The following is a 57,671-nucleotide window of genomic DNA, read 5'->3' on the forward strand; positions in this document are numbered from 1 at the left end:
AGTATAGATGAAGATTTCATTGAGGGAATTTGTGGGAAGTTTCTGTTTATACCTGTGGTATGGACGGAAGAACAGATAAGCGATAAGTAGGTGGTGTTCATTTCATGTTTGAGATTAAAGCATCTGATCTAAAAAAAATAAATGGGATTACATGTTTGGAGTTTTGTTATGGTTTAATTTTACTTTATCTAGACATCCCAACTTATTATTTATACTATAAATCGTTTTATTCGGTTCATTTTATATTGTCAGACCTAATAAAAAAAGGACAAAGTTTCATTTCATACGACGACGTTGGCAGGATGCATGAAATTGGAGATAAATTAAACATTCTAAAGTTGGAGTATTGTGAACGAACTGTTGATGAGATCGAGCATATGTATAATAGCTTGTCTATTGAAATCCCCATAGTCGTAAAAATATACTCGAATTCGTTGTCTATATATGATTCAGTAGAGGTTCCTCTGGGAAATCACTTTGTGCTGCTAACTCAACTTACTCATGTAAAAGTGAAATTTATTGATACGTTCTTAGAGCAGGAAGTTGTAATTACAAGAGAACAGTTTGAGACATGTTACAGTGGAAAAGTATTTTTTATGAAGATGTTGTATCGTCCAACCGAAGAGCAAATGAATTTAAATAATCTACTTAAGAAGTTTATAAGTGACTTGGATGATCAACAAGTCTCTTTTGACTACTCCTCCTTTCTGCAAGAATGTGACGAACTAAAAAATGAAAATCAAGCTCTAAATTTAAGGGATGCAATTGGAATTTCAAGGATTTTGCTTAGAAGAGCTTTAGATTTTTTTGCAAATCAACAAACGATCCACGACCCTATTATTTACCGCTCACTTATTCCAAAATTAGAAGTCAAGCTTACTCTGCTAAATCAGGTTTTTTTAAAAATTGATTATTATCGGGTAAAACAAAATTGGCGTTTTAAGAACTTAACGGATCAACTTAATCAAATTATGTCACTTGACATAGAAATATATAAAGATTTGAAGGGGCTAATATGATTAATAATTGCCAGAACGGATCATATACTGAGGCATTTGTCTTGGAGGCTCTCAAGAGGAAAAACGAAATCGCAGTGACTTACGATAATAAACACTATTCATATATTGAGATTCTGACAATGGTTTGCGAAAGAATGATGCGATTAAGAGATGCTGGGGTTGTTCCTAATGAAATCGTAGCCGTGATTACGGAGGATTCTCTGGATTCTTTAATTAGTATTTTGGCTGTTAACTCTGCTGGTGGCGCATATTTACCGATTGATCGTAGCACACCGAGAGAACGAATTAAATACATTTGTATGGATGCTAAAATAAACTGTTTGGTAGCCAGTGAGCAGCTTCGAATCGAAGGATGGAATTATAACCTTCGGAATGTCATTTTGACTTCACCGATAGTAGATTCAGAGATCTTTAAGGACGAAGATAGCAAGAAGCAATTGATAGCGGAGATTAGGGAGAATGCAGGCGATTTAGCCTATGTATTATATACTTCGGGTTCTACCGGTGTGCCAAAGGGTGTTTTGGTAAGTCATAAGTCATTAAATACTTTTAGGGACTCAATTCGTGATATCGTAGAGTACTCTGGAACCAATACAATCTTCTTGGCTAACACCTCCTTCACGTTCGACATATCCATTTTGGAAACTATTGTTACTCTGTCCTATGGGTCACGGGTTATCATATCTACACAGAAGCAAAGGTTAAACCCAAAACTGTTGAGGGAATTAATCATTACAGAAAGGGTAAACACCGTACAATTTACCCCAACCTATATCAATTTTCTTATCGATTATTTTAATGAGGAACTTGAATTTTTTTGTAATCTTAACAAGATACTTCTCGGTGGCGAAGTATTGAAGAAAAACGCTTATTTAAAGATTGCCAAGACTACAAACGCAGATATTTATAATTGTTATGGTCCAACGGAAGCAACGATATGGGCAACTACCAAAAAACTAAACAAGAATGATGAATCCATAACGATAGGTATACCATTACAAAATTACGAAATCACGATTGATGCGTTAGACGACGGAATCGGGGAGATATGCATTGTAAGCGATGCGGTTGCTGAGGGATACTTAAATAAACCGGAATTAACAGGCGAAAGATTCGTTGCCACTTCAACTGGAACAAAGATGTATAGAACCGGCGACTTGGGGAGATTTACAAAAACCGGCGATCTTGAGTATATGGGCAGAAGAGATAATCAGGTGAAAATAAGGGGATTCCGCGTAGAAATTGGAGAAATTGAATACATAATTGAATCTTATGAAAAAGTTGAACGTTCAGTAGTCCTTATAGTGAATGCAAACGGTAAGGAAAGCCTTGTTTGCTTTTATAAATCCATGGTTAAAATAGACAGGACAGAAATGATTTTGTTTTTAAGAAACTATCTTTCCGAATATATGATCCCAAAATTTTTCATATGGAAGACTTCATTCCCTGTCACGTTGAATGGTAAATTTGATCATTTTTCTTTGAAAAAAGAGGCTGAGCAGTTTTTATCAGATTGATGACTGATTTAAAAAAAGATGAATTGCGAGAAGGAGAAAATAAAATGAATTCTTATCGTTGGATGGAAGTCGGTAGGGAAACAATTAAAGTTTATTTATATGTCCCTCACTCATTTTCTGGAATGATTATTGACATTTTAACACCGTTCTATGAGATTGTTCTGGACCGGCAACCAGCGAAGGGATTTTGGAAACTAATACTGGCCAGCGAAACGCTGGAAGAACATGAAAGAGACTTGACCATAATTAATGTTGATATGTCTAATTTTCATGAACCCAATCGAAAATTCCATGTAAATTCGGCAGGTCGTACCATTTACTTTGAAGAACCGCAAGAGATGCTATGGAAAGTCCAAATAGCGATTCGACTTGTAAGAGATATTACTCGCAATGAGTATCTGCAGTTAGATATGTACTATTTTCATTCTGCGATGGTTGAATATCTCGATAAAGGAATCTGTATTATGGGAGGGAAAAAATCCGGAAAAACCTCCACGGTACTAACTCTGCTATCCAGTGGCGTGGCAGGTTTCATATCAAACGACGATTTGTCCATCCGAATAGAGGATGGGAGAGTTATAGGTTACGGGTGGCCACGTTCTATTGCAGTTAGAAACGATACTTTAGAGGCAATTGAAACGATGAGGAATATTAGAATTGGTAGGGAAGAATTAAATCACCCTAACAACAAAATTCCCGTTCGAGAAGACAGCACTTTTTTTTATCCTAAGCAATTAGCATCCATATTTAAAGGCAGGATGAAGAAAAAACATAAAGTTGATTATGTTATATTTACTCAGTTTATGAACGAAGGAAAACCCAGAATTACTGAACTTAAGGATGCTGCTGCATTGGAATTGCTATCCGCCAATTATGAACATAACATTAACAAATACTTCAAAGAATTTCAGATCTTTTTTGATCAACCGGATCAAAAAGAACTCGAAATTGTGTTAAAGCACATTGTGAAACAGGCAAAGTGTTATGAGTTACACCAAAACTTCAATATGTTAGATGAAAGTAGACGTTTAATTGATGAGGTAATTCTTAATGGATAGTTTTTTACAAAAAAATATATGGGTTATAGGTCCTCCAGGTTCCGGTAAAACTCATGTGAGTAAACAACTTGAAAAAATGCTTTTTCCAATAAGTCATTATGATTTAGATAATTATTATTGGAACAAAAATTGGAAACCAAAAATTGCTGAGGAATTTAGAAATGATGTAAAAAAAATGGTGGAGACGGACGGTAATTGGATCATCGATGGCTACTATGATCAAGTTAAGGATATCGTTCTTAAGCATGCTGATTTTGTCGTTATTCTAGATGTATCTTTGGCAACGATTCTGTGTCGGTTAGTACTCAGGAGCCTTAATAGAATCATTACCAGAAAAAGAGTATGTGGCGATAATACGGAGTCATTCAAGTTTCTATTTTCAAAAAAGGGACTTCTGTTATATACCATCCAACAAAAATCCGTATTAAAAAACGTATATTCAGAGTTGAAGACCGAAGGTTCGGAGCCTAAGTTTTTATTTTTTAAAAGGGGCGATGATCTACTTAAAAAGTTGGGAAAGGAAGTGGAGAAATGACAAAGGATCAATTGGTACATGAAATAATACAGGCAATTCATTGCAGTTCGGATCATCCGAGCAAACAACAAATTTTAGAGTACGTATTGGATGAACGCATTGATAACTTCAGGAATCAGTTTTTGATCATTCTGAAGCCTGAATGCTGCGATATAAAGAATGGGGTAAACACCGTGCAAATACTAAATAAAACGTTTGAAATATTCGAAGAAATGGAAATCGATATTCATTCTTGTTTTGTATTTAATGGAGCCTACTCTCAAGCGTATTCGACTGTTGAAGATCAATACAGTATGCTTAATAATGGAGCCAGATACGGTATCTCATCAATGTTTCAACATTATAAGGAGAGAATCACGCAGGAGTATCCAGAGACTTGCATTATGGGGGCATTCGAATTCCTAAATCAATTCAAAGAGTTGTTTACGATCGAAACCTTAGAGCAGCTGGCACATGAAGTCGGATCAGCAAAAGTCGGAAATGGGACCTACCTGCTTCATATCAATGTTGACGGAAAGAAATATGGCGTAATAAATGCATTTCATCCCCATCAAATTAAGCATTTTAATAGAGCGGATAGCAGAATCATTGTATTTGATTGTTTATCAAATACTGATTATGAAAGACTCGCGGAAGATGTGGTTGGATTCTTTAAGCCCGAAAATGCCAAAAACGGTTCGCTGAGATCTTATTTATACAATAATAAGGATAGTTTGAATTTAAAGGAGGTAGGTACTTTTTATAATGGATTCCATATTTCTCCCAGTCCTTTGGAAGGGATGTTCGGAGTTCTGAGGTATTGTAATAATGAAAACCAAATTGATCTTATGGTAAATAATACCAATTTAGGAATAAAGTTAAAGAATATAGGATTGAGCGATGAACAGATCCTTGGTTTCAAGAAAAATATATGCTGTAAAGAAAATGGCAAGTCTCAGTCGATATTTGATCTTTTCGAAGGTAAGAATACAGAAGAGATTATTGAACACTTACGATGAGAAGCAGAAAGGAGCGAAGTTTATGAAAGACGGGTATTATCTTTCCACCTATCTACACATCGATGAAACCGCATCAATATTAGAGATTGCTATAAGGCATGATCAGAACCTTTCTCTCTGGTTTAAAGAAGGAGAACATGTTCAATTGGTTCATTGTTGGGAACTGGAAAGAATATCAGGGATAAAAAAATATAATACTTCATTCTACAACATTGCTCAAGCTAAAGAGCTTATTAATGATTTGTTAAGTACATACAATCTTACTCTAAATGATATGCAAGAAGTATGGGGCACTCCCCAACTGGAATCCGTAAATGACTATCACTCCTTATTTATCTACCAACAAGTGTCATACCATAGTATCGCCCATCTTTTTTCCACCATTATGCAAAACACCGATATTTTTTATAATGAGAATATCATTGGATTAGCTGTTGATGGAGCACCGGACAATGTAATTGACCGAAACATCCATAAGAAAAAACATTATGCCGGTTGTGTGGTGAAGAATGGGGAAATCGAAGTGTTTCCCGTATTTTCTCCAGCTCCATTGTGGATGTACGCTTCTAGTCTGTATAAGCTTAGGGAAGGTACATTGATGGCAATAGCATCTGCAAGCACCAGCCGGCTATACCGTGGTGAAGATGATTTAATTTTAGTAGATGATGCATCAAATATTAACAAAGCTTATGAGTATATTACGAACATTCAGAAGGAAGTAGATTCCTTAACTGATGATGATGCTGGAGTTCGCTTCAGTGGATTCGATAAATGCTTTTCCGTTCAAGAGAATAAAATAAGCATGGTGATGAAAGAGGTCCAAAGCTTATCCATTCGTATTATGGAGCATAATCTGGATGAAATTATTTCGAGACATCATATTAACCCGGCAGATACCTATCTTGCGTTGTCTGGGGGATTTGCGTTAAATTGCCCTACCAATACTCATCTAATGAAGAATTATAAGTTCAAAGGCTTTCTGGGATTGCCTTGTGTGAGCGATACAGGCCAATCTCTCGGTATTGGATTATATGCGTTTTATAAGAAAATGAGCAGGGTCATCTTTAAACTCGGACACGCTTATTATGGAAATGATGACAACAGTTTGAAAAATATTCTTGGTAATAGTAAGTATAGCGAGTTTATACGTAAAATTTCTGATTTGAATTTTCAAGAAGTGGTAGAAGATATTATTTCAAATCCGATTGTTTGGTTTGATGGAAGGTCTGAGATTGGTCCGCGCGCGTTAGGGCACAGAAGTATACTGGCAGATCCTCGCAATTCCAAAGCGAAGGACTTGTTAAATAAATATAAAGAAAGGCAGTGGTGGAGACCAGTTGCTCCAATCGTATTGAATGAATATGTGAATGAATGGTTTGAAGAAGCATACTCCTCGCCCTTTATGCTCCACGCCTTTAAGGTCAGAGCTGAAAAAGTAGAATCAGTGCCTGCCATATGCCATATTGACCACACAGCTAGGATCCAAACGCTAACATTAACAGACGAGCCGAGATTACATCAATTAATACAAACCTTTTATGAGGTTACGGGTATCCCCATCCTTTGTAATACATCTTTGAACGATAAGGAGGAGCCCATAATTGACAAGATCGATGAAGCCATCAATTTTGCTTTGAGAAAAAAAATCAAAGTGATATATGTAAATGGCATTAGGCTTGAATTACAAAATCATGAAAGATACCGGGTAGAAAAGCCACTGGCAAGGAGAGATTTTGCCCTCTTTGATCGAAGTGAATTGGATCAAAAACGGCGCGAATATAATCCCTATGGTATTTCTAAAGAAATGTTACGTTTATACTATTGGAGACCTGAATTATCGGAAAAATATGATCTGAAAAAAGAAGAGGATGTAAGTTCGTTTAAGATCTATGTACGCATCTCGAATAAAATATTATCCGAAACATTGTTAGAATGATACTGGTTGGTATAAACGGAAAAAATTACTCCTATCAATAATTGGGTGAAGAGAATGCATGGTAACAGTCAAAATGAAACGGAAAGAATAGCTATCAAATCGGTGTTATACTATTATTTTAATAAAGAACTCCTTCATTATTTTCCTTTGAAAAACGGTAGCGCAAATAAAATATGGCAAGTAACTGCAAACGATGGAGTTTATGTGCTCAAGATGATGGGAACATCATGTAGTGCTGATTTTATCGAATACCAAAATTGGTTATCAAACTCGCTTGTGCGTCACCAATTCCCGTTTCAGCCAAATACAACAAAAAGGGGCGGAGATGTCATCGTTTCTTGGGATCAGCAATTTTGGCAACTACGTCCTTTTTTGAGTGGGAGATCCCATCAACTGGGTCATAAAGAAGATCTATATCGGGTCATTAACACGTTGGTTGACTTACACAGTATGAAGATAGATGAGAACTGCCATTTTTATTCTGATTCTTTTGTGAATTACTGGAGTGAAGGTGCTTTGGAACAGTACGCATTGGTTGAGGAAGAGCTTGGGAGATATTTCACACTGCAAGATGTAAAGCAATATTCGAATCTGTTCAGAGCTATTATCAATAAATTCGAAGAGTCAAGTTGCCTGGATTTATTTCGTCAATTGCCGAAGGTGGTTACACATGGTGATATACACAGTCATAATTTTTTGATGGGTGAAGAAGGTGTCATTGGAGTTATAGATTGGGATCAATCGGGTATACAGCCTAAAATTCTTGATACGGCAAGAAGTGTGTATATTTTAAGTCGAATAGGGCATAACGAGTTTGCGATTAATAAGGATTTCGCTCGTTTTTTTCTTCATGAATATAATAAAAGACTTCCTTTCCTTAAGGAAGAAATGGACTTATTTCTCCTGCTGATTGAAATGTCATTTGTACCTAGATTAGATAATATTAAGTTATTGCAGGTCGAAAAGTTTAAGTGGTTTATTGATTGGGCATATCGGGGGGCTCTATCCGTAAATTCCCAACTAGAAGGTACTGTGAATGAGCTGAGATTACAACTAAGAAGCTCGTAGTTGCAAAGGAGTGATGAATCATGAATGTATTTATATCCTATTTCCAGACCCGATTTAATTCAATAATGATTTACCGTTCAGCGGCGATTTTCGGATCGATTACCCAAATATTTTGGGGTTTCTTTCGAATATTCATATTGTATCAATTTACTCTAGGGAACATCGGCGAATCGCCCATGGCTTCATCTTCAATGATTACATACATTTGGCTAAATCAAATATTCTTTGCCATCGTCCCTTGGAATGTTAATCATCAGGAATTCGACCTGGTTAAATCAGGAAATGTTGTTTATGAACTTGCGAGACCCATTAATTTGTTCAATCTATTATTTTCAAAGACGCTTGCCTGGCGATTGGCCTCCAGTGTCATTCGCATGATTCCAATCCTTATTTTTGTAATCATCGTGTTACCTCTGATTGGTTTTGGAAGCTACGGTATTGCATTCCCTTCAATCGAAAGTATCTTTTTATTTATTGTAAGTATCTCGTTGTCCTATTTGTTAAGTAGTGTAATAACGGTATTTATCTATGCAATTACCTTTTTCACGATTGAGGCTAGCAACTTTGTTGGTTTTATTAACACAATGGCCTATGCATTATCCGGATTAATCATACCTTTGGCTTATTTTCCGGAAAAAATTCAAACTTTTCTCAATTTCCAGCCATACAAAAGCGTTCTTGATACACCAGCGATGATTTTTACAGCAGAGTACTCCGTTAAAGAAAGCATGATGTACATATTGGTTCAAGTCGCCTGGGTAGTATTCTTTACTTTAATTAACCAAGTAATGATAAAGAAGGGAATCAAACAATTAGTAGTTCAAGGTGGTTGACTAAAGGGGGGGGCAGTATGAGAGATACATTTCGATTGTACTTTGAAATTATTAAGTTGAAAATTTCTACGCAGGGCCAGTATCCCTTAAATGCGGTAATTGGATTTCTCAACCAAATATTCGTATTTGTCTTTGAATTTTGGGCTATGTGGGCGTTGTTTAATCGTTTTGGTTCCATTGATAATTGGGATTTTATTGAGGTGCTTATACCCTTTGGAATTATTAATTTGTCCTATGCGATCGCAGAAACATTCTTCAGAGGCTTTGAAACCAATATGTCCCAGTTGGTTCGAGATGGAGAATATGACCGGTACTTATTGCGGCCACGGGATACGATCGTACAAATAAGCGCTTTTCATTTTCAATTTGTTCGTTTCGGAAGGGTACTCCAAGCTGTCATTGTATTAATTATCGGGTTAGTTCTCAATCATGATAAAATCCAGGGAATAGAGTGGTTGTTGATCCTATTTGCTGCTACTGGTGGTTGGGCATTGTTTATTGCGCTCTATATTCTTACTGGAATTATTATTTTCAAAATCGTGGAAAGACCGGAATTTATGAATTTATTAATACAGGGAAGCGTAACAACCATGCAATATCCCAAAACCATTTTTCCTAAATGGATTCAAAGCGTGTTTACTTTTATTATCCCGGTTACCTTTGCTACCTACTACCCCGTAGCTGCAATCCTAGGCAAGGATAGTTCGTTACCTTTCATATTGAGTTGTCTGTCTCCAATTATTTGTTACCTGTTTTTAATCCTTACGATCATCTTGTTTAAGAAAGTTGAGAAAACCTATATTTCAACAGGAAGTTAAATGTCTTTAAAACTTACAACAAGGATGTGTAATGGAAAGATGGCTTATATAGAAGTTAAAAATGTCAGTAAATCCTACAGAGTTGCTAAACACAACAAAAAGAGCTCCTTACAATATCTCAAATTTTTATTAAAAAAAGAATATTCGGATGTAGAAGCGGTAAAGAATATAAGTTTTACACTGAATAAGCAAGATATCGTAGGTTATATTGGTCCAAATGGTGCCGGGAAGAGTACCACCATAAAAATTCTTTCAGGAATACTGCGGCCAGATGAGGGTTCGTGTACTGTTGGGGGAGCGGTTCCATGGGAATCGAGAGCTGAATATGTTCAGGGAATTGGTGTTCTCTTTGGTCAACGCTCCCAGTTGGTATGGGATTTGCCCCCGATAGAGTCATTTAAGCTGCTTTCCCGGTTGTACAAGTTAAAGAAAGAAGAATATGAAGCCTCGCTACATGAATTAGTTGATTTATTGGAGTTAGAAGAACTGTTGTATACTCCCGTTCGCCAACTTAGTTTAGGACAAAGAGTTCGTTGTGAATTGGCCGGTACTTTCCTGCATAACCCAAAATTAGTCTTCCTAGATGAACCTACCATTGGTATTGATATTGAAATGAAGAAGAAAATACATCAGTTTATTAAGGATATCAACCAAAGAAGAAAAACGACAATTTTTATAACAACACATGACCTTGACGACATTCAATCCTTATGTAACCGCTTAATCATAATTAACAAGGGTGAGATTTTTTTTGATGATTCTCTGGATAATTTATTCGAGAAGTTTTTTGTTGGTAAAAAAATTCATATTGATTTTGCGAATGATGAAGAGATTGATATTCCTAAAGGGACAAGGATTTTAAGCAAAGAAGGAAAAAAAATTACAATTCTAGTAGAATCTCGTGATATTCAGGTCAGCCGCTTGATAAGTGAAATATTACAGAAACACGATGTGCACGATATTTATCTTGAGAAAAATAATATTGAGGATGTTATTTTGAAAATCTATCTTGAGATGAGAGGGGAGAAACTCCAGAAGAGGTGAGATGAAATTCGTTTTAAAGGAGATGCTTTTTATGAAAAAAGTGGATCTACATATTCATACCACAAAATCAGATGGTGTATATTCCGTAGGGCAAGTTATGGAGGGAGTAAAGCGCAATAAGATTGGGATAGTATCATTTACCGATCATGATTTCCTTCATTCAGTAGATGACATTCAGCCTTATTTACCTGAAGAGACTATATATATTAACGGAGTAGAATTCAGCTCCCGTTTTAACGGAAAGGAAGTACATATTTTATGTTATGGATATAAGGAAGACGGCGAGGAAATTCATACATTAGTAAAACAAGTACACATAAGAAAAATGACGAATGCAATAAAATTTTGTCGCTATCTCGACAAGCATGATGTTTCAATCAAGTTGACTGAAATTAATCAAAAATACGGAAACTCAAGAATCGGATCTATTTGTAAAGAGATGATTTCAGTCGGATACATTTCCAATGAAAATGATTTTTTAAGTAAGTATTATGAAGAATTTAAACATTATCATTTTCAACAAGACGTCACTGTTGAAGAAATTATTCATGTAATTAAAAAATCTGGTGGTATTGCAGTGCTTGCACACCCGATTCGTTACAGTAATGATATCAAAGAAGTAACGAGCATTTTGCAATACTTAAAGAACCTTGGTTTAGGCGGGATTGAAGCTTATCATCCGTTGCATACTCCCGATCACCAGAAAGAATACAATAAATTGGCCCTACGATATGAATTGTTCGTGACAGGAGGAAGTGATTTTCATTACGGAGCAATTGATGAACGGCTAGGTACCTCTTGGAATAGCGGAATGATTCCATATCAAGTTATCATTCCGCTAATTACTCACATTAAATCGTATCATTCCAAGTAATGCATCTAGCTCTACCCCTTTGTGGAACCCCGATCTCTTTGATATCCACTGTGGCGTATGCCCCATAGACCGATTTGCTGTTGTGGAATGTCCGATCGTATCGGGATGATATTGCCGTGCTTGTAGCGCCAGGGTAGAGTACAATTCAAGCACATTGGGGGCTGATTCGATTCAGGTGCCACGAGCAAGGTTCTTGTTCTCACGTTCTTTATTACGCAGTTTTTATTCTTAGTCTTGTTGCTTATTCGGTAACTCCTCTGTTGGCCTGCATACAGGCTACACGCTAGGATTCCACTTGCTCGACAAACAGGCCTATCGTTCGACAATACTCGGACAACTCAATCTCACTTAACGACTACGTCTATATAACTAAGGAAAACTTATTTGGGTACTCCATTTATCTGATTATTTTTCGCCACTAGGCACAACTAGTCCGTTAGCTCGTGCTTCCTTTTTCCACTAACAAAGGTTCCCTTCGGATAGTCCGCTGTCCCTCGTAATCTGACTTATGGATTCATTTTTCGGGAGCCACATTCTCCCTTTTTATCTACAATTCATTCTATTGAGAGGTACGACATCTATTGTGACACGGGGGACTCTCGTCGTCCTCATTGATCCGTAATTCCAAACTCACCGAGTTCTCTATACTTCCTTTTCATACTTTCAAAAGATATCTATTTGCGATTCCAAAATTAATTATGATTTTAACATAGGTTCACTTTTCCGCTAAGTGAAGGCGTACCGCCTCTATCTTAGTCTCATACGAATGCTTTTTAAACCCTTGTCCCTTGATTGCCATAAAAAATACACCTCCTAGAATTAATCGGACAAACCAGGGGATTATCCAATGTCTATTCTAAGCAGTGTACTTCAAAGAAATTAGGGGCTTTCTGAAGAGGTCCTTGAAAAAAAATCAGATCTATTTTAACCTGCATTAGTGAAACTACTGTAACGAGGTGGGTGGCGATATGGCGAACTTCTCGTAATGTGCCGTTTGACGCTTTGTGACTTCTCCTATGCGGATCTGAGCGCCCGGCTGTTCAAAGCACTTGATTACATCTAGATCATCAAGAAGGCCCTGGATGGTATACTTATTAAATAAAACTTGATCCTGTCTATGCTTTTTCAGATAAGAAAGATAAATTAATGCAATAAACTCTACAAATAACTTACCATCAAGACTTACATCAGAAGAAACGGATAAGCGACGAAGGTTTAAGCGTTCATTAAGGTTGCCAAAGGCCTGCTCAAAAGGTTTTTGTTGCGATAAATCTCTAGAGCTTCAATCGGATCTTTGATTTCATTACTAATGAAGGCGAATTAACCATAATTCAACTTAGCTTCATCCATGGCATGCTGCTTAGCCTTGGCTTTTGTACCACAAACGGGCGTCGTTTTGATGTCTAAGTACTTGGCATAAAGTTTCTCATGATCTGGACTTCTTTTTCCGCTTTCAATCTCTTCTTGAAGTATGCTTTTTCATTTGGTCATAACCCGCATCCAGCATGAAAAAACGAGGCTTAAATCGTTGACCAGTTAGCTTCGTGTAGGTCCTTAATTGCCATCGTTCACATGAAGCAGGTGTAACCTTTAGGGCAATCGAAAGTTCACTCTTCATATCGAGGGCCAGATGCAGCTTATAGCCGTACCACTTCACTTTGTTGCCAACCGTATCTAGTTTGACTCCTCAGTTGGCATTGCCTGTAAGCTCGCTTTTTACGTTTTGGTTCCTTTTTCTCATAGGCATGACTGGCTGTGCTGTCCATGGCGACATGAGTTCCGTGAATGATTTCAGATTTCTGACATTGAGTCACGAGGTCCTCAAACAAGCGTTGTCCGATACCTTTTCGAGTCAAATCGGCAAATACACAACTTAAGGTGGCTATGGAGGGTGCCGAGCGATCCAGCCGAAGCACACATTGGTAAGGTCGAATTCGAGTCTGCGTTGTAACCCAGTAAATGTATCGATGTTCTCTAAGGGAGCCTTGAGTAACGCGCGAATAATGCCTTGACGAGACGACAGTACCCCTCGAATCCACGGGGTGAAGAATTTCTCAAATCTTTCGCTTAGGATCGTAAGTCAGGAGCATGACCGATTGTAATATAAAGTGCGTCAGTTGCTAAGAGAATAAAAAATAGCCCATGACTGATTCGTGTATAATGAAGTTACCACACCACCCCTACACATGGAGAATCAGAACATGAACTACACTCATTTTATCATAATCGAACGTAGTCAGCTAGAAATCATATATCGTTTGAAATGGACCAACCGAGCGGTATGTTTCAAGACAATCTATCGAGCTCTATGCTAGACACATTGTTGTAGGAGAAAAGTGCGGAAACATAAGGGTAAACGGCGTAAGCCCATGGAGACACGTGGACGCTTTCTCGGTGAGAAACCCATTAGCCAGCGTCCTAAAGAGGTGCGGAAACCAGAGTCTTTTGGACATTGGGAATTGGATACAGTCGTCTCCAGCCTAGAAAAGAGCCGAGTCAGCTATGGAAAACTAGAAACCTTCATGCTCTAGATGTCTACTCTTCCTAGCAACGAGGATCTAACGAAAATGGAAATGGACTTCTTAGAGAGTTTTTCCAAAAAGGTCATGACTTTGCGCAGGTTACCGATAAGGAACTTGCTCATGCCACCCTTCTCATTAACCAACGCCCTCGAAAATGTCTAGGTTGGAAATCCGCTCATGAATCTTTCATGGACCATGTGTCGCACTTAGCTTGAAAAACTGTCCTCAAAATTCTTTTACACAGCAAGGGCTTAGTTTAATGCAAAATGCTTATATAAAAATTCTATTCTAATATTTAAATTTCTTTTATGCGTTAACTTATTAGAAATAGCCTTATCAATTGTTGCAATCTATTCTATTATTCAATGCTGAATTTTTTAATATTGTCGTCGTTTATTGACTAGAGTTGAATATATATAACTTGTCCTTGTCCTGAAATCCCAAGTTAACAAAGTTTTTAAGAGAATATCTTTGATGGCAACCTATAGATTTATTCACACTAAGTTAGGAGGCGGAAACAAATGATTTTGGAAAAAAAATTACCAGTGGTACAACCAATAGTTGATGGTTATTCGCATTATGGAAGTGTGTTTTCGATTATTGCTACCAATGGAACGTCATACATCCCATGGTTCCTAAGTAGATTTTCTCAGTTATATTGTCAGCCAGCGAAAAACTTTTTCATTAACATGGATGAACCTAATTGGTTCCCAGACAAGACAAACTTTTGCCCATTTCTAGATGTAAATTTAGTAGATAAAGGTCTGATCAATAAGATGGGATCAACGATAATAGATTCCATTATTGAACTTATAAATAATAATTACTATCTATTTATGGTTGTCGAGCAAAAACATATTCCTGGTTCATATGGATTTAATAAATATTCATTTCCTCACGATATCATGATCTATGGCTATAATCTGAATCGAGAAATATTATATATAGCAGATAACTTTAGTGGAAAATACCAATTCAGTGAATGCTCGTTTACCCAGTTTGATCTAGCTTATCATACCCTCGATAAAGCTAGAGATCGTTTAGATTCGAAGATTTGTTTATTAAAGAATAGATCTGATAGATTTGAAGAGTTCGATTTAATGCGTGTTGTTGATTCAATTTATGGATATTGGAAGAGCTCATCTCCAGAGCAGCGTTCTTCCAATTGGTCGTCTGCTTTTGATGGTTGTGTAAAAGGAATAGAATCCTATGAAGTAGTAAAGGAGTATCTCAACTTATTATCTAAAGGAGAAGTTAAGTACGACATTCGACCATTCCATTCTTTATGGGAACATAAAAAAATAATGATAATGCGTCTTGAATATATGCAGAGAAATGGTTTACTAAAAACAGATCATACTATACTCAATTCTTACAAAAATATAGAACAAATGTCATTGATCCTCCGAAATTTAATTTTGAAGTATAATTTAACCCAAGATCATTCAATTCTTACAAGGATGAGCTCAGAAGTGGATAAGATTGTCTTTGATGAGCATAAAATAATACCTGCAATCTTAAACAATATACAAAATCCTGAATATAAAAAAGATAATAAAGTTTTCGGACTCCAAATGGATCACAAACTAAGATGGTCACTTTCTTGACTGGGTAGCGTCAAGAAGTTTGTGTAAGAGAGTAGAAAGTAGCTTCTCGGGTATTTGTTAGTAGGTGTGGATTTTGAGACGGGGGAACCCCGCCTCAAAGAACAAGGGGATCAGGCTGTTTATTCCCGCCCTGCCTACACCGAGTATCGGGCTACAAACATCTCGTTCAGCTTCTTCTTAACCTCCGGATCGCCGAAGCCGCGGATCACCCGTTCGCTAAATCGTTCATTGTAATCCATTACGTCGTGGTAGACGATTTTCTCTGCCGCATCCATATTGGTGAGACTGTTCATTGGCTTCAGGTGCTTTCGGATTTCCTTGTTCATTCGTAGATCGCTTCTTTCACAAGTATGGGATACTTGTAAAACGTTAGCAAGGTGAATAGTTGTTCTTCCCAAGACTGCATCTCTTTCGGGTACGGCTTTCCCCATTTCGCCTTCACGGTGTTAAAAGCAGCAAGCGACAGATCGTGGTCCTGCGTGGTGTAAATCGTCTTCAGATCCTCAATGACTTCTGTTTTGTACTGAATCCGGATCTTCGGAAAGGTAGCGTGAACCTTGTGGACAATATAGTGCTACACATCGGCTTTCGGATAGGTCTCCTGGAACACGGCATCGAGTCCTGGCAGTCCATCAAACACGCCCAGCAAGACTTTCTGGGCTGCTCCAGGGTCGTAGAGGTCTTTCACAGCACCTCAAGCCAGCCGTTTGCGCGCTCCTAGCCACCTTCGCAAAAGCAAAGGATCTGGCGGTGACCGTCTTCGTCGATACCCATGGCGAAATAAACAACTTCACCACACACGGTGCTACGCTTGAGCTTCACGTACAAACCGTCCAGATAGATCAAGGAATAGCGTTTGTTTAACGGGTGCTTCTGCCACTGGTGAATGTCGTTAAAAATCTTATTGATACCAAATCTGCAGCTAATTCGTTGGGCAGCAAATATGGTGGGAAAGTAGTTGAGGCGAGCGGGGATGGTTGGAAAGTTACTAACATTGCTAATCCCCTTTCAAAGAATCAACCTATTATGATAAGGGTAATGAATGCAGGTTCTGGAGGAAGAGACAGTGCTTACTTCAGAGTGTCTGTAGGAAATAAAGGTACTCTTACACTGGAGGGCAAACTGTCAAGCGACATGGCATCTACACATATCAATTTAACTGATAATTATTTAGAACAAATTCAAAATATGAATATCAATTATGTGAAAACAGGTGGGAAGTAGGAGGTGAAGACAAATTGGATAAATTGCAGGATTACTTGAACAGACTATGGTCAGGCATTATTGAGAAGCAGGTTATTGATTTATTCAATCATTTTATCTTGTTTGAGATTAAAGTGATAGATAAGGGTGCGACTACTTTTCACCAATTAAAATTTAATAATGTTAAAGCACTTTATTATTTAAACGATCAACCTCCTTATGAACCAGAAGAGGATGATTATTTAGAATTAACCTCTATAACATTTGAAAAAGAACGAACAAAAGAAATAAAGGTAAGTTCAACTTCGAAGGAATATTCTCATTTAACATCAAAACCTAATTTTTTATTAGAGATTTGGGGGAGAGAGCTTTTGATTGAGACATCAAGTGTTGAAATCAATGGTAATTTGTTCGAAGTAGGATTTTCAACATAATAATCTTTATTCTATGCCATGAGGGATATATGGTTGTATATCCCTCATGGTTTTTTATTCCGCCAATCCTGTGCCGAATGGACTAAATTGGTTCTCTTACCTATACCTATCTGTCATATTCCCACGAAAATTTTTTTTGAATTACTTGTGCATATAAAAAAACTAATATTATCCTCATTATCAAAAGCCCTATGAACGTGTTGGTGGACACATGATTCCCCAGATGCCAGCATGGTGGAGACACAGTCTCAGCTAGATGGACTAGAATGATTCGAGAGGTACAGTTTTTTTCGAAAGTAATCATTGTGCAGTTGGGTGTTGTGACATCGTATCGTGTCCACAACTTCAAGATGATATGAACAAACTCCGAGGTCAACATATTGTGTTTCAAAGGCAGTTATTGCTAAAGCGAACGGGAAGGTACGGAGAAAAGACACTGATTAAGTTAAGTGAGGGACTTAACCATAAGTTAAGACAGAAAGCGTGTTTCCATTTTATCGGGAACGCGCTTTCTGTGTTGCTACCTAGTGAAGATAAAACAACAACGAAGGCTATTAATTTTAATCCTCTCTTATTAAATTCAAATTAATCTTAGGGTCTGATTTAGGATCTAAATTGAGATCATTGGTTCATTAAATATATCTGTGAAAAAGGCTTCTGACCCAATAATCAGACATCTTAAGTAGTCAGGGATTTTGCATAGTTATAAAGGTTGAATAAACAATGAATTTGCTCAAATTAGGTGTTAGATCGTCCTGGTAAAATTCAAAGAGCGACAGCCATAAACGAGAAAAAAAAGCCAAGACTGCCCCTCATTGATTGATATATTGTTCTCCGTTAGATTTTTTTTGTTGATCCAGTATGAACTTGGTATCAAAGTTGCTACCTCAAAAAAATGTTGAAATAATTCATTTGATGAAGGTTCTGGGAATATGACAGGTTTCGACATTTTTATCAATCATCATAAGGTAATATATATATTAGAAATTCACTTACTAGTTCAGGTCATAAATATACATAAGGAAGAGATCGCTATGATTGAGATTAAAATGTTTCCAGCTTCATATGGAGATAGCTTTTTGATATCATGTATTGGGGATACAAATACACATATTATGGTAGATATGGGTTTTTCCACTACGTATGATAATTATATTAGCAAAGAGATTCAAAAAATAGAAGCAGATGGAATCTCATTATTAATATTTACGCATATTGACGAAGACCATATATTAGGCGGTATTAGATTTTTTAATAAAAATGGATATGCAGGTACATCAGGTTCTATTGATATAAAAGAAATATGGTATAACAGCTTTCGACATGTTCAATTTCACAAGACACAAAATGAAACTGGAAATTCATCAAATGGAGTTATTGAAGATCTTTTAAAAAAAGGACATCCTAGAGAATTAGGAGTAAGAGAAGTATCTGATGTTGGTTATCAACAAGGATCAACTCTTGGATCATTAATATTAAAAAATGGGTATGTAAACAACTGGAATAGCTCATTTGAATATGGAGCAGTGGTTGTCAATGAAGAAATATCAAACAGTTATAACATTAATGATGAGGTATCATTAACGTTATTATCACCTAATCTTGAAAACCTTGAGCTACTTGGTCATGAGTGGGAGAAGAAGTTATCTTCAATAGGCTATGAGAGTACTGTTCAAAGCGATCAATTAATGGATGATGCTTTTGAATTTTTTATGTCTAATCTTCAAATGGAGTTGAAGAAAAGGAAAGTTAACGAAGTGTCTTCAATTAAAGAAAGTGTAGAAGAGATTGCAAAGAAAAATTTTGAACCTGATAAAGCTGTGGTTAATGGAAGCTCAATAGCATTTATATTAGAGTTTAGAGGGAAAAGTCTACTCTTTTTAGGAGATTGTCATCCAGAAGTTGTTGAGTCCAATTTAAAGAAAATATTAAAAAAAACAAACCAAGAAAAAATGTGGTTTGATGTAGTTAAGGTTTCTCACCATGGAAGTAAGCATAATACAAGTGTTAGTTTGCTAAAACTAATAAACTCAAAAAAATACCTCTTCTCAACGAATGGTAAGGGAAAGAACTTTAGTCATCCTGATATTGAGACTATTTATAGAATAATAACAACGGATAATACACTGGATAAAGAACTTATTTTTAATTATAAGCCCTTTATGATTCTTAATAAATTTAATGACGCTAGTTTGATGGAAGAGTTTAGTTATAGTATTGATTACACTAATGATTTAGTTCAAGCAAAAAAAGAGGTTCCAACAATAATACATGTTCGTTAAACGAATACGAGGAGGAAGGTTCTCATAGTCACAGCCAAACATTTGTACCACATTACTGCAAAAATTATATGTGGGAGTCAAGGGACAGCGTTCTTAATAAGCGAAAATCGAGCAATTACAGCAAGACATTGTGTTAAAGAGTATATAAGCAACGATGAGCCGATAGAACTTGAATTCTATGCTGGAAGTGAAAAATCTATTATTAAAGGAGCAAAAGTAGTTGCCGAATCTATAGAACATGACATTGCACTGCTAGAAATTGATGGGAAGATAGATCATATTCAAGAGTGGCTATCACTTGACAGTAATAATTATGAAAGCAAAGAAGATGAATGGGAAACCATGGGTTATCCTAGAGAATGGAATGTCGAGGAAGAAGGGAGTACATATTGCTATTTGATTGGAAATTTGTATTTTGATAGTAGTTTTGATGACTCTAAAACATATGATAAGCAATTAACAAGTAATTATATCAAAGATGAATGGCCTTATGGTCTTGCTGGAATTTCTGGTGCACCCTTGATAGTTAACAATAAAGTCACGGGAATCATTATAAAGGAAGAATACAGTGCTGTGAAGAGCCAACTTAAATCAGTTAGTTTTTATAAGTGTGCGGAGTTTTTACTACAAAATGGTGTTGAGATTGATTCCTCTATAGCAAATACAAATGAATTTTTAAAAAAAAGATTACAGTTACAAAAGAAAGTTTGCACCGATCTTTTTAATAAGCTAGATCATTCCTTATTACATAATGAAATTAATATGAATATTGACTTTTACTACTTAAAATATAATGATTCTGGTACTAAAAAAGTGGACGAATTAGCTAATCATTTGGCAGCAGTACTAAATCAATATGCATGTGATTTAACAGATTTAGCTAGTGCATCTAGTGATCTTAATAAACATTTGGATATTTACAAAAGGATAAATAAATTAGTTGCGGAGATTCATGACGGTGGAAAGCTAGGATCGATGCTTCTCTGGATGTTAATAGAGGGAATTTTAGAGATGCCCAAAATGTACACAAGAATTAGGAATGGTAGATCATCTTCAAAACTTAATTATGTTTCTAATGATGTACATGCTGGTATGAAGAATAGCCAATTAGTTTTATTTATTGGTGGTGGTATTTTGAATAAAAGCTTCGAAACAGGAATTTCGACATTAATACAGGAATTAGAATCAATTGTTAATTTAGAAGGTGATATCCTATTCTATGATCAGTATTCATACGATAATTTAGGAAATGGTCCATTAAAGAATTTAATCGATAATTTTTATCAGTATCGGGAATGGAGCCAAGTTGGTGTAGAACTTACGGTATTTACTGGATATGATTCTGATCTTCTAATGATGCTTGAAAAGGATGGGATGAATGGTCCTCTTATCGAAAAGCAATTGAGTCACTATTTTATTGAAGAGTTTAGTAGGAATCATGAATTTATTTGTAAACAGTTACTTAATACTAGTGATGTAAAAAAAATAAAAATAAATTGGTTTTTACTCCCATTTAATGAAATTTCCGATTTTGAGAAGCTACTTATTTCAAAACTTGTCTAGAAATGAGGTGTAGTCATGAGTTTTGAATCTATGATAAGCCAACTTGAATCTAATGAACAGTTAGGAATCTTACTGAGGAAAATAAAGAAGATGGAAATTCAGTTGGACTTTTTCGACAAAACAAATGAAGAATTAACAGATGACGAAATGAGAATACTATTAGAATCAGGTAATTTATTAGCTTCGTCGAGCAAAATTCAAAATCAGCAGAATGCGTTAAACATTGCAACAACCTTACCATTAATAAATTCCTCAAGTGGTGTGTCAATGGCTTCACTGTTAATTTTAAGAAAACTTGGGAACTATCCAGGCATGAAATTACTTGAAAATCGCTATGAAATGAATAACTATAAAAATCAATTAAGTGGTATGGCATTTTTTGAAGCACATGTACTTGAATATGCGAATACTAGAATGCTATCGGGGAAAGAATATCTATTAACTAATTTTCAAAAGAAAGTTGTTGATATGCTAGAGGAAGATGCAAACGGAATCAGTATATCAGCGCCTACTTCAGCAGGGAAATCGTATGTTTTTTTAAAAGTGCTTTTAAATATAATTAGTAAGGACGAGGGAGCTACGGTAATTTATATAGTTCCTACACGGGCATTAATTAAACAAGTTATGAATGATTTCCTTGGTAATATAGCGGAGTTAGGCTTAACGAATATATATGTAGGCTGCTCATCTGAGACTGAAGTAATAGTGGAAGATCCAGACAGATCAAATATCTTGGTTCTAACCCAAGAGAGATTATACCAGTTATGTAATAAACCAGATGTAGAAAAACTAAAAACTAAAATGATTGTAATAGATGAAGCACACAATATCCAATATGGAGGAAGAGGGGTATTACTTGAAAATGCGATAAAGTTTGCACGTATACTATGGAAAGATGCGAGGATATTATTTTCAAGTCCTCTTGTTAAAAACCCACAAAAACTTTTAGAGACCTTTAACTTCGATAGAGGACTAAAGGAAAAAGACGATTTTCCATTAGTTAGGCAAAATATTATAAAGGTGAAAATGGTTTACGAAGAATTACATGTTAGTGCTCTTTACGAAGATGATGAAATTATCATTGGTAGTAAGAAGTATCCTGGTTCACAAAATACAGTGCCCACAGTACTAGCTAACGCAGCATTATATCTTTGGAATAATCAAACATCTATTATTTATGCGAATGAACCAATGATTTCCACCGATGTTATAAGAGAACTATTTGATAGTGGGCAGTTTCCTTATTTAAATGATGAACGTTTAGATGAATTTGCAGATTTTATAGAAGAATATATAACGAAAAACTATGAACTTGCTAATTTTATCAGGCGTGGTTTGGCATTTCATTTTGGTGCTCTACCTGCAATTATTAGGTCAGGGATTGAGGAGTTGTTTAAAGCTGGTGCCCTCAAAATAGTTAGTTGTACCTCAACACTATTGGAAGGTGTTAATATGCCTGCTAAAAACATTTTTGTGTATAAGCCAGAAAAGGGCAAACATAAGGCTATTGATAATCTTAGTTTCTGGAATTTGGCTGGGAGGGCTGGTCGCATAGGGAACGACTTTGCGGGAAATATTATTTGTATTGAATTAGACAGTTGGGTAATCAATCCTGTCTTAGGAGAAAGATATCAAGAAATTGTTCCTTCCTCTGAAATAAGATTGATAAATGATAGTGTGAAATTCAAAGAATTTATTGAAAGCCAAAATCTCCCTCCAGGTAAAGATGATTATAATGAACAGCTTTTTTCGTTAATTATCAAAGAAAGACTATTGGGAAGGAACCTTGAACACTCTCCATATAGTAAAGAGCATAATGTTAATACATTAAAAGAAATAGATGTTATTACTCGAACAACAATAGATGGATTCCAGCCCCCTAAGGAATTACTTTATAAAAATCCAGGGATTATGCCTGATAAAATTAATGCTTTGTGGGAGTTTTTTGAGAAAAACAAAGATAAATATTATTATTTTTTACCTGCCTTCCCCTTGAGTGAGAACGGATTTGATAATTTTTATTTAATTGTAAGAATTGTTAATCATCTTTTTTTAGGGGGGATTTGGAGTGAAAAGTTTGAAAGAAAGATTACTACTGCAGGGCTTAAATGGATGAAAGGAACTCCTTTAGCTCAGTTAGTTTTTTTTGATAGAACAGTATTGAGTAGTGGACAGAGAGAAATAACAAAACACGTCAAAGATCAAATCGAATTTATTAATAATGTATTAAGATATCAAACGGTTAAATACACACAAACATATGTTGAGGTATTGAAGATTTTTCTACGTAGCATAGGTAAGATTGAAGAGTCAGAAAAAGTTATAAATATATCAGCTTACTTAGAGTACGGTGCGTGTGCTGTAGCTGCATTGGAGTTTATGGCTATTGGACTTCCAAGAGAAGCAGCAATAAAATTGTCTGAAATTATTGGGAATCATGAAAATATAAGTACTGATTATTGCATTGAATGGCTAAAGAGATTAGACGTCAATTCGCTCGATATAGCAAACTATTTAAAAAAACAGATATATGGACTACAGATGACCTTGTAAACAATCAAATTTGTATTGAAAAAAATCAATATTGCTTATCTGGATTTTTCAATAGAGTGAGATTTATCAAAAAATCATTAATGACTCATGTGTAGACATGAGTTTTTCTATTTGTGTCTTGCTTGGATTAATAATATTGATCGATAAGAAATAAACTCAAATGCTTAAAATTATTGGACCAATTTCAATGTGATAGAGTGATTAATAGTTCATAAACAAAGAAGATTCTAAGATGTGTATAAGAGGAGTGAAAAAATTGAATTTTAAAATTGAAAATGTATTTGTTGAGACAGAATTGGAACAAGATTATAAAATAATTAAAGAGCTAATTTCAAACGCAATTTTATTTTTTGAGAACGAATTCATTGTTGATACCGACAAAATACATATTATTATCTCAAGTGATTATGTGACTGATGTGAAAAAGATACATTTTCAACCTGAAACTTTAAATGGTGGAGATGAAAATGGAATGTTTATTCCTTGTTTTTTTCAGAATGAAGAAAATAAGAAAAGTAATATGCCAATGATAATTATCAATTGGAATAGATTAGATAAAGTAAATGGTTCACCAAAGTATAGAGAAATAATTGTGGAATCAATAATTGTTCACGAATTAGTACATTATTATGATTTTTGCTTTACATACCCTACTTCTTTAATTCAGAGGTATGGAAATGTGTTTGAAAATTATGATAAAGGCAATTTTTCCGACATAATCGGTGGAATCTTCCAAAATCGCTCTGAAGTTCGTGCGAAATTTTATCAAGAAAAATATATACTTACTAGTGGGATTATTGATTTTAATCTTGATTATATGTCGAAATATATTTCGAGTTATTTGTGCAAAATCAATTTGTCTAATCGATCTCAAACTTACTATACATTGGCTCATATAAGAGGGCTGCTACTCTGTTGGAGCAATTTAGCGAATTTAGAAAAATATCATCATAAGAAAGATGAATTACAAAGATATATTATGGGGGTTAATCAAGATATCCTTCATAAAGAGATGACGAATCAATATCAAAACATGTCTGAAGTATTTGAACTAGATATGTTTTATGAGTACTGTGATGGTATAGGTGGAAATGAAACGAGTTGTAGTGACGATCGAAAGACCACATAGGTCTTTAAGAAGAACCGTTAATTAAGTACCAAAGGAAAGGTAATATTCTATGTCTAAAAATTCAAAATATTAAACATTCAGTGGATACCAAACGAAGGCATTATGCTAGTTTTTCTTTTAAACGCTCATAAATTCGTGATTTGTCAGAGGAGGAAATAACTATCCTATGGATCTATTCAAATATCTATAAAGAAATCAGAAACAAATCTTTATCAACATAATCCATCAAAGGTAGTATTTCAGGTTTATATAAATAGAGGGGTGATGAAGGTGTTTAATTATGCAAACTTAAATGATGTAGAATTTGAAGAGCTTTGTAAAGATGTTATGGAAAAAAAACTATCAAAACGTTTGCGATTATTTTCAAAGGGTAGAGATGGCGGTATCGATTTAACCGATAATACTAATACACATAACATTATCGTACAGGTAAAACATTATATTGGAAGCAAGTTTCCTAGTTTGCGTACTTCATTAAAAAAGGAAATTGAGAAGGTTCATAAATGGAAGCCTACTCAATATTATATCTGTTGTGGAATGGAACTTACTGACCGTAATATTAGTGAACTATATGATATGTTTTCTGATTTCATGAAAACGGATGAAAATATAATTACTTTAAAGGAAATTGATGAATTTTTGCAAAAGCCAGAGAACTTAGATGTGGTTAGAAAGCATTACAAATTATGGCTTTATGCATCCAATATTTTAGACGAGATTTATAATAATAATATATTTATTGATTGTGAAACTCTTCTTACTGATATAGAAGAAGATTCTAAGTATTTTGTTCAGACTAAAATCTACGAACAATGTATCGAACATTTGGGGAATAATCCATTACTTATGATAACAGGAGGACCTGGAGTCGGAAAAACAACTACTTCAAAAATGTTGGTTTTATATTACGCTTCACAAGGCTATAGAGTAAGATACACAACCAATGGCGATATTACCGACATAAAAAAATCACTATCAAGTGATAAAGACTGTAAAGAATTAGTTTTGTTAGATGATTGCTTAGGTCAACACTATTTTAATATGAAGCAGACACAAGAAAGTGAATTACTTTCTTTGATGAAATATGTGAAATTATCGAGTAATAAAAAACTTATTTTGAATTCAAGAATTACTATTTTCAACGAAGCGAAGGAACGGTCTATAGATTTCGATAATTTCTTTCAACTAAAGAAAATAAAAAATTTCATTATAAACATGGATGAAATAACTCCGTTAGAGAAAGCAAAGATATTTTATAATCATTTAATTTATAAAGGTATCCCAACAGAATACTTTACAACTATAAAAGAAAATAAAAATTATCTAAAAATTGTTCAACATAGTAATTACACCCCTCGGATTATTGATCATGTGACTTATGAAGTTAATTATTTAAAAGTAACTCCTCCTAAGTATCATGACTATATTATTGATAATCTTTCAAATCCGAATGACATTTGGAAAAATGAATTTGATCGACGACTTCAAGATATTGATAGGGCTTTTTTATCAACATTATATTCTTTAACTGATACTAATGTTGAATATGAAGTGTTAAAAAAATGTTTTGACAATCGGTTATCAAAAATGAGGAATTATGATTCCACAATAGATAATTTCGAATTAATTTTATCACGATTGAATCAGTCTATCATAAATATTATTGATAAAAAGGGGAAAATGTATGTTGGTGTATTGAATCCTTCCGTTAACGATTATTTGAAACTTGTTTTTATTAAAAACAAATTGGAGCTAAAAGAAGTGCGTAAATCTATATGTAAATTCAGTCAGTTAGAACGGTGTTATTCTGATGATGAATTAGCTAGCGTCTATCTACAACTTACTATTAGTGGAGAAATAAATAAGATTGAGTTTGATACTGAACATGAAAAAAATTATTTTATTGTGGCACATATTTGTAGACATTGTATAAAGGATATTAGTTATAAACAAATTGTTTTTAATTATCTACATAATTCTTTTTATATTTATTCTCAAGAAAAGAATTGGTTATCTCATATTGATATAATAAAGTGTTTGTTTACTGGCGAATTGTATTCATATTACTCTATCGAGAAGTTTATTGGAGATAAAATTAATATCCACAATTTATTGTTAAGTTTAGATTTAGAAGAATTAGTTGATGCAGTAAATGTATTGAATGAAAGTTATGAGAAAAATAGTACGGAATTTTTATGGTTTAAGTCATTATGTAAAGAAATGATGGATGTAGCGATATTATCTTTCGCAGAAAATATAGATGCTTCAAGTTACTGCGATAGTTATGATATTGGGCAATTATTGAAAGAAAACACTAAAGTCATGTACTATGGTTATGATGAAGAAGTGGAAATTGATACAAATGCTGTAGTATCCTCTTTAGAGGAAAAAATAAGTCATGATATCGAAAAAGAGATACAAGAAAAACTATCTTTATTAGACGAAAATATAAATAGAATTATAAATATCCCTAATTCATATAGCTTTAACACAATTGATATAGAAAATGTTATAGATGCCTATTTTAAAGATATGAATTATGAAGATGATCGTGACTACGGGTCAGGCGAATTTTATATTTCTGAAATTGAAGCAATATTTGAAAGATAAAGATAAATACAATATTTTAATGGTGCATTAAGAAAAAACTAGCTTTAGGAGTAATGTCTGATGATAATTTGAGCGTCAAATATCAAGAAGATACGAAAGAAATGATGGTACTTTTTAAGAAATTAGAAGAAAAGTTTGTGATAAAGTATTATTCAAAAAAGCCAAGTATAGTCTTGAAGCGGCAATAGCTCGTGGCAGAGTTAGTGGTAGGAACCGAACTCGGATACGGTAGGCCTTACAATAAGGTTATATCAGAGTTTGGAATACCCAACTTCACGTCTTTATAAAGATAACAGGAGTGAGCAAAAAGATGTTTTGCCAATATTTGAATCGGGGATGATAAAGTATAATTAAATGAACTACTATAAAATTTGGAAGAAGGGGAACAAGGATGAATATTCATCAAATAGAGCGGAAAATCAAAGAATCTGTAAGTGTCAATCCTCATATGGTCGCACTTGCTAAATCGTATCTCATCAACAATCAATCTGAAAATATTAATACAAGTGAGGTCTTCGAACAGTTTGTTAAACTTCATAGTTGCTCTAAACCAAATACTGTTGTTATTCATGAAAGTGTAGAAATAGACAACCAAATTCAAATAGTCTCAAAATACCTTTCTTTTGGAATAGCATTTTGTGAAGCCGTTCATTCGTTAGTATGTAATTCTATTTTCATTCCGTTAGGTAGTCAACAATTCTCAATTCCTAATGGTGTAAATTGGACAACTGTGATTCCTGGTTCTGGTGGACAATCTTCTGGATGGAGATTCGATTTTGTCACTATACCGACACCACTTAATCTAATGAGGCCATACTCTAGGAGGACTCAGTCAACTAATCAAACGTTTTTTGAACCCGACGTATATACGTATGATCTGGGATTAGTGAATGCTCATCCTGATATTATTCAAGCGTTAAAAGATGGGTTAGCATGTTTTAAGAATGATTTATTTCATCCTGCTATTACAATGTTAGGAAAAGCAGTAGAAGGTGCATGGATTGAGCTTGGAATTTCACTAACACACTACGTAAAGATACAAAAACCTGACTGGGAAGCATTTATTGAAAAATTGAAGGGATTGGATAGTCTTGTTTGGAAGGTGAATGAAACTGTAAAGCTTTATGATAGACAAGATTGGTTTAAACCTTTAAAAATAGACTCTGGAATAGATTTAAACACAATACGCGAAATACAAAACTGGACTGATATCATTAGGGATTCAAGGAATGCAATTCATTTTGGAGCACAGCCTGCAACACCGAATACATATGAGAAGGCTTCAATTATGTTTATAGCCGCAGTGAAAAATTTAAGGTCGTTGTATAAACTTAAGGAAAGCGCAGATAAATTATCCCTCTGAGTGAAACTGGTGAACCTTATTTAAATTAAGATTGTGATTCTCAAATACCTCCAGACCGCTTAAGCATCGTTTGGATGATCACTGGATAAGCTCGATATAATAGGGGGGAGTTTCATGATAGCAAAGCCAGATGTTCGTATTAGATGAGAAACCCCAAATTTTCATACCACCGACAAACCTCAGCTAAAGCTAGTAAGTCAATGTGAATTGATCAATATCGCCGTCATTTTTATCATAGTAAAATTAATATGTGTACCACTTGAGCTATCGATTATTTCCTCATCTTGTAGAGCTCACGATGATCGCACCAGCATTTTCTTTTTCAGCTTGAATCGCTTCACGGGTTCGATAATGCTTGATTAGTAATAAGAGGGGAGTCTTAGAATGAGGAAAAATAAGGGGTATCAACCTCCTACGTTCGGTAAAGGTCGAAGATTACCATTTACAGTATCTTGTGTAGCGTGGATGGACTTACTTGGTTATGGTTCAATGTTGAGAGAAGCAAGGTTTGACCCAACTAATGATCTATCAACTTGCGCGATAAATAGATTGAAGCAATTTCAGAAAATTATTTCAACGTCTGTTAGTAGAAATCTGCCTGCTATATGTATAAATGATGGGGCTATTTTTAGTCGAGATCTTTCTTATAGAAGCAATAGTGTTACGATCGATTTTTTGCAGAGGATGATTTCCTTGCATTCCCATGTAAATCAAATAGAAAATAATTCTGGCTTTCCGGGTGCAAGAACAGTTATTGCACTTGGAATAAGAATGACTGGAATTGAAGATGACTGGTTCAATAACGGACATTTAGAAAATATTTTATCAAGAATGAACAGAGGAGATATTAATTCGGAACAAGCCGTTCATGAAGCTTTCTACGCCCAATCTACTTATGGATTTACATCCCAGTTACAAGCCAATTTTGCTTTTACAAAAGCTTATTTAGTCGACTCAGCTGGGAGTAAAGCTGGTTTTGCCGGTCCTAATTTATTTATCGACATAAATATGTTCGAAGATAAGATTCCTGATTGGATAGAGTTTTCCAAGATAGTGGAATGGAGAGAAGATGGGATTGGTGGGAAGTTTGGTGAACTTAGGACATTTAATCGTGACTTAGCTGGTTCTGTTAGACATTATGGAATATTAGATGCTAAGAAAATTGCGAGCAAAATCTTTTCAGATTACGATGGTGAAGATCCAATTAGAAGGTTATTACGCGAGCTTGATATATAGTCTATATTTTTATTCTTTCGTCACGATCCGACGATCAACACTTTATTTAAATGCTTATATACTGGTTATAGTTAATGTTGTACATGAGAATGTCTCTTATATAAACTGATCGGATCAACAAGATTTCAAATATTGTCTACTGAGATGGCGTTATTATTATCGCAAATCTTGAGACTTGGTTCTGCTCATGTACATTTTTAAACCGCTGAATGCAGGTGATTATTTAAAAGAAACGGTTGTTAATAAGAAGCCGTACATATAGCGGGATATGCTGATTGATAGCTTGTATAAAATAATTTTTCGTAAAGTTGCACAGTTTCATTTTCAACCTGCTTACCTCCTTTTCGAGATAAAAAATGAAAAACGATCAAGGGCTATCTGGGATAGCTACTTGATCGTTTTTTTGTGGTGTGCTCAGAAATTTGGAAAATAAATATGAAGATAAAAAATATCTTCCTCAGTATGAAAGTACAGTGTTCCGTTATATTGTTCAGCAATGTGGCGCATGCTTTTAATACCAAAACCATGCCAATTCTTATCTTTTTGCTAGTTTGCGGGTAGCGTCAAGAAGTTTGTGTAAGAGAGTATAATGTAACTTCTCGGGTGTTTGTTAGTAGTGCAGATATTCTTTGGGGCGGGGGAAACCCGCCCCAAAGAACAGGGTAATTCAAGTTACTTCTCTTGGTCTTCTTGTTCTGGATATCGTTTTTCAAACATCTCGATTAGTTTCTTCTTTACCTCTAGATCACCGAAGCCGCGAATAACCCGTTCGCTAAAACGTTCATTGTAATCCATTACGTCGAGGTAGATAATTTTCTCTGCCGCATCCATATTGGTGAGGCTGTTCATGGGTTTCAGGCGCTTCCGGATTTCCTTATTCATTCGCTCAATCGGATTAGACGTGTAGATTGCTTCTTTAATGAGCGCAGGATACTTGTAAAAGGTCAACAGCGTCGGTAATTGTTCTTCCCAAGACCGTATTTCTTTGGGGTAAACCTTGCCCCATTTGGCCTTTACAGTGTCAAACGCAGCCCGAGCCAAGTCGTGGTCTGCAGCCGTATAGACGGTCTTCAGATCTTCAATCACTTCCGTTTTGTGCTGAACTCGAATTTTCGGGAAGGTCGAACGCACCTTGTGGACGATACAATGCTGCACATCTGCCTTCGGATAGGTTTCACGAAATGCTGCATCGAGACCCGGCAGTCCGTCAAATACACCCAGTAAGACTTCCTGGGCACCGCGGTCATAAAGGTCTTTCAACACCTCTCGCCAGCCGTTCGTACTCTCCTGGCCGCCTACGTAAAAACCAAGGATCTGGCGATGACCGTCTTCGTCGATCCCCATGGCGAAATAAACCACTTCACCACTCACGGTGCTACGCTTGAGTTTCACGTACAGACCATCTAGGTAGATCACAGAGTAGCGTTTGTTTAATGGGCGCTTCTGCCACTGGTGGATGTCATCAAGTACCGTAGCTGTAATATTACTGACGGTGGTGGGGGAATAGTGGCTGCCAAACATACTTTCAATAAATCTGGCCACATCCCGGGTGCCCATGCCTGACTTATACATCTGGATCACCGCTTCTTCCAGCCAACCGTCTCTTCGCTGGTACGGCTCAAACATTTGAGTTTGGAACAAGCCCTGACGGTCGCGGGGAACCTCTAAATCCTCCACGTTGCCATACTTTGTGTGCAGGTTCCGAGTGTAATATCCGTTGCGGCTATTGCGTGCGCCAGCTTCATCACTTGACATAAACGCTTGGATTTCTGCACGCATCATAGATTCTAGATTGTCTTTGATAAACTGAGTGACAAGATTTTCAAATAGATTATTCATTAGATTTTCGGGTACAATAGTCATTGAGTAGGGTCCCTTCTTGGTGGTGTCGTAATCCCGAGAATACCCTACTTTTTTGTTGCCTGACTAGGCTCCAAATCTTGGTACACAACTTATTTTACGCCATCAGTTTGCGGTAAATGACCTCTAATCGTACATTCGAATGAACGGCTAAAAGAAGTAATGATCTCTGTAACAACAATAAAGGTTAATGAAAAAGTGATAATCAACATTTTATTCGTTTTGTCGTGTTCAAAAACTTGCGTTCTACGAAAAAGAAGGGCAAGTAAAAGGCTAAAAATAAAATGGATCAAGAAGAAAGGTGTAATGATTAATAATTTCATTCCATAACTTTTTGTTTTTTGAAAGGGGAGTGTGAGTATAAAGATACAGAATACAATCTCAATCAGCCCGGCTGAGCGAATGATAAACAGTTTTGAATAGATGCCTAATATATTATTGATGATTTAACTCATAAGTTTTTCTTCTTTACATACTCCATTAATTTTTCAACAAAAGCTTTTTTCCTCGGCTGGCTGAACCGCAATTCTACACTATCCAGAAAAATAATATAACCTTGGATTCTTTGTACATAAGCCAGATTGACCAGATAACAATTGTTACATCGGAAAAAATCATATACCTGCAGTTTGTTCTCAATCGATGATATTGTGGCATACTACCGGAAAAATTTGCAGCACGTTGTAATGAAAAAGAAATCCTGATGCATCTAAGATCTTTGAAGAAAACGTGGAAAGACGTTTCTCTGCACGATCCAATTGGGACAGACAAGGAAGGTAATGAAATCACATTAATCGATATCCTCGGCTCCGAAGCTGATGATGTTATAAAAGAAGTAGATCTTAAAATCGAGAAGAGCAAGATTTATCTTAACCTCGATATTCTGGATGATCGGGCAAAAGAGATTGTCGTTGGAAGATTCGGACTTGTTACAGGTGGAGAAGAGAAGACGCTGAGGGAGATTGCCAAGGAGCTGGGGATCTTGCGGAGTAATGTTTCGCGGATAGAGAAGAGGGCGCTCATGAAGCTGTATCATGAGTTTTATAAGGCGAAGCGGTGAGATTTTCGGGTATGTCATTTGATAGTCTCTTTTTTGTATAAGTATCTCACACATGGCAGTATTTTCAGCAGTTAAATTATTTTTAATGATTATTTCACTGGTCTAGAAGGGAAATCAGGTTTCGTCTGCATTGGGGGATAGACTGAACCGATTATGGGTATGTCCCTGCATGTGGCGGTTCAAACTACCGCAAAAATCGGCATCCATTTCATTTGTAGCGGATATTCCTATAGCAGCAGGTCATCAAAGACGCTTCTCCAATCATACTCACCAAATTACAAAATCTAATCATACTAATGAAAAATAACACAGCCTTCTATATGCAAATAATCCCAGATGAGTATAATGAACTATATATTTATCCTGAGGGGGGACTATGAGCCGACCATACAATCGCGAAATTGAATTGCGAGATCGCTTCAATCAATTTATTGCTGACAAAATAACCGGAAGTTCCGAAGATTACCATTGTAAACTGTCAGTTGAAGACTTCGAAGATATAAAAACCACACTCAGAGACATTTACAATATTATTAGCTACAGAACAACGATCTGCTTCGCTGAATGGAAACGGGTCTAATTAAGGACATCAAGAGGTTGCTTGAAGGTAAGTCCAAAGTAAAGTCGATCAATCCAACTGTAGAGTTTGAATTTTTGGTGACTTTACCTTACTCGCTGCGTAGCACCTAATCAAGTACCTTTCGGTTGACCTGAAGGACAAGATAACTATTTACAAGGAAGATGAGCCCTTGCTTTTTAGATAAGGTATATATTGTATTTATTAAATAATGACACCGGGGTGAAAAAATATGAATGAGGCATTTGACTTCTTATATGATTGCATTGAAGATCTCCACCAATTAAATGATACGACCCAAGAGCACATTATTTTATCAGAACCGCTCAGTAAACGGTTGTGTAGATTTTGTGCCAAATCTATTGACGAAGTGAGTTTTAGAGATAATACACATGTTGTCTCAGAGACACTTGGCAACAAAAGATTGTTTTCAAAATATGAGTGTAGTAGATGTAACAAGGAGATTTTCGGAAGCAAGTTTGAAGATGCGTTAGGGAAATATGTTCTTCCGTTAAAGTTGATTTCTGAGGTCTACGGTAAAAAGACCTCATTAACAGATAAAGATCTTAGAACTGGTCATAGAATTGAATATCGTAAAAACGACCCTATCTTACCTGAGTTTGATGGGGATGCTCGAAAGCTCATAATTGATCGTATTGATGAAAAGAGAGTTACTGTTGATAATAACGAAATGACTATCCAATATAAGAGACAAAGATATAATCCAGTTGATCTATACTATGCGTTATTAAAGATGGCAATTACTCTAGTACCATTCCAGGAAATAGAGCGATTTATGTCTACTCTGATTGTTTTTCAAGCAGGGGGGCATGAGATTGAAATAGATAGAGGAGTTATGGAATTTCAACCAGGATTCAATCCCTTCAATGGAACCAACGTGCAACTATTTAGACGTAAACAGCAACAGATATCAGAAATAAACTATCCGTACATGGTTTTCAAAGTGTCATTTGGAAATTTTTCTATTCAGATACCTGTTCTTGCAGACGGAGAATTTAATCGGGAAAATCAATCCTTTAAATGGCATAGGAGTTTTGGGGATTCGTTAATAAGAGAGATTGATTTTGAGAATATGGAACCGTACTATACGGCAGTTTTTTCTGTTCTCCAAAAAGAATTGGATGAAGATGAGAAACGAATGTTGGAAGAAGCACTTAAAAAGTACGGTTATTTAAGGTGAAATTACTAACTGACGGGTTGTAGTTTTCATTGCAACTTGAAAAGGACACCCGAAATTGCACTGTCTACCCGAGGAAGTACCCGACAACGTATAGGAGGTTTTTTCTTTAGTGCAGAAAAATGCATCGGTCGAGCAGGTACTTGCAGAGCGTAGGCACGAAATAGAAGTTAGACGGGATAAGTCACTATCTATTTATGAAAGGTGGGTAATGAGCTTGGAGCTTAGAGATATAATATTGATGATTTGAACTATGATGGGCTTTATCTAATCCTAATTATTTGAACAGAGGGCTTAGAGAGATACTTATTAATCTTGCCTTTTTATAAATAACATTATTGCGACGTATTAAATAATCGAAGTGGCGATTGCGTTGTCATATCATCTAGTAGATATAATTCAACACAGAATTGCGGAAGATAGAGCAACCCATAATGACCAAAAACTAGTAATTCAAAGATTCAATAAACAGTGTATTTTTTGTGGTTCAAGAGACAATGATTTTCCTGAAGAGCATTTGTTGCCTGAAGGGTTAGGCAATAACACTTATTTTACTAAAAACATGGAGTGTAAAGTATGCAATGAGATTATAAGTGTGCATGAGGGTGATCTAGTAAGGTTGTTGGAATTGGATAGAATCTTAGCTTTAGGTGATAAAAAAAAGGGTAATCCAAAGTTTAAAAAATCTTCTGAGAGTCCTTCTTATATTGTATCAGATAAAGGACTTAATCGAGTATATGTAGGTATTGATCAATCAGAGAATCATATAAAGCTAAATATTTCTAACGATTTAAGTTTAGGTGCCCTAACAATTACAAATCGAGTTATAAGACTAGTTGGGATTTGTAAGGCACTGACTCATATGGGATGGCCATTTTTAATTGACCAATTTTCAAAACTTACGTACATTCCAAGTTGGTTAATTAATAAATTAGCCCTTTCTAGTTTAAACCTAGAAATTATACAGGCTATTAGCGAGCAAGGTACAGGTATTCCAGTTGTACAACTGGAAATATGGGAGCATGAAGATACTGATAGTGAGTTTCCTTATTTAATTAGCTATTATTATGGCTTTACAGTAGTTCAATTCTACTTGCCTAAAAAACCTGACATCAATACAGTACCAGAATGGCAAGGTTCTAACGGACTGAGATGGATTAAGGGAGAGTCTGAATATGAAACTAGGATAACTTGTTCGAAGATATTTAATGTTCGAGAGGATAGTTGCTTTACTCAAACGCTCACTTGTTTATTTGAACCAGCGGGTGTAAATGAAAATACTGATGGGTCAATTTATTTCAAACAAGCTAAAACCATTCAAATAATTAGAGAGTTTAATTGAAGAAATTTATAAAGCAAGGAAGAACATTCTATTAAAATTAAAAGCTATTTATGAAAAATTTGAAATGAAGATAAGATACTGAATATGACTCTGCAGAATGAACGATATTATCAAAAAAAATTGATAATAAAACACACAAAAGCATTTGAATCTTGATAGTATTAAATGCTCTGATTTAATGCAGGACCGTTATGTTTCGAGAATAGAAAAAAGGGCGCTCATGAAGCTGTATCATGAGTTTTATAAGGCGAAGCGGTAAGATCTAGAGGATAATTTAGATTATTATTAGAGATTTACAATAGAGCAATTAAAAAGCAACATGCCAACAGGGAAGTTGCTTTTTTTGTTCGGTCGAGTAGTTGGTGCTAAAAGAATATAAAAAAGCATACTTAGGAAATCAACTTTATAGCTGTTGAGGGGTGTTATTATGGCATATAAGGAAATATATGATTTCCATATGCAATTGTTACATGTATATGGAAATAATGAATAAGTACCAAGGTCCATATTTATGGAGAACAGTTTGTATAGGCATACAAAGTAAACCTTGGTGAGGGAACTGAGATCCGGCTCACTCTAACTTTTTAGCCGGGCATACTCGCTTCTGGTTGGAGGAAGGAATCTGCAAGATTCACATGTAAGTAAAATAACGAGTATGACTTATACTGAATACCGGCTTCTGAGAAAATATGGGAAACATGAGTTCGATGGAACAAGCTGTTTTTCAAAAGATAATCTGGGTGAAGCCCCATCGACACGTTTGATGATTGTGAGGGAGTGGAAAGTCATGGAGGAACTACCCTTACAGTGCATCTTAACTTAGCAGCAGAATGATTAAAATATATTTTATAGAAAATATTTTTCGAGGCTGAGATAAGTGTACAATAATAACTTTTGCGTAAATAATTAGATCATAATAATTTGTCTACTGCTAAAGTATTGATTAATTACAGATCCGGTATCGTCGTACTGTAAGGTGAAATTAATTGTAGGAATAATTGATAAATGTTTGCATTAAGAAGACTTGTTATGGGATTATTTCATCAGAACCATGGAATTTTTTGAATTATAGATCTATCAATTGTATTTTTAGAGGTTACATAAAGATAATTATAATATTGAGGTGTAATAACATGAGCTTGAATTTTTTTGATTACCGTAAAACAATAGCTATAAATTTGGTAACATTTCTTCGGCTGAAAGGTTATTCGAAATTATCATTGTCAAAATTATTAAACATCTCCCGATCTACCATTGATGAGATCATTAAATGTGAAAATCTGAGCTCTATGCAATACAATAAGCAAATTGAAAAGATCAATGAAATATTTGATCTGCCAGATGACTATCTCATAACCTCTGTCACTTCTAAACCTCCTAAAACTTATACTTACTCAGATCCAAAAGTTAAAGAATTGTTAGATGGATTGGATAACGTTCTTGAGATATATTCCCTATACTTAAAGTAAGAACTTCGCCTCTGAGAAAGATATAGATTGATGCTTGCTAGGTTATTATTGCTAAAAAATGTTCGTATATATAATGAGAATGAATGTTCTTTTCGGGTTTCCATAATTTATCTATGATCCTCTGCATAATCATTCTAATAGTTATGTTTTGCCGAACTTAGTATTCAATTATCAGGAAGATAATAGATTATAAAAAAATTAGAGGGGAATTTACTAAGTAAAAAAAGTATTGTGGTACGCAAAAAACTCAACTTACTACGACCCAATTAGAATTGATAAAAGATACCATAAATAAGTCTACCGAAGATCATAGTCTACTATGGTTAAGAGTATTTTATCCAAATTACGATAGTGCGCTTCACGGTATCGTAATGGCTGCAGATCATCAGCTACAACGGATTGAGATGAAAACTATCAGAGATCAATTAGAATGATAGAAATAGAGAGTATCTTAAACGTTTTGGTTAATAAAAAATCGAATCGCCTAAACGCGATTCGATTTTTTACTTAAGCAAGAATTGCTTACCTTATAGGTAGTGATAACTTTACAAGGATCAGATTCTACCGAAGATTGAATCTAACATAATTAACTTTTATTTAGAAATGTTTAAAAAATAAGTTATATTAGCGTTGATAAAATTATCTTGAAGTTGAGTGGTTCCTACTACTCTACAATCAACCACAACGAAGTTATGATACTTATCATAATCTTTCATTACATAGAAATCAGACACTTCAAATGCATAAGCATTAACTGCATGTTACGTTGAGGCAAATGATTGTTACTAAATGCCTCAACGAAACGTGTAATTCCTCCGTAGGAGTTTATCCAATAGAGCCAGGGTATAATGCAAATGCATAGTGGTGAATCCTACATGCCTATCACATTCAGCAATAGTTATCTGACGAGACTGACCTTTTACACCAATGGCTAATATGGAACTTTGACAACTTTAGATTACATTCACAGCCACACCCAAAAAGATTTCTACAGTCCATTTGTATTAACCCAACTGCTCTTTACTTTTACTCTGAGGTGCTTCACTCATCTTGACCTTAATACTCTTATTCAACTTAACGCTCTTCTGCAGCGCCTCTAATAAATCAACCACAACTTCAGATTCTTGAATTGGATTAGAAACAATATGCTGTCCGACAATTTTAGACTGAATCGCTGCTTGTAGTCTATCTTGCTCCGGATTGGTGAGTGATCCTAAATCTGATTTTCCTGACATTCCTTTAATTATTTGCAAAGCTAACTTTAGTTGATTTTGATCTACTGGACTATTATCTGAGATGAGGTTGGGAACATTGGTTGTCGTTCTAATCTCATTAACATAATGCATTGTGGCTAATTGAATACAATTTCCGTTAAGGGGTTTCATTATACACAATTTGGTATTTGACCGAAGAGTGAGTTTACCAATAGCTAGCCTTTTAGACGTCTCTAAAGCTCTCAAAAACAAATAGTAGGCGTTACCTCCATGTGTATCAGGACCTAAAAAATATGCTTTCTGAGTAAACATTAGATCTATCTGATCTTCCTTAATAAAATCAATGATGCTAATTTTTTTACTCGATTCTTCTTGGATCCTATCCAATTCTTCTTTTTCAAACGTAACATATTGATTGTTATCAACAGGATATCCTTTGATAATCTCCTCTTGCTTAACCGCCGAGTCACAAGTGTTACAATACCGCTGGTTTTTAATTGAACCATGGCAATTTCGATGAATCATTTGAAGCGCAATATCTTTTTCTTCAGTGGCCGCATATAGTTTAACGGGTACATGAACTAATCCAAAGCTAACAGCACCTTTCCAGATTGTATGCATGGAATATCCCTCCTATTATATATTAGGGAATTATTCCCATATATAAGTTTGATTAAACTATTCGTAAATTATCTTTCTGATATTTTGGCACGTTTTTATTCAATTAATTATGATTAAAAATATACAGGAAAAAAGACTAGTGATTTAAGGTGAAAATGAAAATGTAAGGCTTTAGATATATGCTTCTATAAGCAGGTTATATAAATTCACAAGGGGAAAATAATAACGAGATATGTTTATAATCTATAAATTTTAAAGAGAAGGGGAAGCGGGAAGAGTTTTGCAAGAAGAAGTTCTTTGGGAAGATAATGAATATTGATGATTCAGAGAAAGTTTACGGACATTTAGAATTAATAGGTTTTAAGTTTCCGATACTATAATTAAGTGCAATCATTAAAAATATTCATAAAGCTACATGTTTAAATACTTTTATTATGACAATACTGATAGTGAAGTGAATATTTATCTGGATTATGATGGAATGTGGATTATTTAAATTATGAAAACAGTTCAAACAGGAATATAAGAGTTTATTAATCACAATGACAAGATCTTTTACTTTATTATAGCCCCAGATAGCAAAGGATAAACAACAGTTTTAAGAAGATACGCTTATGAAGTAAAATCAGCATATTTTATGAATTTTCCATTGAGTAATCTAAGTTCCTCTAAATTTATTCTATCATTTCTAAAGGACCTTGAATTTCCTTCTGTACGTACTTATCAGTCAGCTAAACAAAAAATGCTTATCAAGAATTTGCTTCATGAGAAAAAAATTACTCACCTAATTTTCGACGATATTCAGAAACTTAAAGAGGGCAAACAAATAGTGTTCCTTTTGAACTATTCAAATATCTTTCGAAAGAAACTGGGGTGAAGTTTATTTTAGCAGGTACAGATATTTCTGAACTAAACGGTGTAATCAGCAGACGTAATGGTAAAATCCATTATGCAGTTTAAATAGTGAGAAGGCATAAAAGAGCCGATCAAATAATGATCGACTTTTTTTATGTTTACTTTTCTGTTAAAGTGACATTTTCTATTACAATAAATATGTTTAGTGACAAATCTAATTATTGTTACTGACATTTTGATCTTACGATTAGCCCCTTACGGCCTTTGATTTAGTGACAAAACTAATTACAACGGACAAAAATGTGATTTTTCATTTTAAATGAGATAATGAGAAACATACATCAAACTGCATATTAACTCATTGGAGGGGATGACATGTTTGTTATCAACCTCCTTTGTTTTAAATAAGCGAATAAAGCTCTATTGGGAAGCGGGGTGTCGTAAGTTAAGGTTACTCATTCGACCGAAGCCATTTTTAGACGAGAGTTTATCTGGGTACATTACTTGATTATTTGAAAGGAAAAATATGAATCGATGATTATCTTTTTTTAAAAAAGCTTCTTTGTATGGTAAAAGTTTAATGTATTCACTGTATAAGCTTGATGTGAAGCAATTAGAAAATTTAGCTGAACTTACGAATGTTGATGTCCAAATATTTTTAATTGTATATCCCCAATCTTTGATACAACTGTTTAAAGAAGATCCCTCCAATACAGGTACGCAATCCACACAACAAAAATAAAAATATGTCTGAAGTGCTTGAACGAAAACGGATATCATAAAAAAATATGGAATCTATCTCTTGTAACTACTTGTCCATTTTATGATTGTTTGCTGGTTGATATTTGTCCGAATTGCAACCAATTCTTAAGGATATATGGTGATAAGCTAAATGGTTTTACTTGAGGCGAACCGTTACATGTATAGGGTGCTGAAAACCGAATGTAACAAACTAACGAAAAATCATAAAGGTATTAGAAGAACTAATCAAGTTCTGTTTATCCGCATTTACCTAGCTCCCCCCATTTGAATGTTTCATATTATAATGCATTCGAGTTGTAGGAGGATCTAATGAAAAGAAAAATTGCAAAACGCAAAATATCCAGAAGGCTAAGTAAGCCGTTAGTTCATCCAAGAGTTGCTCCTAAAAGAGTATTTCGTCAAGCATTTGATCGTGAGAATATATTAGGACTTTTAGAGCTCTGCAAAACTAATTGGCTGGGATTTACAGAGGCTAGTAATAATAATATATATTTCATTAAAGTTGATCAGGTAACGAGTACCTCCATTATTGGGTTAAGAGTATGGGAAGAACCTGGATGGAGGAAAGGTCGCAAAGAATATGTTACAGTCCCATTCACAGAAATCGGAGGACTCGTTGGATGCAGAGACGGTACCTTGCCCTATCCAGGGGGGGGGGTTATAGTTTGTATTAGTGGTCGTGGAGGGGGTGTTACTGGTCCTAACGGTATGACGAAACTACGAGATACTTTGCGTTCTAAACTTACATCAACTCATAAAGGTATAAACCCAAATAACATTTTTCATATTAGTTGGAATAAAAATAATGATTCCAATCCTTTAGGCACACCTCTTATTAGTGATATATTAAAAGCTATCAAATTAAGAACTAGAAATATCACACCAAGCTATCTTGCTATTATTGGCCACTCTTATGGAGGGTGGGCAGCTTCTATGTTATCAAGAGTTACTTCGCCTCCAAATTTTGTGGCACTTATTGATCCAGTGTATGGTTCAACCAATACAATGACATCAAGTGATACACCAAGAGGAAAAATAATTAAAAATTGGTACCAAAAATTTGGTATTACTGCTGGTGAACCTTGTACTGGTATTGGAAGAATTAAATGTTCTCCTGCTAGAGATGGAGTAGCATGTGGGTATCAGAATGTTCCAGGAGCACAGAACATCAACGAGGTATTCCTAAAGACTTGGAATGGGACAGTAAGGACTGTCCCCTGTTTAGGAAAGAACCCTGTTTCCTTGCATGCTTCACACATAGATATTGATGATGATGAATGGATACACCGTCAAATATTTGATCAAATCAATAAAGATCTATCTAAACAGATTGAAATGTCAAAAAAGAAAGCTCGAAGAAAATAAACTCTTCTGGTAATATCCCTTCAAGTAGACACTCAAAAACCTCAATGTTATTATTGGGGTTCAGTATACCTCAATTAGGTTATTCTGTTTCGAGTACGTAAGTTTTAATAAATCTATTCCCTAAAAATAAATAAGTTTTTTGAAAATAATCAATTCTTGAGACATTCTTAATCTCCCCATACCGTTTGCTTATTAGAGTAGGAAGAGAAGGTACTCTTATTTATTCGGATGGTAGCTTATTACTGGATCCAAAATCAATTAATGACAATGAATTTATGGGACGAAGATTGAGATGAGACTGCTGAAAAAACTGAATATTTTCACCAAAATTAATTGGAAGATTAACAACTATGCACCATATTGTCATTTTAAATGCATACTACAATAAAACCCAAACTTGAAGGTTTGGGTTTATTGCAATGCTGTTTAACAATTCTCAATTACTTGTAAAATAAGCACCTTATATACAGAACGTTAGTTCTTGTTTTGCGTAAGTAGTGATATACTAAAATTAAATAATTAGTTAGAAATTTTTAGAGTATGATTTGTTTCAATGTATTGTTTGTTTGGGACATTAGTCTATGACAACAAAAAAAAGACAACAATCGGCATGTATCATCTGGTATTATTGGACTATATTACCATGCATGGAGGCGTTGTTATGAATGGAATTATTGAACCTAAAAAATTTTATCAGATTAACCTAAACGATCCTTTCTTTGAAACGCTAAAGGAGGATTATCCTGAATTTGAACAATGGTTTAAGAAAAAGGGGGATGAAATAGCCCAAGTATTTTATAATGAATCAGATACGCTGGAAGCCTTCCTATATATGAAGACTGAAATAGGTCCAATTAATGATGTTCAGCCCATACTCGATGGCGGACTCTGGTTAAAGGTCGGAACTATGAAAGTTAATCCTCATGGCACAAGACTCGGAGAGCGGTTTATAAAAAAAATTCTCGATTATGCCATTGTTAAGGACACCTTAAATATTTATGTTACTGTTTTTGAAAAGCATCAAAAATTAGTAGAAACTTTTAAAAAATATGGATTTAAAGTGAGTGGGAAAAAAATATCTTCTGCAGGTGAAGAATTAGTATTAACAAAAAATTTGAAAAACACAGTTAATAATACCCTACAAGATTATCCACTGGTCATATCAAGAAATAAAGCTAAACATTTGTTGGCGATAAAACCGAAATATCATACTAAGTTGTTTCCGGATTCTATTTTGAAAAATGAGAGCTTTGATATCATATCGGACGTTTCCCATACAAATAGCATACATAAAGTGTATCTCTCCTCGATGCCTGGATTAGCTTCTGTTAAAAAGGGGGATTTGTTGGTAATTTACAGAACCAAAACAGAAAATACATCTGCTTGGTATACATCTGTTGCAACTTCTATTTGCGTAATTGAAGAAGTTAGAAGCCCTCGTGAGTTTTCAAGTCTAGAATTGTATATGAAATATTGTAAAAGTTACTCCGTATTTAATGATTCTGAATTGTTAGAATACTGGTATAAAAAAGGGCGCGTCTACATAATCAAAATGACATATAATATTGCCTTTAGAAAAAGGTTAACTAGAAAAAAATTGGTTGAAGAAGTTGGGTTAAATGAGAAAGATTATTGGGGTTGTATATCTCTTTCGGATCAGGAATTTGAAAAAATACTAACATTAGGTGATGTTTATGAAAGTCTTGTTATCGATTAAACCTGAATATGTAGAAAAAATATTTAGTGGAGAAAAAAAATACGAATATCGCAAAGTCATTTTTAAAAAGAATGTTGATACCATTGTCGTATATTCAACAATGCCTGAGGGGCGAATAGTAGGAGAGTTTAAAATTGATACGATCCTATTTGATAGTCCTGAGATAATTTGGAGTAAAACAAAAGAGTATGGCGGCGTCAGTGATTTATTCTTTAAAGAATACTTTGCAAATAGACAAGAAGGATATGCAATAAAAATAACTGAGCCAGTAAGATATGAAAAGTCAATAGACCCTAAGCTTGAGTTTAAATCCTTCCATGCCCCTCAGTCATTCTGTTATATATCTTAGTATTTATAGTTTTTTAGTAAGGGTGGATCAATGAATATTTTTACAGAATGTAGAATTATTTGAGGCAAATTCGCCCAAGCTACATAAACCCAACGACAACTAACGAATCTGTCCAGTGGAATTTATTCTACCCTGCAAGAACAGTAACGAATATAGAGATCGATAATAGTGGTAAAGGTTGGAATTGCGATTGGTAAGTAACAACGTATTTACGCTGTGTGTCTGGTCTGTGAACTCGTGTCTAGCTAAGCTTTTTAACACAAAAAACACGCGTACTTGTCTAACACAGGTACGCGTGTTTTTGTTATTCCACTACGAGAGGAATTATTTTTACATCTCTAAATTTTTGAATGCATAAGGCAATAAATCCCTTAAACTCAGCTCTAAGATTTCTTTTTTCTCATTGGTTAAATAGACAGGCATGTCCGGCAAACAGAATTCCGATAATACTTGTCTGCAGATACTGCATGGCGGCAGAAAATCCATTGTGTCACCTGCTACAGCTATAGCCTGAAAATCACCTTTAGTATAGCCTTTTGTAATAGCTGTGAAGATTGCTGTTCTCTCTGCACAATTAGTAGCACCAAAAGACACATTTTCTACGTTTACTCCATTAATAACATTTCCATCTTTAAGCAATAAGGCTGCTCCAACTGGAAATTTAGAATAAGGGGCATAAGCGGCTTTCTTTGTGTTACGTGCGCTTTCCATTAATTCTTCTTTATTCATAATACTCACCCTTTTTAAATAAGAATGAACCTTTCAGTCCCCTTATCGCCAACTAAGGTTGGCAGGACTTCTAATATTATAGTCACATCAAATGGTTGTCAACATGTACTACTCGATAAGTATCATTAGGGAATCATAGTTTTAAAATATAACTAGATATAGCAAATAGAAGTTACACATATTAAGCCTGCCATGGTAACCTTATCTTAAAAGCGACGAGTAGAGGGGTTTTATAATTTGGGAGCGGCAGAGAATACATTTAAACAAAAAATATTGAGCAAAAAACCGGGTATTTTAACATATGGGATGACACCACCGAAAGCAAGCCACGCACCAGAAAAGATCTCGGAAATCGCCCGGAAACAGGTTGAAAGACTTAAAAACCTTGATTTAGATGCGTTAATTCTGTACGACGTTCAGGAAGAAGTAGACAGAGTGGATCATGAAAGACCATATCCGTATTTACCAACGATTGATCCGGCTGTCTATGGTGATAAATATCTAAGACAGGTGGAGGTCCCAAAGATAATTTACCGGTGCGTCGGTAATGATACAAGAGCCCAGTTCGAGGATTGGGTTAAAACTGACGAAAATGAAGATAGATTTTCAGTATATGTGGGCGCTTCATCAAGTAAACAAGAGGTGAAATTGAATTTACCAGATGCTTATGAGCTAAGCAAAAAGTTAAATAGTAATTTAACTTTTGGTGGGGTTGTCATTCCGGAAAGACATATAAAAAAGAATGATGAGCATATACGGGTTGTCGAAAAGACCAACAATGGGTGCAACTTTTTTATCACTCAGGCAACTTATAATGTAGAGGCATCTAAGAATTTATTGTCTGATTTATATTATTACTATACAAATAACGGTTTTGAGATGGTTCCTATTTTATTTAATCTTGCACCATGCGGCACAGCGAAAACATTACAATTTATGAAGTGGTTAGGGATCAGTATCCCGGGATGGTTAGAAAACGAGTTAAAATACTCGAATGATATTTTGGATAAATCAATCCAGCTATCGCAAAAAATCTTTGAAGAATTACTAGATTTCGGGCTGGAGAAGGGGATTCCAATTGGTTGCAGTATTGAAAGTGTTTCAACAAGTAAATTAGAGATTGAAGCGTCCGTACAGCTTGTTAAAGATGTGAAGGCCATTTTAGATAAAAAGCTGTTGAGTCACGAACCCAACATAACGCAAACAGTAATGTAGGGCTAAAAGCAGCTTCCGGTACACATCGGAAGCTGCTTTTTTAACTAGGTCTTACAGATACACTTGCTGATCCACGTTTAGATTTAAGCGAGATTAATGATAGGTATCTTTTATAAATTGAATAAAACGTGCTGTTGCGGAACTAAATAGATTATTCTTTTTCCAAGCTAACACGTGACCTGTTCTACGTTCAGGTTCAAATGGAACAAAACAAGTTTGCTCGCTTTCTCGGATGGTATATGAACCACTCACACAAATGGCATATCCAAGCTTTTTTTCTACCAGCAGCATGGCATTTGTTAGCAGATTATGTGAAGCAAAGATGCATAGGCTGTCATTCTCAACTCCAAGCCAGCTCGCAATTTCATTTTGTACAAGGGTACGGCGGGGGAGAATTAGTGGTAAAGAAAGAATATCCTCAATCCCAATAGAGATTTTCTGAGCGAGAGGGTCATCCCGCCGCATCAGAATTCCCCACTTTTCCTGATAAGGCAAACGAATGTAGTCATATTTGGCGGCTTCAATGGGTTCCAATAATATACCTATATCAATATTTCCCCGGTCTAGCTTTTCTCGAATATCATCACCATCCGCACTATATATTTCATATTGTACTTTCGGATGCCGATTGGAGAACTCTTCTAGTAACTTTGGTAATGCCCTGGATACAGAGGACTCAACACAGCCTATCGAAACTACTCCGCCAACTAGCTCTTTTTGTTCTGCCAGATCCCGTTCTGTTTTATCCAACAGCGCAACAATTTCTTTTGCCCGCTGCTGAAAGAGAAGTCCACTGTCTGTTAATGTAATCTGTCTTTTTCCCCGAATAAACAAGTTGGCCCCCAATTCTTCTTCCAGATCCATAAGCTGTCTACTTAATGTAGGCTGGGTAATGTGAAGGATTTCTGCTGCTTTTGTTATATTACCAACCTTAGCCACGGTTATAAAATATCTGAGAACACGCACATCCATTATTTTTAACATCCTTCCAAATTACCGCTGATAAAATAGCTTTGCCGCAAATATGCACTTCAGGCATGGTACGCGATCCAGCATAGGTATTAGATATTTATCGCTTTTGAATTTACCATAGATTTAATACCAATACAAAACGGAGCTAATCCTATGAGTAAATTGGAAAGTACGATTACGAAACCAAGATTATTTTCAGACAAAGAACTAATGAAATTATTTCTGCCATTAATTATTGAACAATTATTAGAAGCATTGGTAGGGTTGGTGAATTCTATCATGGTAGCTTCTGTTGGAGAATCAGCAGTATCGGGTGTATCTTTAATTGAAATGGTCATGCTACTGTTGATTAGCTTATTTGCAGCATTGGCTACTGGGGGAACTGTTATTGTCGGTCAATATCTTGGGAAAAAGCAAGCGCATCAGGCCAGAGAAGCAGCGAATCAATTAGTATGGTTTACGGGTGCAGTTGGGCTAGTGATTATGATATTGATTTATTTGCTGAAGGGTTTTATTTTAAATGGGCTTTTTGGAACGATTACAGAAGAAGTGTATGGGCATGCCAATACTTATTTATTAATTGTTGGGGCTTCCGTTCCTTTTTTGGCTCTATATAATGCAGGTGCAGCCGTATTCAGAACGATGGGAAACTCCAAGCTGCCTATGCAAATTATGTTGGGTGTGAACCTTGTGAATATAGCAGGGAATGCGCTATTGGTGTATGGTTTTGACATGGGGACAGCCGGCATCGCGATTCCAACTTTAATTTCCAGAACGGGCGCTGCTATTTGTATTCTTGTGTTAATCTCTAACTCTAAGAATCTCCTCTATCTGAAAAAGACCTTGCGGCACACATTCGATACTAAGATGATCAAACGGATTATGAGAATTGGTGTGCCTTATGGGCTGGAAAATGGCATGTTTTATATTGGAAGGTTACTAATATTGAGTTTGGTGTCCACATTTGGAACGGCGGCAATAGCAGCAAATTCAGTAGGAAGTACTATTGCCTCCTTGCAGGCATTACCTGGAATGGCAATTGGTTTAGGGTTGTCTGTTGTTATTTCCCGATGTGTGGGGGCTGAGGAGTATGCTCAAGCTAGATATTATACGAGAAGGATTATTGGTTTTATCTATGTGGCACAGGTAGTCAGTTCTATTGTAACTTTAGTTTTATTTCCAAGCATACTGGGCATCTATCATTTTTCAGCAGAAGCGGAACTCTGGGCAACAAAGATTGTTTGGAGTCATGCGATTGTCATGATGTTGATATGGCCTTTTGGAAATACGCTGCCCACGGTTTTTCGAGCTGCTGGAGACGCAAAATTCCCTATGATCGTTAGTATGATTACTATGATTTGTTGTAGAATTATGTTTGCTTATGTATTGGTATATGGGCTGCATATGGATATGTTTGCAACGTGGATCGCTGTCTATTGTGACTGGTTGATCAAAGGGGTGCTGTTTATTGTGCGGTACATTAGAGGAAAATGGACAAAATTCCATGCGATACAATAAGGATAACCCAGATGTAGATTACACCGGGGTTATCCTCGCTCTAGGTCAACTCATTAAACATTATAGCCGAAGCCCAGTATAGTAAAAGACTTGTCCTGATCTTCCGGCACCATTCTGATTTCTACCTGATGCTCCCAGCTAACCTCATTTTGATAAAGAATTACCGGATTGCAATGTGTCCAGTTATTCTCATGTGGATCAGCGGTGACTACAAGACAACCATCGACGTAAATGTTCGCCTTGCCGAATTCGCTGCTGCCAGAATCCTTGTATACGAGGATGAGATTTTTGCTTGTTATCGTCAGCTTGAAGCTGTGTTCATCAGACGACGCTGAATGCATCCAATTATGAGGAAATTCCGGAGTTCCGAAAGGATTGGCATCCATTTCTACCCGCTGCAAATCGGTATCGATCCCCGAAAATCCGCCCACCTCGATCCTGCCTGCGTCAATATGGCTTTTACGGTCCAGTAGGAGGGTTCCCGCAAAATCATTCCCGATGACCGGATGCTGATCCAATAGGAGATCATCTTCGTCCATTAGCGTTTTGTGGGTTTCGGAGAATAAATAAGCCAGACAATCAGCCATCACCCGGTGACCATCATTAGTAGGATGATAGATATCATAGAAAAATTGCCGTTTCGAGAGGATGTTCCCCTCATTTTTGCTTAGGCGGAACTGCCCGGATACCGCATCCTTTACACTAACCATAGGAAGATTATAAGCCCGGCCAATGGGGGAGAGCCGTTCCTGCAGGTTCCAGTCATTCATAAACACGCTGAACAGGAGAACTACTGCCGGTCTATTATCGGTGGAAAGTATTTTTAGGCATAAGCTTTCAAAACAGTTGCCTTTCGTTTCATCCCCTTCGTCGTTTACCGCAAATTCCACCACCACGATATCCGGTGTTACAGAACCTTCCCGGAGAATATCCCTTTCATAACGGATGACCCCAAGCTCGGATGGTGTTCCACCTACCCCAGCCTTCACAAAATGGATGTTCCCGCCACCATTCGTACCGAATAATTCCTTAAATCTCAGATACGATTGGTAGGCATAACATTCTGTATGGATCGGTTTAGCGCCTGCTCCCTGAGTAATGGAACCCCCAATATAAGCAATCGTGACATCCTCACCTTTTATAGCCTTATGGATGGCAGTTTTTAATCTTTTATTATTGCCCGGATGAAGCAAGGATTGGGTAATGATCTCCCGGTATTCATTAGAATCAAACGCTACGGGCGGTTCAATGACTAGCTCTGGTACAGAATAACCGTCATGCAAATAAAAAATTATACTCGCAATGGCCAGTTCGCCTTCATGTTTAAATTCAAAAGCGAATTTGCCGAGCACCGCATCCTCTTCAGACCATTCCAAATCCTCTAACTTCAAGAGGACTTCTGAACCGTCGGGGGGACAGGGCACACGTATGCTGCTGCCTGTTTCGTATTTGCTGGTTTTGCCCCAATTCTGCAATAGAAAAGAGATGGGCTCGTTCTGCTCAGGATCCCTTCTCACAGACACTCCAATACTATGAACCAATTTGCGAAATCCAACGCAGTTTCCTAGCAGCTCCAGGATTGTCTCATCAGTGACGCCGCCAATATATCTGGCCTTGTCGATTAGATAGTTACCTTCCAGATAAACTTCCTGTGAAGGTGGACCTTCGGACCGGGCTGTCGCCTCAATCGCGGTTTCGTAGAGCACAAAAAAACCGTTCCTGCGTTCAGCCGGATCCTTGGGCGCCTTTGGACCTTCAATCTTGCCTCCTGTAATGATCCCGTTATTGTTTTTCATATTGATCATCCTCGCTTTTTGTATAAGCTTTTCTTGTTATGGATGCGCTTGCAAAAAACATATTTTTATTAGAAGGAATACCTGTTAACAGTAACACCAAATATCCTGATTGTTCAACCGATAAACAAAGTTTCGTTTAATAATTACAAAAAGTTGCTAGTTTACACATGGAAGTTGAAATCGCTTACTTATATAATGTGCCTAGTCATACGAAAATTGGATGCTTAAGGGGAGAATTATCATGCCTACGAAGGAATTTCACCTTGTGAAGCAGGGCAGTGCTGCCAAGATTTACGTGGATCCCAAGGGGAAAGATTATGATGGATTACGCCGGGTGGCACAGTCTTTTGCAGCAGATGTTAAACAGGTAACAGAGGTAGAGCCTGAGATATATACACAATTGAACGAATTGGATGGAACAGTCATAATCGCTGGAACGATAGGCAGCAATGATTTTATCGATGATTTAATCGCGGAGGGAACCGTTGATGTATCGGCCATCCAAGGTAAAAGAGAATGTTATAAAATTCAGGTGGTTGAACAACCCACAGCGGAAGTGGACAAGGCGCTCGTCATTGTAGGAAGTGATAAACGGGGGACGATTTACGGGTTGTATTCGATCTCCGAAAAGATTGGAGTTAGTCCTTGGGTGTACTGGGCGGATATTGTGCCGGAGAGGAAGCCGGCATTGTCCATTCCTGATAACCAGCTTCATGTGATCTCCAAGGAGCCTTCGGTTAAATATAGAGGTATTTTTTTGAATGACGACTGGCCGTCTTTAGGTTCTTGGGTAACTCAAAGATTTGGTGACTTTAATGAAGATTTCTATGACAAGGTATTTGAACTCATTCTTCGCTTGAAGGGGAATTATTTATGGCCGGCGATGTGGAGCGCCGAATTCAGCCTGAATGGTAAAAGCAGCCCGATTGCCAACGCCAAGCATGCACAAGAATACGGAATTATTATGGGGACCTCCCATCATGAACCCTTATTCCGGGCAGGCAGTGAATGGCAGAAGGTATACAACCAATACGGGACAAGTAACCTATGGGATTTCGCCCGTAATAAACAGGCGATTACAGATTTCTGGGAAGACGGAATCAAGCGCAATCAGGACTTTGATAACTTGATTACCCTAGGCATGCGGGGGGAAAGTGACTCTGCGCTGGAGGGCTCCGACCAGGAGAATATTGATCTGCTGAAGGACATTATACTTACGCAAAAAGAACTATTGAAGAAATACAATCTTGAACATGCGCCGCAAATTTTGGCCGTTTATAAGGAAGTTGAGAAGTACTGGTATGGCACTGCCGGGGTGGAAGGGTTGAAGGACTGGGATGTTCTGAATGACGTTACGATCCTGCTTGCTGACGATAACTTTGGCAATCTCCGCAAAATCCCGACGAAAAACGAACGTAACCGCAGCGCAGGATGGGGGATGTATTATCATTTTGACTATCATGGTGGTCCGCATTCCTATGAATGGTTAAATACGACCCCGCTTGAAAAAGTCTGGGAGCAAATGTGTATGGCATTTGACTATGGCATCCGTGATGTATGGATTGTGAACGTCGGAGATTTGAAGCCTATGGAATTGCCCATTTCCTACTTTCTGGATTTGGCCTACGATTTTGAGGCTTGGGGGACAGGTGCAATCAATCGAACTGTGGAATACAACAACCGTTGGGTAGAGCAGCAATTCGGATATGCGCTGGAACAAGAGACATGTCTGGGAATCGCACAATTGTTAGGGGATTATACCCGGATGAACGGTCGGCGCAAGCCTGAAATTATTTATCCGTCCACCTTCAGTCCTATCCATTACAATGAGGCGCACAGAGTTCTGGAGCAAGCGGTGATGATCGAGAAGGCTGCCGGCAAATACGATGAGCTAATCCCGGAACAACTAAAGGATGCTTACTTCCAGCTCGTATATTTCCCTGCTGTTGCCTCGGCCAATGTGGTCAAAATGCAAATTTATGCTGGACTGAACCATCTATACGCTAAACGAAATAGTATGTTGGCAAATACTTACGCTGCTCTGACCCACGAAACCATCGAACGGGATAAGTATCTGGAGCTGGTTTATAATAGCGGAATTTCGAATGGAAAATGGCAGGGAATGATGAGTTCCCCTCATGTAGGGTATATACATTGGAATTCAGAAGGGTGGAACTATCCGGATGTAAACACCCTGGCTCCCGCCAAAGGTTCTTTAATGATTGTCGATGTGGAAGGAACGGAACAAGCGTATGTTTCCGGCACAGCTAATCTTCCGGTATTTACAAATCTCCAAAAAGAAAACTATCGCATCACAATCAGTAACGGTGGAGAAGCGGGTTTTGAATATCAGGTGCGGAGCAGCGTGGATTGGATCAAGCTTGAGAAAATACGCGGCTGGATTGAGGCAGGGGAGACGCTTCAGGTTTCCGTAGATTGGGAGAAGGTCAAAGAAGCATCGATGGGCGAAATTACGATCTCCGGTGCCGGAAATATAGTTAAGGTGAAGACTGCTGTGGATTGGATAGACATTCCGGATGTGCCACCGATGACATTCATCGAGACCCATAATATCGTGTGTATTGAAGCGGAGCATACCATAACTTGTGTTTCGAAATCAGGGGTGGTATGGAAGACCATTGACAGCTATGGACGTTCTTTATCCTCGGTTAAAATGTTTCCGGATGCTGTATCTTTTGAACAACCGGAGGATGCACCTTATCTGGAATATCGGATTCTAGTGCAGCAGGACTCCGATTATAGCTTAACCGCGTATATTGCGCCGACAAACAATCTGTCACAAACTAGCGGGTTGAAATATGCGATAGGTTTCGATGATCAGGCACCCGTGATTAAGGATGCTTTACCAACGAACTTTGAAGGCGGCAATCATGATAATGAACCATGGTGCCGCGCGGTTATGGACAATATTCATGCTGTGACCACCAGCCATGCTTTAACGAAGGGTCTTCATACCCTCCGCTTTTACGGATTGGATGCGGGTCTGGTTCTGCAAAAGCTTGTATTGTCCGCTGCCCAGCTTCCTTATTCCTATTTAGGGCCGGAGGAGAGCTTTTATACTAGCGGGAAGGCGTTCATTCTTAGTTAGGTTGAATTAAAAGGGCGAACAACTGGGTTGTTTCTTCGCATCCTCCGTTATTTCAGGGCAGATGACGGAGGATAACCCTTTATATTTTTGAAAACGTTGCTGAAGTAGGCGACATCTTGATAACCACAGTGCGCTGCCACTTCGGACACATTAAAACCACCTGCCGATAGAATCATCTCAGCATTGTTCACCCGCACTTTGTTTATAAATTCTTTACAGGTGGAGCCAGTGTTCTGCTTAAACAGCTTACCAAGATATACGGGGTTTAGGGCAACCAAATCTGCCAGCTCCTTGATCGTAACTTCCTCCGAATAATGATCCATAATATAGGTCATCACTTTTTGGATTCTTAGATCTATCAGAGGTGTTTCTTGATGGTGGGCGATACTTAATAAGCGGTACACTATCAGTTGAAAGATGGCCCGGGCCTTCATTTTGTAGAAAGGTTGTTTGCCCATCCAGACATGTGAGAATTCTTTAATATCCTCTAGAATCTCTTTAGTTCTCCAATTCCTAGTTACAGTCTCAAAAGGGAGCTGCAAATGATTGTCCTCCCCCTCCCAGAAGAAATTGAAGGCAAAGGAACGCATGGGTGCCTCCTTAAAGGTCTGAGCTTCCCGAATGCTGCCAGAAGGGGCATAGAGCATATCTCCGGCTTCAACCGTGAATTTCTCTCCATTAATAAAATAGTCAGACTTCCCTTCTACGATGAAGGTAAGATCATGGAAATCGATTTTACTCCTCGTAATCTCCCAATCCGGGAAGGATCGGCGATCAACAAACAAAAAAACACGGGGAACAAGATTTTCATATTTGGTAATGTCCATTTCTACCACCCCTCCTTCCTAATAAATAGAGCCGCGCTAATGCCGATTGGTATATTATACAAAAATGAAACCGATTAAGAAATGGGATTGTAAATTGACTTTGCGCAATCAGAAGAATACAATAGTTTTATGACTATCGAACAATATTCCTTAAAAGATGATGAAAAGCGAGTGAAGATTTTTAAAGCATTAGCAGAAGTGAAACGAATTGAAATGATTCGTTATCTTCATCTCCATAAGGAGAACAATACATGTGGGTCCATTGGTGAATCTATGGGAATGGACAAATCTAATGTGTCTTACCATCTGAAGATTTTGTATGAAGCTGATTTAGTAAGTGTCACACGTATGGGGCAGAATAAGATTAGCCAGCTTCGAGAGGATACGTTTTGCGAATTATTACCGGGTTTCTTGGACAGTTTATAATCTGTCCGGAAACCTATAATTTTTCTTAATAGTTTGATAGTTTTATAACTATTTGATAATCATGTACAGGGTTTGGTTAATAGTTATAGGTAGCAGCAAAAATAAATATTAATGGAGTAGTGATCTATGAATCAGTTGAAAAATAAACAGGTCCTGTTAATTTCACGTCCTGTAGGCATGCCAACCCAGCAAAATTTCGAGTTCAAAGATATTCCTGTAGTTGAAGCAAAAGAAGGACAAGTTGTTGTACGTACGTTGTATTTATCAGTGGATCCTTATATGCGGGGAAGAATGAATGATGCTAAATCGTATGTTCCTCCGTATCAGCTTAATGAAGTCATCGCTGGAGGACTTGTGGGAGAAATCGTAGAATCCAAATCGGAGCTATTCAAAGCTGGAGATAAAGTCATCGGTATGCTGGGCTGGCAGTTATATAATACTGTAGATGCTAAAGCAGTAACCAAAATCGATGATTCGATTGCACCAGTATCGGCTTACTTAAGTGTTCTAGGTTTGACAGGGCTCACTGCATATTTCGGTTTACTTGATATCGGTCAGCCGAAAGAAGGAGAGACTGTCGTAGTGTCTGGAGCAGCGGGTTCAGTGGGGATGTTTGTTGGACAGATTGCCAAAATCAAAGGCGCTCGTGTCGTTGGGATCGCAGGTAGCGATGATAAATGCGACTATTTGAAAAAAGAGCTTGGCTTTGATGCAACCATTAATTATAAAACAACGGAAAATTTAGGCCAGGCTTTGGAAGAAGCATGTCCAAATGGTGTTGATGTTTATTTTGACAACGTGGGTGGGTCGATTTCAGATGCTGTGATGAGCTTGCTTAATGATTATGCACGTATCCCATTATGTGGTGCTATTTCTTCCTATAATAGTACAGATGGAGATATGGGTCCACGTATTCAGAGCAGATTGATCAAAACCCGCTCCCTTATCAAAGGATTTGTTCTTAGTGATTACGCAGCCCGCCAGTCAGAAGGTCTTCAAGAGCTTGGAAAATGGCTAACAGAAGGTAAATTAAAATATGAAGAAACAGTTGTTGAAGGATTCGACAATGTGGTGGAAGCATTCCTGCAATTGTTCCAAGGTGCGAACCTCGGGAAGATGCTTGTTAAGGTGAGCGACTCCGAATTCTAAAACAACACAAACAGCCCTGGTAGAGACTTTTATATATCAGGGCTGTTTGTATTATCACTAATCAAATCCGTTCAGACCATACCCTGTTTGGACTTCATGCATTTAAGATTGTATGTGCGGCCATAGGCTTTCGCATATTTGACAATTCGCACAATCATGCTGGTGTCATTCAGTTTGGTAAACGGGCACGGATCGGGGGCCGTATTTACTTCCAAGATCCATGGTTTAAGGCGTCGATCCAAGGCAATATCCACACCGATTTCCTGCAGGCCGGGATAGGCTGTGCTTAGCTGTCTGGCGGAGTTCACTCCAATTTGTTGCATGGACCGGATCAACGCGCTACTATTCTCTACGTTTGTGTAGGATTCTAATAATGCCTCTACCGGATAAATCGTTCCCCCTTGGCTCCCATTCGTAACCACTTTGCGAGGATGAGCAACGCGACCCGCAATGCCTGTAGCTTCCCACCCACCCTTAAGATTTCTTTGCACCATTACCCGGATATCAAATGGCCTTCCTTCATAAACCAAAAGCCAAATCCCCTTTTGCACCAAATAGGATTTTCCTTGGGTCTCGCTAAAGATTGCCCGATAAGCCATCTCGTAATCAGAAAATGTATGTTTATGCGTACCGGATTGATAGCTGTAGGCTGGTCGTTTTTTGGCGGAATGCTCTTGTGATCTTTCAATCCGGATTACACCCTGTCCCAAAGATCCACAGCAGGGCTTAATGTACACCATTCTATGTTTTTGCAACATCTCATAGAGTACGTTTTTATTCATTTTTTTCGTTACCGGGATATACTTCCTTAGCTCTTGTTTTCTAAGCAGTACCCTTGTTTTCGTCAGCTTATTGGATATCCGCCGTATTGGCTCCTTCATTTTGTTCCTCCGTTCTATATATCTATAGGCTATATTACGGGAATACGCAGTTTTTGCTTGGGCAACCACAGAATAATAGAACACATGCAAAGAATTCTACATATGAATATTGGAGGCATTTATTAAACTTGGGCTGCAGCATGCGGTCAACGGGAGGCGGCTATGATGCTGCTCGGTAAATTGCAGAATAAGGTGCAAGAAGTAATGGACGAATACCCTTGGTACAAGGGGCTGGTCGATGGGGAGAAAACGAATTATAACTTGCAGAACTTACCTCTTATGTCTTCGAAAACACTTGAAACCTTCTATTATAACCAACCCATCGATCCTTCTTGGACTGTTTATAGGACGTCTGGTACAAGCTCAGGCCGTAGGAAAGCAATCCTCTACTCTGAGGAAGATGACAAATACTATGTGGATATTAAAACGAAGCTATTCGGCGAGCTTATTGCGGGAAG

At 36.6% G+C, this 57,671-nt stretch carries 43 protein-coding genes and 6 pseudogenes (2 of these 49 cut by a window edge); 37 read left to right on the top strand and 12 right to left on the bottom strand.

The genetic code is table 11. The annotated features are described in order from the left end of the window. The 12 genes in view from MHH60_RS14085 to MHH60_RS14140 are tightly spaced (at most 54 nt apart) and all read left to right on the top strand, a layout consistent with a single transcriptional unit that may run on beyond the window. Positions 1–90, top strand: the 3' end of a protein-coding gene (locus MHH60_RS14085) for a PEP/pyruvate-binding domain-containing protein (RefSeq protein WP_076133543.1). Its footprint begins 1,377 nt before the window's first position; the window shows 90 of its 1,467 coding nt (coding positions 1,378–1,467); the start codon falls outside the window, past its left edge; it ends in the stop codon at positions 88–90. Positions 91–104: 14 nt separating this feature from the next. Further along, on the top strand, positions 105–1,019 hold the full coding sequence (locus tag MHH60_RS14090) for a hypothetical protein (RefSeq protein WP_076133542.1): 915 nt from the start codon (positions 105–107) through the stop codon (positions 1,017–1,019). Further along, complete coding sequence (locus MHH60_RS14095) at positions 1,016–2,536, top strand: amino acid adenylation domain-containing protein (RefSeq protein WP_076133541.1); 1,521 nt, start codon at positions 1,016–1,018, stop codon at positions 2,534–2,536. Before MHH60_RS14090 ends, MHH60_RS14095 begins: the two co-directional genes overlap by 4 nt. Continuing rightward, on the top strand, positions 2,536–3,594 hold the full coding sequence (locus MHH60_RS14100) for a hypothetical protein (RefSeq protein ID WP_076133540.1): 1,059 nt from the start codon (positions 2,536–2,538) through the stop codon (positions 3,592–3,594). Before MHH60_RS14095 ends, MHH60_RS14100 begins: the two co-directional genes overlap by 1 nt. Then, a complete protein-coding gene (locus MHH60_RS14105; protein ID WP_076133539.1) occupies positions 3,587–4,129 on the top strand; it encodes an AAA family ATPase in 543 nt (180 codons plus the stop codon). Before MHH60_RS14100 ends, MHH60_RS14105 begins: the two co-directional genes overlap by 8 nt. Beyond that, the gene (locus MHH60_RS14110; protein ID WP_076133538.1) at positions 4,126–5,127 is read left to right on the top strand and encodes a hypothetical protein; all 1,002 of its coding nucleotides are present in this window, start codon (positions 4,126–4,128) and stop codon (positions 5,125–5,127) included. The genes MHH60_RS14105 and MHH60_RS14110 overlap by 4 nt, the downstream gene beginning before the upstream one ends. Before the next feature lie 22 nt (positions 5,128–5,149). Further along, positions 5,150–7,063, top strand: a complete 1,914-nt coding sequence (locus MHH60_RS14115; RefSeq protein WP_076133537.1) for a carbamoyltransferase C-terminal domain-containing protein — start codon at positions 5,150–5,152, stop codon at positions 7,061–7,063. Positions 7,064–7,117: 54 nt separating this feature from the next. Next, positions 7,118–8,131 carry a phosphotransferase gene (locus MHH60_RS14120; RefSeq protein WP_076133536.1) on the top strand — a complete coding sequence of 338 codons (1,014 nt, stop codon included), beginning with the start codon at positions 7,118–7,120 and terminating at the stop codon, positions 8,129–8,131. 20 nt (positions 8,132–8,151) lie between these two features. Next, complete coding sequence (locus MHH60_RS14125) at positions 8,152–8,964, top strand: ABC transporter permease (RefSeq protein ID WP_076133535.1); 813 nt, start codon at positions 8,152–8,154, stop codon at positions 8,962–8,964. Positions 8,965–8,981: 17 nt separating this feature from the next. Further along, a complete protein-coding gene (locus MHH60_RS14130) occupies positions 8,982–9,782 on the top strand; it encodes an ABC transporter permease (RefSeq protein ID WP_076133534.1) in 801 nt (266 codons plus the stop codon). 39 nt (positions 9,783–9,821) lie between these two features. Then, positions 9,822–10,826 carry an ABC transporter ATP-binding protein gene (locus MHH60_RS14135; protein ID WP_179088854.1) on the top strand — a complete coding sequence of 335 codons (1,005 nt, stop codon included), beginning with the start codon at positions 9,822–9,824 and terminating at the stop codon, positions 10,824–10,826. 31 nt (positions 10,827–10,857) lie between these two features. After that, positions 10,858–11,700 carry a PHP domain-containing protein gene (locus MHH60_RS14140; RefSeq protein ID WP_143766628.1) on the top strand — a complete coding sequence of 281 codons (843 nt, stop codon included), beginning with the start codon at positions 10,858–10,860 and terminating at the stop codon, positions 11,698–11,700. 943 nt (positions 11,701–12,643) lie between these two features. Here MHH60_RS14140 and MHH60_RS33275 read toward each other — a convergent pair. Both MHH60_RS33275 and MHH60_RS14145 read right to left on the bottom strand, forming a co-directional pair. After that, positions 12,644–13,170: pseudogene (locus MHH60_RS33275) on the bottom strand (IS1634 family transposase); the annotation flags it as partial. Beyond that, complete coding sequence (locus tag MHH60_RS14145; protein ID WP_440941439.1) at positions 13,154–13,318, bottom strand: hypothetical protein; 165 nt, start codon at positions 13,316–13,318, stop codon at positions 13,154–13,156. The gene MHH60_RS14145 and the pseudogene MHH60_RS33275, both read right to left, overlap by 17 nt. Positions 13,319–13,979: 661 nt before the next feature. Between MHH60_RS14145 and MHH60_RS33280 the strand changes: the two are divergent. Then, positions 13,980–14,437, top strand: a pseudogene (locus MHH60_RS33280) (transposase); the annotation flags it as partial. A gap of 306 nt (positions 14,438–14,743) precedes the next feature. Continuing rightward, positions 14,744–15,829 carry a hypothetical protein gene (locus MHH60_RS14155; protein WP_076133530.1) on the top strand — a complete coding sequence of 362 codons (1,086 nt, stop codon included), beginning with the start codon at positions 14,744–14,746 and terminating at the stop codon, positions 15,827–15,829. A gap of 134 nt (positions 15,830–15,963) precedes the next feature. Here the strand turns inward: MHH60_RS14155 and MHH60_RS33285 are convergent. Beyond that, a pseudogene (locus MHH60_RS33285) lies at positions 15,964–16,729 on the bottom strand (IS256 family transposase); the annotation flags it as partial. Between MHH60_RS33285 and MHH60_RS14175 the strand changes: the two are divergent. The 9 genes from MHH60_RS14175 to MHH60_RS14215 all read left to right on the top strand — a co-directional run bounded on the left by MHH60_RS14175 (position 16,712) and on the right by MHH60_RS14215 (position 30,202). Next, on the top strand, positions 16,712–17,053 hold the full coding sequence (locus tag MHH60_RS14175) for a hypothetical protein (protein ID WP_143766627.1): 342 nt from the start codon (positions 16,712–16,714) through the stop codon (positions 17,051–17,053). The pseudogene MHH60_RS33285 and the gene MHH60_RS14175 sit on opposite strands and share 18 nt — an antisense overlap. A gap of 14 nt (positions 17,054–17,067) precedes the next feature. Continuing rightward, entirely contained in the window at positions 17,068–17,466 is a 399-nt protein-coding gene (locus MHH60_RS14180) for a YxiG family protein (RefSeq protein WP_076133528.1), read from the top strand. Between the two features lie 1,034 nt (positions 17,467–18,500). Continuing rightward, positions 18,501–19,748: an MBL fold metallo-hydrolase gene (locus MHH60_RS14185; RefSeq protein ID WP_076133683.1), complete on the top strand. Its 1,248-nt coding sequence runs from the start codon at positions 18,501–18,503 to the stop codon at positions 19,746–19,748. Positions 19,749–19,790: 42 nt separating this feature from the next. Further along, complete coding sequence (locus MHH60_RS14190; RefSeq protein WP_076133527.1) at positions 19,791–21,311, top strand: Hachiman antiphage defense system protein HamA; 1,521 nt, start codon at positions 19,791–19,793, stop codon at positions 21,309–21,311. 15 nt (positions 21,312–21,326) lie between these two features. Further along, positions 21,327–23,864 (top strand): DEAD/DEAH box helicase, encoded by a 2,538-nt coding sequence (locus tag MHH60_RS14195; RefSeq protein WP_076133526.1) that lies wholly within the window; start codon positions 21,327–21,329, stop codon positions 23,862–23,864. Between the two features lie 256 nt (positions 23,865–24,120). Continuing rightward, entirely contained in the window at positions 24,121–24,993 is an 873-nt protein-coding gene (locus tag MHH60_RS14200) for a hypothetical protein (RefSeq protein ID WP_076133525.1), read from the top strand. 270 nt (positions 24,994–25,263) lie between these two features. Beyond that, complete coding sequence (locus MHH60_RS14205; protein WP_076133524.1) at positions 25,264–27,603, top strand: nSTAND3 domain-containing NTPase; 2,340 nt, start codon at positions 25,264–25,266, stop codon at positions 27,601–27,603. 391 nt (positions 27,604–27,994) lie between these two features. After that, positions 27,995–28,966, top strand: coding sequence for a hypothetical protein (locus tag MHH60_RS14210; protein ID WP_076133523.1), 972 nt, complete (start codon positions 27,995–27,997; stop codon positions 28,964–28,966). 384 nt (positions 28,967–29,350) lie between these two features. Further along, the gene (locus tag MHH60_RS14215) at positions 29,351–30,202 is read left to right on the top strand and encodes a hypothetical protein (protein ID WP_076133522.1); all 852 of its coding nucleotides are present in this window, start codon (positions 29,351–29,353) and stop codon (positions 30,200–30,202) included. A 414-nt stretch (positions 30,203–30,616) separates the two neighbouring features. Here the strand turns inward: MHH60_RS14215 and MHH60_RS33290 are convergent. The 3 genes and pseudogenes from MHH60_RS33290 to MHH60_RS33295 form a co-directional block, all read right to left on the bottom strand. Then, positions 30,617–30,733: pseudogene (locus tag MHH60_RS33290) on the bottom strand (GHKL domain-containing protein); the annotation flags it as partial. Between the two features lie 141 nt (positions 30,734–30,874). Further along, complete coding sequence (locus MHH60_RS14220; RefSeq protein ID WP_076133521.1) at positions 30,875–32,065, bottom strand: IS256 family transposase; 1,191 nt, start codon at positions 32,063–32,065, stop codon at positions 30,875–30,877. 448 nt (positions 32,066–32,513) lie between these two features. Further along, on the bottom strand, positions 32,514–32,711 hold the full coding sequence (locus tag MHH60_RS33295) for a LytTR family transcriptional regulator DNA-binding domain-containing protein (protein ID WP_081388859.1): 198 nt from the start codon (positions 32,709–32,711) through the stop codon (positions 32,514–32,516). A gap of 21 nt (positions 32,712–32,732) precedes the next feature. Between MHH60_RS33295 and MHH60_RS14225 the strand changes: the two are divergent. From MHH60_RS14225 to MHH60_RS14245, 5 genes and pseudogenes are all read left to right on the top strand, one after another. Then, positions 32,733–33,122 (top strand): annotated as a pseudogene (locus MHH60_RS14225) (sigma-70 family RNA polymerase sigma factor); the annotation flags it as partial. A 376-nt stretch (positions 33,123–33,498) separates the two neighbouring features. After that, complete coding sequence (locus tag MHH60_RS14230; protein WP_076133520.1) at positions 33,499–33,702, top strand: hypothetical protein; 204 nt, start codon at positions 33,499–33,501, stop codon at positions 33,700–33,702. A gap of 229 nt (positions 33,703–33,931) precedes the next feature. Next, positions 33,932–34,900, top strand: a complete 969-nt coding sequence (locus tag MHH60_RS14235) for an HNH endonuclease (RefSeq protein ID WP_076133519.1) — start codon at positions 33,932–33,934, stop codon at positions 34,898–34,900. A gap of 370 nt (positions 34,901–35,270) precedes the next feature. Further along, positions 35,271–36,239 (top strand): hypothetical protein, encoded by a 969-nt coding sequence (locus MHH60_RS14240; protein ID WP_076133518.1) that lies wholly within the window; start codon positions 35,271–35,273, stop codon positions 36,237–36,239. Between the two features lie 190 nt (positions 36,240–36,429). Beyond that, a pseudogene (locus MHH60_RS14245) lies at positions 36,430–36,498 on the top strand (RNA polymerase subunit sigma); the annotation flags it as partial. 2,214 nt (positions 36,499–38,712) lie between these two features. On the opposite strand, the gene ku reads toward MHH60_RS14245, so the two are convergent. Further along, positions 38,713–39,543, bottom strand: a complete 831-nt coding sequence (ku, locus tag MHH60_RS14250; protein ID WP_076133516.1) for a non-homologous end joining protein Ku — start codon at positions 39,541–39,543, stop codon at positions 38,713–38,715. Between the two features lie 1,926 nt (positions 39,544–41,469). On the opposite strand from ku, the gene MHH60_RS14255 reads away from it, so the two are divergent. The 3 genes from MHH60_RS14255 (at position 41,470) to MHH60_RS14265 (ending at position 44,591) form a co-directional block, all read left to right on the top strand. Next, complete coding sequence (locus MHH60_RS14255) at positions 41,470–42,525, top strand: hypothetical protein (RefSeq protein ID WP_076133514.1); 1,056 nt, start codon at positions 41,470–41,472, stop codon at positions 42,523–42,525. A 661-nt stretch (positions 42,526–43,186) separates the two neighbouring features. Next, complete coding sequence (locus MHH60_RS14260; protein WP_076133513.1) at positions 43,187–44,242, top strand: N-acetyltransferase; 1,056 nt, start codon at positions 43,187–43,189, stop codon at positions 44,240–44,242. Next, positions 44,220–44,591: an ASCH domain-containing protein gene (locus MHH60_RS14265; RefSeq protein WP_076100816.1), complete on the top strand. Its 372-nt coding sequence runs from the start codon at positions 44,220–44,222 to the stop codon at positions 44,589–44,591. The genes MHH60_RS14260 and MHH60_RS14265 overlap by 23 nt, the downstream gene beginning before the upstream one ends. Positions 44,592–44,921: 330 nt before the next feature. Here the strand turns inward: MHH60_RS14265 and MHH60_RS14270 are convergent, their stop codons facing one another. After that, a complete protein-coding gene (locus tag MHH60_RS14270) occupies positions 44,922–45,320 on the bottom strand; it encodes a cytidine deaminase (protein WP_038569934.1) in 399 nt (132 codons plus the stop codon). Positions 45,321–45,557: 237 nt separating this feature from the next. On the opposite strand from MHH60_RS14270, the gene MHH60_RS14275 reads away from it, so the two are divergent. Beyond that, complete coding sequence (locus MHH60_RS14275) at positions 45,558–46,535, top strand: methylenetetrahydrofolate reductase (protein ID WP_256715053.1); 978 nt, start codon at positions 45,558–45,560, stop codon at positions 46,533–46,535. Positions 46,536–46,628: 93 nt separating this feature from the next. Here MHH60_RS14275 and MHH60_RS14280 read toward each other — a convergent pair whose 3' ends face one another. After that, a complete protein-coding gene (locus tag MHH60_RS14280; RefSeq protein WP_076133512.1) occupies positions 46,629–47,507 on the bottom strand; it encodes a LysR family transcriptional regulator in 879 nt (292 codons plus the stop codon). 153 nt (positions 47,508–47,660) lie between these two features. Here MHH60_RS14280 and MHH60_RS14285 point away from each other — a divergent pair, with 153 nt between their 5' ends. Then, entirely contained in the window at positions 47,661–49,025 is a 1,365-nt protein-coding gene (locus MHH60_RS14285; RefSeq protein ID WP_076133511.1) for an MATE family efflux transporter, read from the top strand. A 53-nt stretch (positions 49,026–49,078) separates the two neighbouring features. On the opposite strand, the gene MHH60_RS14290 is transcribed toward MHH60_RS14285, so the two are convergent. Further along, positions 49,079–50,821: an SGNH/GDSL hydrolase family protein gene (locus tag MHH60_RS14290; protein ID WP_076133510.1), complete on the bottom strand. Its 1,743-nt coding sequence runs from the start codon at positions 50,819–50,821 to the stop codon at positions 49,079–49,081. Between the two features lie 241 nt (positions 50,822–51,062). On the opposite strand from MHH60_RS14290, the gene MHH60_RS14295 reads away from it, so the two are divergent. After that, positions 51,063–53,930 (top strand): glycosyl hydrolase 115 family protein, encoded by a 2,868-nt coding sequence (locus tag MHH60_RS14295; RefSeq protein WP_256715052.1) that lies wholly within the window; start codon positions 51,063–51,065, stop codon positions 53,928–53,930. A gap of 47 nt (positions 53,931–53,977) precedes the next feature. Here the strand turns inward: MHH60_RS14295 and MHH60_RS14300 are convergent, their stop codons facing one another. Further along, positions 53,978–54,757, bottom strand: a complete 780-nt coding sequence (locus MHH60_RS14300) for an AraC family transcriptional regulator (protein WP_076133508.1) — start codon at positions 54,755–54,757, stop codon at positions 53,978–53,980. A gap of 129 nt (positions 54,758–54,886) precedes the next feature. Between MHH60_RS14300 and MHH60_RS14305 the strand changes: the two genes are divergently transcribed. Then, positions 54,887–55,183 (top strand): ArsR/SmtB family transcription factor, encoded by a 297-nt coding sequence (locus tag MHH60_RS14305; protein ID WP_076133507.1) that lies wholly within the window; start codon positions 54,887–54,889, stop codon positions 55,181–55,183. A gap of 126 nt (positions 55,184–55,309) precedes the next feature. After that, the gene (locus MHH60_RS14310; protein ID WP_076133506.1) at positions 55,310–56,332 is read left to right on the top strand and encodes an NADP-dependent oxidoreductase; all 1,023 of its coding nucleotides are present in this window, start codon (positions 55,310–55,312) and stop codon (positions 56,330–56,332) included. A gap of 71 nt (positions 56,333–56,403) precedes the next feature. On the opposite strand, the gene MHH60_RS14315 is transcribed toward MHH60_RS14310, so the two are convergent. After that, a complete protein-coding gene (locus tag MHH60_RS14315) occupies positions 56,404–57,213 on the bottom strand; it encodes a YheC/YheD family protein (RefSeq protein WP_076133505.1) in 810 nt (269 codons plus the stop codon). A gap of 165 nt (positions 57,214–57,378) precedes the next feature. Here MHH60_RS14315 and sbnA point away from each other — a divergent pair, with 165 nt between their 5' ends. Then, positions 57,379–57,671, top strand: partial view of a 2,3-diaminopropionate biosynthesis protein SbnA gene (gene sbnA / locus MHH60_RS14320; RefSeq protein WP_341161139.1) — the beginning only. 1,912 nt of this gene lie beyond the right edge of the window; 293 of the gene's 2,205 nt are visible here — the first part of the coding sequence; the start codon lies at positions 57,379–57,381; its stop codon lies off the right edge, out of view.

This window comes from Paenibacillus sp. FSL H7-0716, from assembly GCF_038002705.1.
GTDB lineage: Bacteria > Bacillota > Bacilli > Paenibacillales > Paenibacillaceae > Paenibacillus_AQ > Paenibacillus_AQ odorifer.

Excerpts from the sequence above, each read along its gene's own strand:
- MHH60_RS14090 (WP_076133542.1), top strand. The coding sequence starts at position 105 with ATGTTTGAGATTAAAGCATCTGATCTAAAAAAAATAAATGGGATTACA.
- MHH60_RS14095 (WP_076133541.1), top strand. The coding sequence starts at position 1,016 with ATGATTAATAATTGCCAGAACGGATCATATACTGAGGCATTTGTCTTG.
- MHH60_RS14100 (WP_076133540.1), top strand. The coding sequence starts at position 2,536 with ATGACTGATTTAAAAAAAGATGAATTGCGAGAAGGAGAAAATAAAATG.
- MHH60_RS14105 (WP_076133539.1), top strand. The coding sequence starts at position 3,587 with ATGGATAGTTTTTTACAAAAAAATATATGGGTTATAGGTCCTCCAGGT.
- MHH60_RS14110 (WP_076133538.1), top strand. The coding sequence starts at position 4,126 with ATGACAAAGGATCAATTGGTACATGAAATAATACAGGCAATTCATTGC.
- MHH60_RS14115 (WP_076133537.1), top strand. The coding sequence starts at position 5,150 with ATGAAAGACGGGTATTATCTTTCCACCTATCTACACATCGATGAAACC.
- MHH60_RS14120 (WP_076133536.1), top strand. The coding sequence starts at position 7,118 with ATGCATGGTAACAGTCAAAATGAAACGGAAAGAATAGCTATCAAATCG.
- MHH60_RS14125 (WP_076133535.1), top strand. The coding sequence starts at position 8,152 with ATGAATGTATTTATATCCTATTTCCAGACCCGATTTAATTCAATAATG.
- MHH60_RS14130 (WP_076133534.1), top strand. The coding sequence starts at position 8,982 with ATGAGAGATACATTTCGATTGTACTTTGAAATTATTAAGTTGAAAATT.
- MHH60_RS14135 (WP_179088854.1), top strand. The coding sequence starts at position 9,822 with ATGGCTTATATAGAAGTTAAAAATGTCAGTAAATCCTACAGAGTTGCT.
- MHH60_RS14140 (WP_143766628.1), top strand. The coding sequence starts at position 10,858 with ATGAAAAAAGTGGATCTACATATTCATACCACAAAATCAGATGGTGTA.
- MHH60_RS14145 (WP_440941439.1), bottom strand. The coding sequence starts at position 13,318 with ATGAAGAGTGAACTTTCGATTGCCCTAAAGGTTACACCTGCTTCATGT.
- MHH60_RS14155 (WP_076133530.1), top strand. The coding sequence starts at position 14,744 with ATGATTTTGGAAAAAAAATTACCAGTGGTACAACCAATAGTTGATGGT.
- MHH60_RS14185 (WP_076133683.1), top strand. The coding sequence starts at position 18,501 with ATGATTGAGATTAAAATGTTTCCAGCTTCATATGGAGATAGCTTTTTG.
- MHH60_RS14195 (WP_076133526.1), top strand. The coding sequence starts at position 21,327 with ATGAGTTTTGAATCTATGATAAGCCAACTTGAATCTAATGAACAGTTA.
- MHH60_RS14210 (WP_076133523.1), top strand. The coding sequence starts at position 27,995 with ATGAATATTCATCAAATAGAGCGGAAAATCAAAGAATCTGTAAGTGTC.
- MHH60_RS14215 (WP_076133522.1), top strand. The coding sequence starts at position 29,351 with ATGAGGAAAAATAAGGGGTATCAACCTCCTACGTTCGGTAAAGGTCGA.
- MHH60_RS14220 (WP_076133521.1), bottom strand. The coding sequence starts at position 32,065 with ATGACTATTGTACCCGAAAATCTAATGAATAATCTATTTGAAAATCTT.
- MHH60_RS14230 (WP_076133520.1), top strand. The coding sequence starts at position 33,499 with ATGAGCCGACCATACAATCGCGAAATTGAATTGCGAGATCGCTTCAAT.
- MHH60_RS14235 (WP_076133519.1), top strand. The coding sequence starts at position 33,932 with ATGAATGAGGCATTTGACTTCTTATATGATTGCATTGAAGATCTCCAC.
- ku (WP_076133516.1), bottom strand. The coding sequence starts at position 39,543 with ATGCATACAATCTGGAAAGGTGCTGTTAGCTTTGGATTAGTTCATGTA.
- MHH60_RS14255 (WP_076133514.1), top strand. The coding sequence starts at position 41,470 with ATGAAAAGAAAAATTGCAAAACGCAAAATATCCAGAAGGCTAAGTAAG.
- MHH60_RS14260 (WP_076133513.1), top strand. The coding sequence starts at position 43,187 with ATGAATGGAATTATTGAACCTAAAAAATTTTATCAGATTAACCTAAAC.
- MHH60_RS14265 (WP_076100816.1), top strand. The coding sequence starts at position 44,220 with ATGAAAGTCTTGTTATCGATTAAACCTGAATATGTAGAAAAAATATTT.
- MHH60_RS14270 (WP_038569934.1), bottom strand. The coding sequence starts at position 45,320 with ATGAATAAAGAAGAATTAATGGAAAGCGCACGTAACACAAAGAAAGCC.
- MHH60_RS14280 (WP_076133512.1), bottom strand. The coding sequence starts at position 47,507 with ATGGATGTGCGTGTTCTCAGATATTTTATAACCGTGGCTAAGGTTGGT.
- MHH60_RS14285 (WP_076133511.1), top strand. The coding sequence starts at position 47,661 with ATGAGTAAATTGGAAAGTACGATTACGAAACCAAGATTATTTTCAGAC.
- MHH60_RS14290 (WP_076133510.1), bottom strand. The coding sequence starts at position 50,821 with ATGAAAAACAATAACGGGATCATTACAGGAGGCAAGATTGAAGGTCCA.
- MHH60_RS14295 (WP_256715052.1), top strand. The coding sequence starts at position 51,063 with ATGCCTACGAAGGAATTTCACCTTGTGAAGCAGGGCAGTGCTGCCAAG.
- MHH60_RS14300 (WP_076133508.1), bottom strand. The coding sequence starts at position 54,757 with ATGGACATTACCAAATATGAAAATCTTGTTCCCCGTGTTTTTTTGTTT.
- MHH60_RS14305 (WP_076133507.1), top strand. The coding sequence starts at position 54,887 with ATGACTATCGAACAATATTCCTTAAAAGATGATGAAAAGCGAGTGAAG.
- MHH60_RS14310 (WP_076133506.1), top strand. The coding sequence starts at position 55,310 with ATGAATCAGTTGAAAAATAAACAGGTCCTGTTAATTTCACGTCCTGTA.
- MHH60_RS14315 (WP_076133505.1), bottom strand. The coding sequence starts at position 57,213 with ATGAAGGAGCCAATACGGCGGATATCCAATAAGCTGACGAAAACAAGG.